Source organism: Staphylococcus sp. HMSC072B07, from assembly GCF_001815505.1.
GTDB lineage: Bacteria > Bacillota > Bacilli > Staphylococcales > Staphylococcaceae > Staphylococcus > Staphylococcus simulans.
Genome location: NZ_KV820945.1, coordinates 48,618 through 106,288, shown reverse-complemented (window position 1 = coordinate 106,288; position 57,671 = coordinate 48,618). Strand labels below are relative to the sequence as shown.

Genomic DNA, 57,671 nt, shown 5'->3' with positions numbered 1-57,671 from the left:
AGGTATTGGTTAGAGTTTGTAATGTAGCGATTAATTTTATGCGCATGTCCGTCATAACCTTTCGGTAAACGATTTTCATTAATATATTGCGCAAAGTTATTATCATTCGTACTTGCTAGCTCACTGGCTTTTTCAATATGTTTTGCATCGCGTTTAGAAAGCCCTTCTTTTGAATGCAGCTTTTGTTGATAGTGTCCATAAATACGTGTGATATCATGGTCAGCATTCAAATACGTTTGGATATCTTGTTTTAATTCTGCTTTAGTCAATTTTTGATTCTTTTTCTTCTTGTCAAAGATAGACGGATTTAAATCCACTTGTTGTCCTTCTGATTTCGCAGATCCAGTATCTTTCTTGTGTTCTTGTTGTGGCGGTGCTTTTTGCGTCGGTTCTTGTTTGGCCTCTTGTTTGACTTCTTTCACTTCTGAAGAAGCACATCCTGATAATATCAATGTCATAGACGCAAAAAGCAATCCCGTTATTAATTTTTTCACTGTTACCTTCTCCTTTGATTCTGCGCCTTATTTTATCTTTTTAATAATTCACTCGCTCAGTCATTTTTTACCCTAAATCTCATAATGTATGATGTTATCTTCTAAAATCATATATAAAACGCTTTCATTGAAATTTGATTTAGAAAAATTAAAAATTAGTCACGCAACTCATTAAAGTTAGTGTATAATACTTCCATACACATATTCTATTCCGTACAACATAAAAAGAAAATAGATGATATGCAGTTCGCAGTTTCACTCTGCACGCCATCCATTCTCTATATAAAAACTACAAAGAGGTGTAACATCATGGAAAACAATGATTTAAAACGCAGTATGACCAATCGTCACATTCAGCTGATCGCCATCGGGGGCGCTATCGGTACGGGGCTTTTCTTGGGGGCAGGGAAAAGTATTGCGTTAGCTGGGCCATCCATTCTTTTGGCCTACATCATTATCGGGTTCTTCTTGTTCATTATGATGCGTGCATTAGGTGAACTTCTTTTATCAAACAGTCAATACAATTCATTTATTGATATTGCGGAAGATTATTTAGGCCATATGGCTGGTTTCTTTACAGGTTGGACGTACTGGTTTTGTTGGGTAGCTACAGGTATTGCGGACATCACAGCTGTAACTAAATATATTAATTTCTGGTGGCCGTCTTTCCCACCTTACTTAACAGCGATTATCACAGTTATCTTACTACTCGCACTAAACTTAATGACAGTTAAAGCTTATGGGGAAATCGAATTCTGGTTTGCGATCATTAAAGTTATTGCGATTTTATTCTTAATTGTCATTGGTCTTTATTTAATCTTTACTGGATTCTCATCACCTAACCACATTCAAAGTGGTTTCAGCAACCTTTACTCTCACGGCGGATTCTTCCCTAATGGGGTTATGGGCTTTTTACTCGCTTTCCAAATGGCAGTATTTAGTTTCGTAGGGATTGAATTAGTCGGTGTTACTGCACGTGAAACAAAAGATCCAGAAAAGAACTTACCGAAAGCCATCAACAGCGTCGGTATTCGTATCATCATCTTTTATGTTTTAAGCTTAATGGTTATTATGAGTATCACACCATGGGATAAATTAGATCCTAAAGAAAGTCCATTCGTTAACTTATTCGTATTAGCCGGTATTCCAGCTGCTGCGGGTATCGTTAACTTTGTGGTATTAACTTCAGCATCTAGTGCCGCAAACAGTGGATTATTCAGTAACAGTCGTATGGTTTATGGTTTAGCTGTTTCAGACAGCGCACCTAAAGCTTTAGGTAAAGCCAATCGTCACGGGGTCCCATATAATGCATTGATTTTCTCAGGGGTTGTCTTATTCTTAGCAGCATTATTGAACTATGTTATTCCAGATACTGTATTCACAGTCGTAACTACAGTCGCAACAATTTTCTTTATCTTTATTTGGACAATTATTTTAGTTTGTTATATCAAATATCGTAAAGCACATCCTGAATTACATGCTGCTTCAAAATTTAAAAACTTCTTTGGTGTAGTTGGTTCATATAGTACCCTTGTCTTCTTCGTTATTGTCATCGCGATTTTATTCTTAGCTGAAGATACAAGAGTAGCCTTATACTTCTCACCATTCTGGTTAATCTTATTATTTATCGCATATAAAGTCGGCGGCTTTAAAAACCGTGGCTTAAATCGCATTAAACATTAATACACAACACATCAAACAGGTGGAGATTTGAAGTCTTCACCTGTTTTTTGTGTAAATGAAACAAATTAAAAAGCCGGATCAGTTGAGCTGATCCGACTTCCTTTATATAAAATAACTTCGACTCACAATAATTAGTTCAAGCGTGTTGGTGTATCGCCTGTTTTGATGACATTAAGTGCAGCGTTTAATCCGCCTTCAACTAAGTTACGTACCGCTTCATCAGAGAAGAATGCGATATGTGGTGTTAATTGAATTCTGTCATTTTCGATTAATTTTTTGAATGTTTCATCTTCAAGTTCTTTACCAGTAAAGTCAAATGTGAAGTAAGGCATTTCGAACTCGTAAGTGTCGACAGCTGCGCCTGTTAATTTACCTTCATTGACCGCATCGATTAATGCTTCTGTATCTACAACTGCACCACGTGCTGCGTTAACTAAGATTGCGCCATCTTTGAATTTCGCAAACATTTCTTTATTGAAAATGTGGTGGTTGTCTGCAGAACCTGGCATGTGTAAAGAAACGATGTCCGCATCTTTAACTGCTTCTTCAATCGTATCTTTATATTCTAAGAAATCTAATGAATCATTTGGATATAAATCATAACCTACAATTTTAGCACCGAAGCCTGCGAAAAGGTTACCAGTTAATGCGCCGATACGTCCTGTACCGATAATTGCGACTGTCATGTCTTTTACTGGTCTTGCCATAATTGTCGCATCCCAAGTAAAGTCATAGTCTTGAACACGTTTTTCAATACGTGGGAATCTACGTACAAGATTTAATGCAGCAGCTACTGAGTATTCCGCAATTGTTTCAGGAGAATAGCTAGGCACGTTTGAGATAATAATACCGTGTTTTTTCGCTAATTCTAAATCATACATGTCAAAACCTGCAGTACGTTGTGCGACTTGTTTGATGCCCATTGCTTCTAATTTAGGGTAAGCTTCTTTTTCAAGTTTGCCGAATTGCATTGTTGTAACGCCGTCAAACCCTTCAAGCTGATCCAAAGTATCATAGCTTAAGAAGTCATTTGAGAATGAAACTTCAACATCATTCTCTTTAGCCCAGTTCAAAGCTACATCTTTTTCATAATCACGTGTACCAAAAAATTTAATTTTTGTCATAATTACTCCCTCAATTCTAAAAGTTGTATAGTAGAGTAATTCATATCCTATCTAATATATTATGTGAATACATTCACAAAGTCAATAGGTTATAAATTAATCTGAATAATCTGTCAAACTGATTATACTCCATTTGCGTACGTTTGCATATATGATTGTTCAATACTTTTAAAATTTTAAATAACATTGTACAAAGTGATGTCTATATACCATGATTCTGGAACAATTATTGGATTATAAACATCTAGATACTTTCGGTTTTATAACATATGACAAAGCATTATTGAGGTTGGCTGAACTAAAAATACGCACGCCATAGTTTAGAAATTCACTATAGCGTGCGTATTAGATTAGTCATCTTTCTTTTTATAACGAATTGTCGGCTGATGCTCACCTTTTGTGAACGCTTCAGTTGCTTTTCGTCTGCGTTCAGCCCGTAACTTTCTGTTTTTCTTAGCTTCTCTTTTATTATAATCAATATTCAAAGAAGCCCCTTTTTGGGTGTTGTCTTTCATATACATATACGAACCAACGTTATAAGCCGTACGTACAATCATTTGCCCAGCGACTGGTGACGTCATGTATAAGAATAAGATCGTTAATAGCGTTCTGACACTGAAGTAATCACGTGTAAACCAGAAATAAATAAATACACCAATTAATGAAAACAACACAGATAAGGTTGAACTTTTCGTTGCGGCGTGTGCACGCAAGAAGATATCATCAAACTTTAAAATACCGATGGCACTAATGAGAGCGACAATAGATCCCAACAAGATAAGGACAGCTGCGAATAAACTAACGATTTCGTTTATTATCAAAGATTCGTCCTCCTTCTACGAAGCGTGAGATACCAATGGTACTCAAGAATGCGAGGATAGCGATAATTAAGCTCGCATCTAAGAAAGTTAAGGTGTTTAAGACGATACTGAGTAAGCCTACAATAGAGATAATCATCGCACCAATACTATCAAATGCGACCACCCTGTTAGGTGTTGTCGGTCCTTTAATCACACGTATCAAAGCGATAATCACCGCAATACCGTAAATGACTAAAGCACTCCGTATCATCCAATTTATGACCATTTCAATCATTTGAGCACCTCCCATATCAAACGTTCATATTTCTTAATCTGCTTGGTTAAAACGGCTTTATCTTTTTCAGAAACATCGATCGCATGAATAAAGAAACGACTGCCATCAGGTGATACCCTGAGTACAAGCGAGCCTGGTGTCAACATGATTAACAAGGTCAATAAAGTAATCGCCCAGTCTCTTTTCAATGACGTTTCATAAATTAATAAACCTGGGTTCATGTCATGTGATTTAAATAAGATATAGTTGATGGTTGATAAACTCGATATCAACAGCTGCATATTATAAATCAAAATGAATTTAGAAATAATCCAGACTTTCTTTAAGTAGAAGACACGTTTAAAGAAGAATCGATGGATTAAATATACAATCGCAATACCAATCAGATATCCCGCAATAAATGTAGACAAGTGGAATTTATCTTCGTCTTGAAAGAGCGTCCATAGTACAGCAATTAAAATATTCAGGGTTAGTTGGGCTAACATTATTCCACCTCCACATTTGGGATAACTGATTTGATATAGTCACTAGGGTTTATATTAAATTCCGCCGCATGATGTGCGACATCTAAAATCCATTCGGCACAAAGCCCCATCAGGATAGTCGCAACTGTTAATAAAATCATCGCGATCAACTTATGCGGCAAGATTGGTTGTCGTTGGACTACAGGCATCTCTTCTCTACCGAAATACATATAGAAAAAGACTTTCAATAAACTATACATCGCAATCAAGCTGGTGATAATCATCAGTGCGACACCGACCACATACCCTTCAGCGAGTGCACCTTGTATAATCAGTAATTTCCCAGGAAATCCACTGAATGGCGGTACGCCGCCAATAGATAATGTGACAATAAATAAAATAATACCTAATGACGGATGCGTATGAATCAAACCGCCCATTTGTTTATAACTTCGGTAACCTGTTAAGACAACAAAGACGCCCATGACTAAGAATAATAAGGTCTTAATGATCATGTCATGACCGGCATAGAAAATCGCACCTGTCACACCTGCTTGATTCAAGGTACTGATACCCATGACTGAGAAGCCGATAGACAAGATAACTTGATAAGCAGCTATTTTTTTCACATCTTCATAACCCAGTACACCGATAGCACCAATAATCATCGTAATGATTGCCATATAATACATGAGTTGATGTGTAATATCAGGCTGTTGATCAAATAACAACACCATGACACGGATTAACGCATACACACCGACCTTTGTCATCAATCCCGCAAATAACGCAGCTAATTCAGTATTTAATGCGGCATAGGCTTTAGGCAGCCACATAAACATGACTAAAGCTGCTTTACCGCCGAACACGAAGATCATAATAATCGCAATCATTGTCATCATCGGCGGTTGGTCACTTTCACTTATCCGCATCGCTAAATGACCGAAGTTCAATGTGCCGAGTGTGCCATATAAATAAGCGACACCGATAAGGAAGAACCAAGAACTGACAACGTTCATTACGACATAAATGACACTCGCACGTAATTGTTCTAGTGTTTGACCAAGTGTTAATAAGACGAACGACGCAATCAACATAATTTCAAACATCACGTACAAGTTGAAAATATCAGCAGTTAAGAAACTGCCGTTGACACCTGTCAGCATAAATAGAATAAATGATGGTAAGAAATAGCGGTTCGCAAGATGTTCACGCTTACCAAAACCAAAATAAATAACACAAGTAACCACTAAGTTGGCAATTGTGACAAAGAAAATACTTAAAGTATCGCCGACAAATTGAATGCCGAATGGCGGCTGCCAATCACCAAAATTGATTACTAACGGTTGATGTTGATAGACATACGCTAATAAATAAGCTGAGACTGCTGTGTTGATGATTTGGATCGTAATCGCAATACGTCTCGTAACCATTAAACGTTCTTTAAAGAAGAACAAAATTAATCCTGTGACTAAAGGCAACAACAGTGGGATTAACATCATATTATTCATCGACATCATCATCCTCACCGCGTAACGCTTCAATTCGGTTTACCCGTGTCACTTTATAAGTACGATAGACTAAGACAAGTAAGAATGCGGAAACCGCAAATCCGATGACAATTGCGGTTAAAATCAACGCTTGTGGTAAGGGATCTACATAATTACTGCCTTCATCGTTAATAATCGGTACTTTTGTACCATCAAAGCCGCTCATCGCTAAAATGACTAGGTTTGCGACATGTGTATAAATGGCAGTACCTAAAACGATACGAATTAAGTTTTTCGATAAAATCATATACGTGCCTGCAAAAGTTAAAATACCAATAATTATAATAAGTATGACGTTCAACTTTTATCACCACTTATCGCAAGCATAATTGTCGTCACTGAACCGACGACTGTTAATAAAATACCGAATTCAAACAATGTCACACTTGAAAGATGCACTTTCTCTAAGTAAGGCAATGTGACGTAAACATCCTCATGTGACAATAAAGGGTGTCCAAAAAACATTGGCACGATTGCGGTAGCAATGGATAATAAAGAACCTGTAATCGTAACTGCTCTGAAATCCAGCGGCAGTGAACGAATGACCTTTTCAACATCAAAGGCTAGAAACATCAGGATAAACGCTGAACTGAAAACTAAACCGCCGATAAAGCCGCCACCTGGATTATCATGACCTGCTAAGAAAATATAAGAACCGAAGGTCAAAATAATGAAAACTGCTACTTTAGAAATCGTTTCTAATACAATGTCATTTTCGTGCATCTGAATCACCCTTTCTGATTTTGAATTTAATTAAGGAATAGATACCGAGACCCACTATCATAATGACAATGCCTTCTAACATGGTATCTAGTGCTCTGAAGTCTCCGAGAATTGCGTTGACAATATTTTTAGAACCTGCCAATTTATCACTATGTTCATAGAAACTTGAAATCTTATTAAACGCTTGTTCTTGTTGTGCAATAATCACAAACGTCACGACAAAGAGCGACATTAATAAAGCAATAGATAGCTTGACCGCTTCTTTCCCGACATGTACTTTATCTCGTCGTACGTTTGGTAAATGGTAAAAGACTAATAAGAATAAGATAGTCGTAATCGTTTCAATCACTAACTGTGTCATCGCCAAGTCTGGCGCTCTCATTAAGACAAAGACAATCGCAATCGTATAACCGATAACACCGTTAATAATAATCATCGCCATACGTTCACGTAAGAACACTAATGCAACAGATAAGAAAGCAATATTGGCAGTGACTAAAATTTCAAACCACGTAATCGGCTTCACTTTGAAACCTTCAACAGGTATCCAACCGACGCGAATAAAACCATAAGCCAACATACCGAAGAATAAGAAATAAATCACATGTAAGTATTGATTTAATCGGTTATTCATCATCAACTGCATCCCGCTTCTACTAAAACGCTCACTTCCGCTTAACATACCGCGATAGATACTGTTGATGGATAGAAACTCTGGTAACTTGTTGTAAACATTCATCCAACGTGAACGCCATAAGAGTAAAATACCCACGACATAAATCGTTAAGGTAATCCATAACTCAGGGCTTAAACCGTGCCATGCGGCAATGTGCGGAATAAATGGTGCCACTTTATCTGAATGTCCGATATCACGTAAGGCAGGACCGATTAAATATCGCCCTAAGACGTTCGGGATAATAAAGAATAATGGCATACCGAGTGTAATCACTGCCGGCGCAATATACAGTCCTACTGGCTCATGTTCAGGTACTTGCGGTAAGCCCTCTTTGTGTAACGGGCCAAAGAAAGTATCTTTGACTAAACGTAAGCTGTAAATGAACGTAAAGAGACTGGCAACCACACCAACAATCAACATCACAGAAACAAAGACTTGGTCATACATCGTAAGTTTTTTCGCGCTGACCAATGTCGCAAAGAACATTTCCTTTGATAAGAAACCATTAAATAACGGGAGACCTGCCATCGCCATTGCGCTGATGGTCATCATCACAGTTGTGACTGGCAAGAGTTTACGTAAACCCCCTAAACGCGATAAATCACGTGTGCCTGTTTCATGATCTACAATACCAACACCCATAAAGAGCACACTCTTAAAGAGCGCATGGTTGATTAAATGAAACAGTCCCGCAAATAAACTCGCAACATAAAAGGCTTGGAACCCTTGTGCTTGGTGACTATATGCTAAAAATCCAAAGCCGACCATCGACATAATCATGCCGAGTTGACTGATTGTGGAATAAGCAAGCAATCCTTTTAAATCACGTTGTCCAACTGCCACAAAGGAACCGACCATTAAAGTGATAATACCGATTGTGATAACAATATAAGCTACCCATGGCTCATAACCTAATATCGGTGTAAAACGAAATAGTAAGTATAATCCGGCTTTAACCATTGTCGCAGAGTGCAGGTAAGCACTGACAGGTGTCGGTGCTTCCATCGCATCTGGCAACCAGATATGAAATGGAAATTGTGCCGATTTCGTAAAGGCACCTAATAAAATAAAGACAACCGCAAGTGGGAACCAAGGAGATTCATACATCGTTTGGCGAACGGGAATTTGCACTAATTCAGAAATAGTATTTGTACCGGTAATGTTAAATAAAATAACAAACCCAACCATCATAAACATGCCGCCAAAGACAGTGATTAAGAATGATTTCATTGCGCCTGCCTGACTTGTTGGTCGGTTATACCAATAAGCAATTAATAAGAAAGACGCAATACTCGTTAACTCCCAAAATACGTACAGCAGTATGGTATTATTTGCTAGCACAACGCCTAACATCGCAAACATGAACATTAATAAATACACGTAGAACCTTGGCAAATCATCATGTGCTTTTGATAGGTATGCATTCGCATATAATACAACACCTGTACCAATTAAAGTGATTAACAAGGCAAAGATTAAAGACAAGCCATCTAATCTGAACGCAAAATTTACATCGATTGACGGCATCCACGGCAATGAAACCATAACCAGTTGATTGGCGGCGATGCGTGGAATCATGGTTATAAAATAAATTGCGCTGATAACGGGCGCACTTAACGCTATCCATCCAGCTTGTCTGCTTAAAGTTGTTCTGTACCGACCCGTGTTATGCGTAATTTCTTGTTGTGCTTGTTCTGATGCTGACGCTGGTCGTGCAGAACGATTCGGCAGGTTTGTCATGAGTACGAACAACATCACAACAATAATAAAGACAAACAGCCAAATAAGGCTCATAAGAAGTGAGACTCCTTTCTATAGTTGAGTTAAAGTCATATCTAAAAAATAAAAATTAAAGATCTAATTGAATCGTAATCGTGCGGTTTTGTTGCGGAACATCTATAAATTTGAGGGTCTCAGATAAAGTCTGATGACCGAGGTATTTTTGTATCACTGTAAGCGGTGTACCCGATTGGTACGCATGATAAGCAAAAGTTTTACGTAAAGATTGAAGACCGACTTGAGAGAGTCCATTTTGAACAGCAGCATCATGAATAATACGATACGCTTGTTGGCGAGAGAGCGGACGCTTTGTTTTCATAGAACGAAATAGATAATCGTCATGACCAATTCCTTTATCTTTCATAAATTCATCCAATTCCTCACATAACGATTGAGGCAACGGCACATTAATTTCAGATATCCCAGGTTGTCGCCAAACATTAATCACAGCCTGACAATGCTCATCTTGTGTTAAAACATCTAGTCCTTTTAAATGAATTAACGTACTAATTCTTAAACCTGTATGTATCGCTAAACGAAACAACAAATAATCACGCTGGTTATGTTCACGTAACGTTTCATACATCGCTTCAATGTCCGATTTATCTTTAATCGGCAACACACATTCCATGAAAAGCCCACTCCTTTCTAATTAACAAAATATTGCCACATTAAATTAATGATACTTAATCATTATAATTCATATTTAAGTAACATTAAAGTAACGAAGTCTCATTTTTTCAAAAAATTTAAAATCGTTTATTTGTTAAAAAGCATAAAAAAGAAGCGAGCCAAAGCTCACTTCTTACTATTAGTCTAATCGAATAGGTTTTTGATTTTCATTATTCCCAATTACGATTTTATTTGCGACTGCTTGTATTTGTGCTGATGATATGTTCATTTTCTTTAAATCAGAAATATTATATTCAGTAATACTGCCATCAGCTAATTTTTCAGGATAATTTTCATAGGCTGCTTGTGAACGCCAAACCGCAACTTTATCGCGAGACACACCAATATAAACTGCATATGGACCCGATTGCGGATCAAATGTATAAAACTTCATGCCTTCAGGTGCTTGAATCACAGTAGGTTCAAATCTCCCTTGTAATAAGCGCACTTCATTTACTTTGAAGTGGTGTATTTGATCTTGAACTATAGCCGAATATTTACCTTCTAACACTTCTTGCCCTGTGATATATTTTTGATCAAAATTCGGGTTCAATATCATCAATGCTACATTGTGTTTAATCTCTTGTTCTGTTAAAGGTCCTTTTTGTGTTTGCGGTTCTTCTTTTTGATTCTCTGTACTTTCTTTTGAAGTATTGGTTTGATTATTATTTTTTGTTTCTGATGTTACTTTGTCTTGTTTAGCGTTTGTTTCTTTTGTCTCTGTTTTCTGTTCTGATGACTTAGAAGTTTGTTTATCTTCTTGTGATTGTGTTCCACATGCGGCTAATAAAAGTAGACTCAAGATCATTGTGAGTATCATTCTAAGTTGTTTCATCTTTTACGCCTCAATTCTCAGGGACAAACTGTAATGTGTGCGGTGTTGCTTGATAGATATGTCGTGTTAGCGCATTGATTTCATTTGAATCGAGTTTCAACTGTTCAAGTTCTTTCACTTTAAAGACTTGTGTCTCTTCTTCTTGAATGAATTGATTATAATCTAATTTTACTTTTTGAGATACTGCATCTTCAGAACTGATTGTTGATTTACCAATAACGATTTCATTATCAGATACACCGATTACTGTTTTCTTGTCAGGATCTTTTGTATGTGTTACAAAATAATACTGCATGCCTTCAGGACCATTTTCAACTTGCGGTACTTCTAGAGATTGGAAAAGTACATAGTTTGGAATGCGCACTTGTTGACCGTCATCTGTTTTATAAGTTTTTTGTTTTAAATCTTTAGCATTAACGTAAGTTTTGTTTAATTTAGGGTCTAACAACATCATCGCGATATGTTTTCTATCCATATCTGCTTCAGGACCAGGTGCAAGAGCCTCAGGCCCTTTGACTTTACCGCCATCTCTTTCTAAATTTGGTTCTTCATTTTTCTTTGATGAATCTGAGGATTGAGCATCTTTTTCAGTGGCTTGTGTTGTTTTATCAGTTTCTTGTTGTGTTTGTTTAGTTTGTGCATTCTTATTTGTATCAGTGTCAGCATGTGCTTTGTCTTTTTTCTCCGCTTCATGCACTTCTATTTTTATATCTTGTTTAGTGTGGTACGTCGTATGTGTTTGTTTTTTCTCTTTAGGTGATTGGTCTTGTGATTGAGTGTCGGTTGTTTCTTCTTGTTTTTGGTCTGCTTGTTTTTCATTGTTGTCTTGATGGCCACAACTTGCTAAAAGTAGAGTTGAACAAAGCAGTCCAAGCAATAAATGATGTCGTTTCATGATGTATACCTCCCGATACTTTATTCTTTATATATATTATACATTAGAAGCTACTTTTCCACTATGTAATCCTTATCAAATTCGTCTTTTTAATAAGTTTTGTTTCTTGTCATTGCGGGAACTTATTAATTATGTAATTATAAATGAATTCAAAATTAATTTTGTTCATAACTTTGTAGAGAGAAAGGAGGCAATTTATGAGTGAGATTAAAGTAGGAATCATTGCTGCTCCAGGGTTTCCTATGGATTTATCAGAGACACTAGCTGAACAAATGCCTACTTCACTAAATAGTAAATTGAAAGAAGATATCAAATGGACTTTCGAATGTGTTTCTGACCCATTAATTGGTTCTGCTGAAGACGTCAACAAAAGTTTAGACGCAGCTCAATCTCTTAAAACCCATCATAAATGGGACTATGCGATTGTTGTGACAGACTTACCCATTGTCGAACAACGTAAAGTAATAGTAGGTAATTTAGATGAACCTATGGCTACTGGATTAATCTCAATTCCGGCTTTAGGTTTATTTGGTGTGAAACGTAAATTGAAACAATGTCTGCTTTATTTTGCGGAAATTATATATTTACATCAATCGAATGAGGATTATCAAACGAAAAAATTAAATCTTTCATTATTTACACGTGTAAAGCCCATTAGAAATATATTCGATGATAAACAAGAGAATGATATGGAAACGAAAGATGATCAAGAAGCCGGAGATGATACTTCACACTCCAAAACAACAACCAAGTTTATTTTAAACCCACTTATTATAAGTTGGATTTTATTATTAGCTGGAATGACCAGAGCCAATCAACCGCTTAAAGAAATTCCAAACTTCAAAAAGATTATTTCTATTTCCTTTGCGACAGCTACATACTTAACCATTTTCTCTACCCCATGGCAATTAAGTATTGAATATACTAACTTAAGATTTATCTTTATGACGACACTAGCCATTGGCGGAATGACCCTTTGGATTATGTATGCACACTCGTTATGGGAACATGAAACTTCGTTAACAACTAAAACTTATCGAACAGTTTACAATGTAACAACTGTCTTAACTCTATTGATTATTATTGTATTCAGCTATCTCATCTTATTCTTACTGCTTATAATCAGTGTCGCTTTATTCGTGCCGAATGATTTATATAACATGCAGACGATTAATGAAGGCCAGCGTACACTCGGACAGTTCTTGTACCTTGTATGGTTTGTGACATCACTTGGTTTCTTAGCAGGTGCTTTAGGCGCATCTGTCGAAAACGAAAAGAAAATTCGTGCTATGACTTACTCTTATCGTCAACGTGCACGCTATGAAGAAGCAAAAGAATGGGAAGCTTCCAATTACTATTCATCAGAATCACACCAAAAAGATAATGATGATAACGATCAAAACAATTAAAGAAAGGAGGCTGTAAATTTATGGAACAACTTGTCGTAGGCATTATCGCTTCACCTGGTATTGCGAATAAACTTTCGCATAAATTAGTAGACACATTACCCGGTTTATTAAATGACTACATTTCATCTCAATACGAATGGAAAATTGAAGTCATTGTTGATGCGTTAACAGGATCTGCAGAAGATGCAGACCAAGCCTATCAAAAAACTGAAGACTACTTAGATCGTTATAACTGGAACTATATTATCAGTTTAACTGACTTACCATTACTTCATGATAATGAGTCAGTCATCGCTGTTGATATCAACGAAGAAAACGGGGCTAGTATTATTTCAATTCCCGCTTATGGTTGGCGTCCTGTTACCAAACGTCTAGAAAGAACAGTGCTGACGATTATTCATGAAATCAATCTATTTTTCAGTGACAACCCAAATCAAAACAATGAAGATGAAAATCATCAAGCAACCTATCGAGAAATATTCCCTTTCTCTAAACTAAGAAAAATCCGTACTTACACTGATGATACACATACGATGCATATTCGTTATATTGTCGCATCTAAAACATCTGGTTACTTCCGTTTACTCAGTGGAATGACCTTTGCGAATAACCCATTAAGATTAATGCAAAGTATGAATAGTGTAATCGCAATCGCATTTACAACCGGCGCATCCGGTTTAATCTTCTCCACCATGTGGTCTTTAAGTAATACCTTTACCACATGGAGATTAACAGTCATGTCCCTCTTTGCGATTTTCGGTATGATTTTATGGATTATCTTAGCGCATAACTTATGGGAAAGTGAACGCTTCAGTATTAATAAACGTATTACGCGGTTGTATAATTTAACAACTCTGACCACACTGACAACGTCAGTCATTATTTATTATGTAACACTCTTTACAATATATTTGATTGCGGCTTCTGTATTATTACCAGCGCCTTTCTTAGGAAAGACTTTAGAACTCGGACATCCTGCCACATTTACTCTTTATGTGTCTATCGCATGGTTCGCAGCTTCTCTTTCAACAATTGCGGGTGCCATTGGTGCAGGTATGCGTAACGAAGAACTGGTACGAGAAAGTACGTATGGTTCTAGACAACAAATGAGAAAAGCCTTAATCAAAGAACGTTCTGATAATAACTAACTATTGAAATCAAGATGCAATGACATCTTGGTTTCTTTTTTTATTTACTACTCTTTTTATAGCGCGGTAGCCTCACGGTTGTCTGAGTTCAGACATCCCAACCTCTTAAAACCGCTTAATATCAGCACTTCTATACATAATACTTTAACCTCCAATTAAGTATCAAAGAAATAAGCAGTTTGTCTTGTAAGCGAATTATTTTTTGTAATTTTCTCACGCATGACAAAAAATTCACAAATTATTACCAAAAGACAAATTATAATGATTTGATATTTATGATACGCTATATTTAAGAATTCCTAAAAATTTTGTTAAAACTTGTTAAATAGTATCACTCGAAAACTTTACAATTTTAGCGAGGGAGCCGAGTTAAATGGAAATCAAACAGTATGTATTGCGTATCAAAAGCAAAATCCTATTACAGCCGACTGACTTGGTATTTCACAAAGGTGAAATCAATCATATTATTGGCAGAAATGAAGTTGGCAAGTCTCAATTAGCTAAAGATTTCGTACTCAATTACAGCGGTCATATGCGCCCAGAGATTACAGAAAACACAACTTTGATTAGTAATGCATCATGTATTCCAAGAGATATCACTAAAGATTTTCTCATTCAATTACTCAAGAGTTATTTTATTTGTACCGTCAAAATCGATTACTTGGGTGACTTGTTAGGGATTGAAACTATTCCTGATCACATCCCTATTCGAAAATTAAACAAAGGACAACAAGAAAAGCTGAAGCTATTAAGTTTTCTATCAGAAGACAAACCTATCATCATTTTAGATGAGATCACAAAAGACTTAGATGAAAAAACAGTTCACGACTTCTATACTTTCTTTAATAACTATATTTCGGATAATCCTGAAAAAGTAATTATCAATATTACACATAGCGCAAAAGATTTAACATACCTACCTGGTAAGTACTTTTTATTTAAAGACCTGACGATTGAAGAATATGATTCTAAAGAAGCAGTTGTCGATGAATACATTTGTTTCTAAAAACTTGAGGTGTACAAAATGAGGTTAGAGTTAAGAAAAACAGCGTTTAACAAAATAACACTGATTCTTGGTTCGCTTTTTTTATTACTATTCGTTTTAGGTTATGGCTTTACCACCTTTATGAATGATGGTCAAAGCTTGTCATATGGTGAATATTTCTTCAACACATATACGATTGCGGTAGAAACTGGATTCATACTCTTTTCATTCATCATCGCTTATTACTTCAATAAAGAGTATGCAGATCAAAACATCTTATTTTATAAGTTATTAGGAAATACAGACTTCACCTTCTTTTACAAAAAGATGTTTGTCATTTTCTTAGAATGCTTTGTATTTGTATGTATTGGCATCACTGTCATTTCTTTGATGTTTGGTAATTTCTCGCATTATTTCTTTTTAATCATCATGTTTTCTTTATTAATCTTGCAGTATATCTTAATCATTGGAACAATCAGTATTTTAATTTCCAAAATTTTAATCAGTGTTATTGTCAGTCTAATCTATTGGGTTATTTCTATTGTCTTAGTAATGCTTAATCCAACCATCTTCGGCATCCTTGCGCCTTTTGAAGCAAGCAATGTCATGTACCCTAACGTCGATGCTACATTGAATGGAGATACCTTAGCACTGACTTCTTACGATATTACATTACTGATTGTTTATTTCTTTTTACTCTTTGCGATCAACTTCGTCGTACTTTTCTTTGCGCGAAAACGTTGGTTGCAATTAGGGCTATAACTTGAAAACATAAACAAGAGGCAGAGTTAAATCCGCCTCTTTTTTCTACATACTCCCTAATAGAAAGGTGTGTACATTAAATATGAATGACTCAATGTTCTGGAAACCTTTCATGATACCTGTGTATTTAATGGTTGCCTTTTTAGGTTTTCTATTATTTAAATTTTATATCCAAGCAAACATGACTTCTATTATTTTAATTGTCGGTCCATTAATTTATGTGGCAATTGCTTCTATCATTTATAACACTAATCGTAAAAGACAAAATAAATAGCGTTGTATATTTTTAAATAACTGTTGTGCTATCATTCTGCAAAATTGATTCACAACAGTTATTTATATATTTAACTATTTTCGTTTTCTACTTCTGTCAGCATAAAGCGCAGCAATTTATCAACTTGAGGATCTTTGATGAAATAATACGCCATTTTCCCTTCTTTGCGGAAATCTATAACTTCTTTTTTATAGAGTATGCGTAAATGATGAGAAGTAGAGGCAATACTCATTTGAAGCAATTTCGCAATGTCGCAAACACACAGTTTCTCTTCTTCAAGCAACGCAAATAAAATCGTTAATTTCTTTTTATCACCTATTGCGTTTAAAGTATTCATTGCCTTAATAGTGTGTGTTTCACTTAAAAAGTCAGAAGCATTTTTCACTTTATCTTCATGCACATACATGATGTCACATTGTTCATTAGACACCTATCTCCCATCCTTTCTATGAAACAAAGCTTAACAATGTTTGTATGGTTTTGTTTTCAATCAAAATGTATAAACCTAAGCCAATATAGATAATTGCCATAATCCATCGATTATATTTCTCCACAGTTTCACCAATACCTGGGACTTTTGCTAATTTTTGTGCAGAGAATACCAATAAGAAAATCATGAATACAAATACAATTAATGTCACAATAACTTGCGCTAAAGTCAAACTGACAAAGTACGGTACAAATAAACCGATATTATCTGCTCCACAGCTTGCTAGGGTAACAAGCGCAACAATGCCAACTAATTTGGACAGTCCTTTTTTATCCAACTCTCTCTTGGCACGTGCTTCCCCTTCACAATCATCAAATAATGCAACTTTGATTCCTAAATATAGAGGGATGATACCTAATAAACCTAACATCCATTTCTCAGGTACATAGTGTAAGACAAACGCAAAAAACAAACTGATGACAATTAAGGCACCTGAACCTAAAAACTGTCCAATATAAATATCACGATACTCACGTTTGGTTTGTGCACGTGCGAAATAAATCAACAAAATCACTAATAAATCTAAAGCAGTCGCTGTATAAAGTATAACTGCAGTCAAAGCGGTCTGTATCACTTTGTCACCTCATTCAAAAATAAATTTGAATGTATTATAACACTCTAAAAGTTAAAATCACAGGTCATAATAAAAAGACCTTCATATAACGAAGGTCTTGAACTCTATCATTATGAACGCAGTATCTTTTTAACAGCTTTCGCAAATTGTTTAGGTTGTTGTGCATAACCGTAATGTCCACCTGTAACTTGAAACAGATTTGCATTTAAGCTATGCGCAAAATATTTAGCCGCTTCATATCCTAGCGATTCTTTCGATTGTTCACCTTGCAAGAACTTGATTGAAACATCTTCGGCCTTCAAAGTTTCTATATCAATTTGATAATTCAAATATTGCCGGAGTTCATATTGAAGCCAAATGTTTGTTGATTCACCACTGCGTATTTGTGAAGTGCTCGGTGAACAAACCGCACAAGGAGCAATCGTATTCTCTACTAACACCTGCATATCTGAGTGCGAAGGATTAATCAAACGTTCATACTGACGCATTGCAGCCGGCACTCCTTCAATCATTGCAGTACGTGCGATTTGTTCAGTTTGCGGCACATAATCTTCTCTGTTTGGAAGTACAGAAGTATTTAAAGGCTCATGAACAAGTAATGTCTTAACCAATTCTGGATACATACACGCAAATTCTAATGCAGGCACAGCACCTGTGTCTGTCGCAAAAAGATAAACAGGATGATTACTAAGCGTTTGTATTAATGTTTTAATATCTTCGACATCCATGGTTAAACAATACGTATCTTTGGTGTTTGCGATAGAACTTGGTAAAGCCGTTAACAATTCACTTGCTCCATAACCTCGTCTATCAGGTAAGACAACAGTAAAATGATCTTCTAGCTTATGTGCTAAATCCAAATAACTATCATTGATTCCGCTAGCGCCAGTAATACATAACAAAATCGGTCCATGTCCCATCATGTCATAACGAATGATTGCATTATTTGTTTCTAAAGCATACATTTCTCTCATTCCTTTAACTCCATCATTACTATCATCATACCTCAATCTTCATCAACATATAAATCAACTGCATCTCTTGTCTGACTTAAATGTGCGATATGATTTGTATAGTCTTTCGCAAGATATGTGTAGAATAAAGTGTCTACAGTGATGAGCTGTGCGATTAACGAACTTGTTGCGGCTAATCGCAAACTACGATCTGAGCTTGCGTCATGGAACAAACACTCATCCGCTTCATTGGCGAGTTCTGAATCTTTTCGACTGGTCATACCGATAACCGGAACATGATAATGGCGCGCGACTTGCGCTAACTTTAATGTTTCTCGGTTTTGGCCTGAATTTGAGATACCTATCATTAAAGTACCTTCATTGTTACTTCCAGCTAGCGTTGTAGCGATAATGTGTGCATCCGAACTATGAACAACATTCATGCCAGCTCTTGTAAATTTTTGAAAGATATCTTCTGCCACAATATGACTTGCGCCTACTCCAAACACAACTAACTTCTTACATTGTCTTAATTTTTCAGCAATCGTTTCTAACGTTTGATCATCTAATAAAGTTTCTGTTGTTTTCAGAGTATACGCTGCTCGATTGAACAGTTTACTTTTAATTTCATTAGCAGGTTCATCTTGCTCCATTTCTTGATACACACTAGCCTGATGATTAGGTAAATAACTCGAAATGGCTAACTTCAAATCCACTAGCCCTTTGAATCCTAATTTATGCACACAACGGATAACAGTAGCTGAACTTGTTTGCGTTTCTTTACCTAACGCTTGTGCACTCATTTCTAATACCGCTTCCGGTGCTTCAATCAAATATCGTGCCACTTGTTGTTCGTTTTTAGTCAGTTGTTCCATCTGTTCTTCAATATAAATTAATAGTTGTTCATTTCCCATATGTTTTACAGCTCTTCTTCAACATCTTGAGGTGCAGTCATTTCTTTTGTTGTTCCGAAGAAGTATGTTGCGATAAATCCTCCCGCATATGCAGCTAATATTCCTGCAATGTAGCCTAAATACATATTGTCATAAATTAAAGGAATCAATGATAAACCACTCGGTCCAATCGCAACAGCACCAATGTGTCCGATACCACCGATAACAGCACCGCCGATACCTCCACCAATACATGCTGTAATGAATGGACGGCCTAATGGTAAAGTCACACCATAAATTAAAGGTTCTCCAATACCTAATATTCCTGCAGGTAACGCACCTTTTAATAAACGAATAATCTTTTTGTTCTTACGGCATCTTACCCAAAGCGCTAATGCCGCACCGACTTGGCCTGCACCTGCCATCGCAAGAATCGGTAATAAGAAAGTTGCATGATCTTGGTTGATCATTTCTATATGAATCGGTGTTAAAACTTGATGTAAACCAAACATAACTAATGGCAAGAATGTCGCACCAAGGATAAAGCCGCTAAATGCGCCGCCGATATCTAGCACCCAGTTAATAATACCTAATAGACCTTCTGAAATTACACCCGCTATCGGCATAATTAAGAATATCGTCGCAAGTCCCATAATTAATAAGGTAATCGTAGGTGTCACAATAATATCCACCGCATTCGGAATAATTTTATGCAGACGTTTTTCAACAATTGATAGTAACCAAACCGCAAAGATGACACCGATGACCCCACCTTGTCCAGGCGCTAATGCTTCACCGTTAAAGATATTATGCAATGGTTGTTCAGGTGTCATGCCTGTCAACATGGTAGTACCACCAATCACACCGCCGAGTCCTGGAGTTGCGCCAAATTCTCTAGCCGCATTAATCCCTACATAGATGACTAAGTATGCTAGCAAACCACTTTTGATAATATCAAAGACTAAAGTCAACTGCTTCCACATCGCACCTTCAATATAACCAGCAGACAATAGGTTCGTCAGCACTGCCGCTATACCACCGATTAATCCTGCACCAACAAATGCCGGAATTAAAGGTACAAAAATATTTGCGATTACTCTCAGTACTTTTTTCCATTTAGACTTTTTCTGTTTTTCCTTCATCTGACTTTTAAAGAGTTGTGCTTCTGATTCTACATGTTCTTTATCTGTTTGATGCGAAGGTTCATGATGAACGATTTTTTCACCTAAAGGTGTGCCAATCATTTCGCTCATTTCATGTGCGACCTTATTGACAGTACCTGGACCTACAATAACTTGTAGTGTTTCGTCTTCTACTACTCCCATGACACCGTCTATTGCTTTGAGTCCTTCTAGATTCACTTTAGAGTAATCAATAATATCCATACGTACACGTGTCATACAATGAATCACACGTTCTAAATTTGCTTTGCCGCCAACATTATTTAATATTTCCTGGGCAATCTTTTTTTCTTTTGACATTGTTGTTCAGCTCCTCATGTTTTTCTGATAAAACCATTCGCTTTTTCTAAACGTTCAACAGCTTCTTCATACGTAATATCATGTAATCCCATAACAATTGCCGCTTTCACATGACCGTTACTGTCATGAAATAACTTTTTACTCTCAGATTCTGAAGTATTAACCACTTCTGAAATGATATTTAACGCACGTCTTCTCAATTTTTCATTTGTCGGTTGAACATCTACCATTAAGTTTTCATAAACTTTACCGATACCGACCATTGCGCCAGTTGATATCATATTCAACACTAACTTTTGTGCTGTTCCAGACTTCAAGCGTGTAGAACCTGTCAGAATTTCAGGACCCACCTCTATTTCAATCGCAATATCCGCAACTGCACCAATCGCTGTATTTTTATTACAAGCAATCGCTGCTGTGTTCGCACCTATCGTATTCGCGTACTCTAGCCCGCCAATGACATAAGGCGTTCTGCCACTCGCTGCTAATCCGATCACTGTATCAGTTTCATTAAGTTTAAGGTGCTTTAAATCTTGTTCGCCAAGTGTTTTACTATCTTCAGCACCTTCTACAGCTTCAGTCATTGCTTTAGCACCACCTGCGATTAAACCAATCACATCATCTCGAGTTACACCGAAAGTCGGTACACACTCAGCAGCATCTAACACACCTAGCCTGCCGCTCGTACCTGCACCCATATAAATCAATCTGCCACCTTGCTTAAATCCTTCAATAACAGTATCAATCACACGTGCAATAGACGTATTTTCTTTCGCAATCGCTTGTGCTACGGTTTGATCTTCTTGGTTCATCAAAGCAACAAAATCTTCAGTACTTAATTCATCTAGATGCATCGTTTTCTCATTACGTTGCTCAGTTGTCATTTTATTAATGTCCATGACTTTCCTCCTCAACTGAAACGAATTCAAATGCGGTATTCGACCCAATCATATTTATACAATCTAAATCACGGGCATCGACATAACCTAATACATTGACCGCTTCATCCTTAGGTAAATCACACCTTACAATTTGAAGTTCATTCATATAACGACCATATAATGCATTGTCTATCGTCACAGCACCTTTTCGACGTTCTACTACATTATGCGGCGATACTTCTTCAGTAAATGTTTTTCTTGCCTCAATGGCTCTCACAACATCACGTGCGACATCTGGTCGATTATGATAAGTCCCTAAATATTTACTGTCTGAGCTTAAATTTGTTCGTAAAACAACACGGTTTAATCTGAAATACGTATCGAATTGATGAATCATAAAATCGTCAATTTGACTGTCTCCCACACAAGCAATATCACACAAATCCTCTTCCAGCTCGACTGCTGCGGCTAATGGATGATACTGACGATGGTCTTCTAGTGTTGGTAAACCGCGATAGATAGGTCCTCTTAATTGAGTACCAGGGACAAACGCCATGATTTGAATTTCAGGAAATGCTCCTTTTAATCGCTCGTTTATATGTTGAAAGAAAGTACGTTCCAAGCCTGTATCAGGTCTAGGATAATAATTATGTGCAACTAAGATATTCTCTTGAGAAATTGCGCGATCACTCAACTCACGTAGAATTTGAAATGCATCTGTGCTCGCATTCAACATCACTGAATATTTTGCTTCTACATACTCTGCCAAACTATTTATATCGACCGCTTCATCCAAACGAACAATATCAATGCCCACATCACGAATCGATTCTGGTTCACTCAAAGACAAACCCAGTTGATGCAGTGTTTGTCCATTCACATCAGCAATAATTTGTGCACGGTTCCCATTTATTACGGCTAACTGTTTTAACCGCGTCAAATACGTATCTTGGTCATCTTCTGGAATTTGAAGTGATGTAAATATATATCGAAATCCATGATTCAACATTTTGTCGATATATGTTTCGTCAAATGCTTCTCCTAAATAGACAGAAAACCCTAAGTCCAATCCAACCACCTCTTTTAAAAGTTTTATTTTCATTTAAATCAACTGCTTTTTAGTATGTAAGACTGAGAATCAAATCAAGCAATCAATTATGTGTAATCGCTTACATTATCACACAGTTGTAATACTATTACAATATCAATCTCGAATATATGTATTTTTGTAACTAGAGTTCAAAAATAATTTTCTTTTCAAACCTCCACTACACCTTATAGACGTGCTACAATAGGCAGTAATATCACATTAATGCTAGAAAAGAGGCCGACTATGATTAAAGAAACACTTCAACTTTTTAATGAAGGCACACCGATTTTAAACATCTTACAAGATGGAAGACGCCAAGAACTATTAGTACTGTTATGTAAAAAAGGACCTTTAACTGTAAATCAATTAACTGAACTAGTAACCATCTCACGCCCTGCAGTTTCACATCATTTAAAGTTGATGTTAGATGCAGGAATACTTTCTGTTGAACAAAAAGGACTTGAACGTTACTATCGCTCTGACCTAGGTCCGACACTGGATTGGTTAAAGGCTTTAACTGCTTCTCTTGAAGATGATTTACAAAAATAACATTTTTTGAGCATATCTATGTTTAAGTTCGTAAACATAGTGGTATACTTTTACCAGAGAAAGAGACATTCTATATATGAAGGAGCTTGATTATGACTCAAAAAATTATTTTAGAACAAGCAGCACTTGACTTTGCGAAAGCCAATGACCCACATCCACGTATATATGAGTTACCTCCAGAAGAAGGTCGAAAATTATTAGAAGATGTACAATCATCAGATATTAAAAAATATGATGTAGATATTGAAGATACAACATTTGAAACAAAATCTTATGGCGAAGTTCCTGTTCGATTCATTCGTCCAAAAGGAAACCAAGAAAAATTACCAGTGATTTATTATATTCATGGTGCAGGTTGGGTATTCGGAAGCCCGCATACACATGATAAACTTGTCAGAGAACTTGCGGTACGTACAAATTCAGTCGTTGTATTCCCTGATTATGATTTATCACCTGAAGCGAAATATCCGACAGCAATTGAACAAAACTACGATGTCTTACAACAATTAAAAGATGTCGCAGAGGATAAAAACTTAGACTTAAACCGTTTAACAGTTGCGGGTGATTCAGTCGGCGGTAATATGTCAGCTGTAATGACTTTAATGACAAAACAACGTAATGGCTTACCAATCCATCAACAATTACTTTATTACCCTGTAACAAACGCTTCGTTTGACACAGATTCTTATAATGAATTTGCGGAAGGTTACTATTTAACTAAAGAAGGTATGCAGTGGTTCTGGGATCAATATACAACAGATGAAAATGAACGCGCAGAAATTACTGCTTCACCATTACGTGCATCATTAGAAGAATTAAAAGACTTACCAAAAGCGATGATTATTAACGCAGAAGCAGATGTCTTACGCGATGAAGGCGAAGCTTATGCGCACAAATTAAGAGAAGCTGGTAATGATGTGACACATGCACGTATGCAAGGTACAATCCATGACTTTGTGATGGTTAACGATTTAGACAAAACAAATGCGACACGTGCAGCAATGGATTTATCTACAGACTGGATTAACAAACAAAACGAACAATAAAGTATTCACTTTAAGACCGATGTCAAAAGCATCGGTCTTTTTCTATGTATCAAAAAACACGCCCCTTACATCAAGGACGTGTTTTGAATGGATGATTGAATTTTAGTCATTTGGAAAAGTCATAGCGACTTATTTTTGATAATCATAAGCAGTGATGATAATATCTTTTAGTTCACTGATTAATGGTTCTTTAGGGTTAGCAGTTGTACATTGGTCTTCGTATGCAAGTTCAGCCATACGGTCTACTGTTTTATCTAATACTTCTTGTGTTAAACCTTGTGCTTTAAGATTCATTTCGATACCTACGCTTTGACCTAATTCATAAACAGCATCTGCCAAAGCTTCCACTAAATCTTCTGTTGTTTTACCTTTTAAGCCTAAGAATTTCGCAATATCTGCATAATCTTGATCCGCTCTGAAGTAATCATATTTAGGGAACATCGCATGTTTTTGCGGATCTTTCGCATTATATCTGATGACATGCGGTAATAAAATCGCATTCGTACGACCATGCGGAATGTTGTATTCTCCACCGATTTTATGTGCGATTGAGTGACTGATTCCTAAGAATGCATTAGCAAACGCCATACCTGCAAGTGTTGAAGCATTATGCATACGTTCTCTTGCATCTGGATCTCCATCATTCGCTGAAGCTTTTAAATCATCGAAAACAATTTTAATCGCTTGTAAGCTCAAGCCACGTGTATAATCACTCGCCATTACGGATACATAAGATTCAATTGCGTGTGTTAACACATCCATACCTGTATCAGCAGTGACCCCTCTCGGCACACTTAATACAAATTGTGAATCTACGATAGCTACATCTGGCGTCAAGGCATAATCTGCTAATGGATATTTGACATGCGTATCACTATCTGTGATAACCGCAAATGGTGTAACTTCTGAACCTGTACCTGAAGTGGTTGGAATACAAACCATTTTCGCACGTTGTGCTGGCATAATTTTATAAGCACGTTTACGAATGTCTAAGAATTTTTGTTTCGCACCAAAGAATGATAAATCTGGGTGTTCGAAGAATGCCCACATACCTTTCGCCGCATCCATAACAGATCCGCCGCCGATTGCGATAATTGTATCCGGTTGGAATTCAACCATTAACTCTAAACCTTTATAGACAGTGTTAGTTGATGGGTTGGGTTCAACATCGCTAAAGATACGCACATCAGGTGCATCATTACGTCGTGCTAGTACTTCTTGTACACGTTTCGCATAACCAAGATTTACCATGCCTTCGTCTGTCACGATTACAACACGTTCAACTTCTTTCATTTGCGTTAAATACATAAGTGAGTTTTTCTCAAAGAAAATTTTAGGTGGAAGTTTGAACCATTGCATATTATTTCTCCTTTTAGCGATTGTTTTTATATTGATTAAATCGACAGCTGAAACGTTATGAGAAACTGAGTTATGTCCATAAGAGCCGCAACCTAACGTCAATGATGGAATCATTTCATTATAGATATTACCGATACCACCTTCAGCTGATGGAGAGTTGACTAACACACGACAAGCATTCATGCGAATACCGAATTCTCTTTGTAAAGCTTCATCTTCTGTATGCACGACTGCAGTATGACCTAAGCCGCCTAAATTAAGCATACCTTCACATAATTCTAAGCCATGTTCACGGTTTTCTGCTTTCACCATTGCGAGTACTGGAGATAATTTTTCACGGGATAACGGATAATCTGGTCCTACACCTTCAAGTTCCGCAATTAACATTTTCGTACCTTCAGGCACTTTGATTCCGACTGATGCCGCAATTTCAGTGGCTGGTTTACCTACGATATCTGCATTGACTGCACAACGGTCTTCACGCATCACGATACTTTCTAATTTAGATAATTCTTTTTTCTTCACTACATAACATTGATGTGCTTCAAATTCTTTTTTCACTTCATCATAGATTTCTTTATCTACAATGACACCTTGTTCAGAAGCACAAATCATGCCGTTATCAAAAGTCTTAGATACAATGACATCATTGACTGCACGTTTGATTTTCGCAGACTTTTCGATATATGCCGGTACGTTACCTGGTCCTACACCTAATGCTGGCTTACCTGTTGAATACGCAGATTTCACCATACCTGCACCACCTGTCGCAAGTACTAATGCCACTTTGTCATGGTTCATTAATAATTTAGTTGCTTCTAATGATGGATGTTCAATCCATTGAATAATATGTTCTGGTGCTCCTGCTTTGAGTGCTGCTTCATAAATGACTTTCGCCGCAAGTGCAGAAGATTGTTGTGCACTTGGATGGAAAGCGAAGATAATCGGGTTACCTGTTTTAATTGCGATAATTGCTTTGAAAATTGTTGTAGAAGTCGGGTTCGTTGTCGGTGTTACACCACATACTACACCGACAGGTGAAGCTACATACGTCAAACCACGTTGTTCATCTTCATCAATGACACCAATCGTTTTATTGTATTTGATAGATTGCCAGATATATTCTGATGCATATAGATTCTTGATAGCTTTATCTTCATAAATACCACGGCCTGTTTCTTCATAGGCAGCTTTCGCAAGTTCCATATGTTTGTCTACAGCTGCCATTGCCATCGCATGAACAATGTGATCAATTTGTGTTTGATCAAGCTTTGCTAATTCACGTAATGCATGTTGTCCATTTTCTGCAAGTGCATCAATCATTTGTTGCGTGGGATTAATTTCAGGTTGTACTTCTGTTGGTTGTTTCTCATTTTGAGTAGATGTAGTCATTTCTATTTCCTCCTCGACATGAATGCTTCTGAATTACTTTGTGAATTATTTCACAAACAGAATATCCTATTTTTTACTTGGAGTAAATGAAAAACACATATTTTTATTTTATTTCGTTACGATTGTGTGAACATCATAATTAAACAAATTCATATAAGACTTAGAACCGCAATTAGTTAAGCGCTTACATTACCCTTGTTAATTGTTCTGAAAAAAATTAAGTTGTTGTGAGCATATCAATTCCTATTTCACATTGAGCAAGGTAAAATAAATTTTACTTAGATGATCATTTAAGGAGCAGTTGATATTTTAGAAGTCACTGCTTAATTTTTTACCAACTATGTTTACGAACTTGAACATAAGGAAAATGTAAAATAAACACACAAATTTGGAGTGATAAAGCATGCAAACTGTTCTAGGAAGTAATGGCCAAATCGGCCACGAAATTGCAAGAGAACTTTATAAAAATTACACAAAAGACATTCGTTTAGTCGGCAGAAAACCTAAAAAAATTCATGATAGTGATGAACTCGTTGCCGCAGATTTAATGAACTACGCAGAAGCATACCATGCGATTGAAGGCAGTGATGTTGTTTATTTCGCAGTCGGCTTGCCTGCCAATTCTGAAATGTGGGAACAACGCTTCCCTGTCATGATGAAAAATGTTATTAAAGCTTGCCTTGAAACCAATGCTAAACTGGCTTTCTTCGATAACACATACATGTATGAAAAAAACGCAAATGTACAAACAGAATCTAGCCCATTTGTACCTGTAGGACGCAAATCAGTGGTCCGTGCACAGATGGCTGAAATGGTCCTCAAAGCGATGAATGAACAAAATTTACAAGTGGTAATTGGTCGTGCACCTGAATTCTATGGTCCTGATAAAACACAAAGTATTACCAATACTTTAGTATTCAATCGTATTAAAGCTGGCAAAAAAGCGATTATTCCTGTCAGTGCTTCAGTGTTGCGTACTTTAATTTGGACACCAGATGCAAGTCGTGCGCTAGCGTTACTTGGCAATACACCAGACGCTTATGGCCAAACATGGCATTTACCAGTAGCCGGCAGTCTGACTTATGAGAAGCTCATCAAAAAAACAGAAGCAGTACTCAATCAAAAAATCGGCTACCATGTCTTACCAATGTGGGGCTTTAAAATTGGCAGCTTATTCAATGATCAAGTCAAAGAACTGATGGAATTACTACCAAGATATAAATACAATAATATTTTCAATTCAGATAAATTTAAGCAACGTTTCCCAGAATTCCACATCACTTCTTACGATGAAGGAATTAAAACAGTATTTAATGCTTAAACAGGGTATTTAAGAAGAAGTGGGCTTTTCCATAGAAAGAAGGTTAAAGTATGAAAAAAATTATGATAGTCAACACAAGTACAGATCATTTCGGTGAATTTTCAAAACCAACAGGACTTTGGTTAGGTGAACTTGTTCACTTTTATGATTATTTTAACGACGGCAACTACGAAATCGACATTTTCAGTGTTGAAGGCGGCGAAACGCCAATAGACCCAGTTAGCTTGAACCCTGTCTTTTTAGATAAAGTGACAAAACGTTATTATGATGATGAAAAATTTATGACACAATTAAAATACTCTAAATCGATTAAAGAAGCAGATCCATCAAAATACGATGTTATCTACTTCACTGGCGGCCATGGGGTAATGTTTGATTTCCCTAATAATAAATACATTCAAAATGCGATTAATGAAGTTTATGGTCACAACGGTATTGTGGCAGCTGTATGTCATGGTATCGCAGCGTTATTAAACGTTAAAGACAATAATGGCAGATACTTCATTGACCAAAAACAAATGACAGGCTTTTCTAATACAGAAGAATTGCTCGCAAATCGTAAAAAACTTGTTCCATTCATGTTAGAAGATGAAATTAAACGTCGTGGCGCAGATTATCAAAAAGCCATGTTACCTTTCACACCTGAAGTTGAAACAGATGGACGACTTGTAACAGGCCAAAATCCACAGTCACCTAAACAAGTGGCACAAGCAGTCAGTCGACTTCTTTAATTGAATCATTAAAGACTAAAAAAAGCTTCTTCTTGTTTAATTTTCAAAACAAGGAGAAGCTTTATTTTTATATTATTTATAGTTTGCGAATGAATGCCATTAAGACAAATTGTAATGGCAAGCGGCTGTATAAAGCCCACTTAGGTGGTTGATAATCGCCTAACGGTAATTGTTTGCGTGCCATATAAATATTAGCTGGAAATACCGAAATTAAAAAAGCATTGATACCTCGTTTAAATGCTTGGCTTGGGCGTTTCCAGAATAGAACGCCACCAATGATTAGTTCAACAATACCTGTTACAATTACTGCTGTTTTACGTAAGGGTAAATACTTCGGAACGATGCGAGTAAAAGCATCAGAACGCACAAAGTGCATGACTCCAGCTAGGCTGAATAGAGCTCCTAAAACCAAACGTAATCCTTTACGCATTTCGTCACCTTCTTTTTATAGTCATCCTTTCTATTATTTCACAAATTGTAACTTTTTAACAAAAAATCAATATTTTTCACAAAAATTCAGAAAACGAGTTTAAAATGTAACTTTTTGAGGAATACTATTTCTAGTCAGAATCTTCAGTCACAAATTATTTCGGCAAGGGGGTAGGCATATGCCTAAGAAATTATTTAGTGTGGATTTGAATAAGAAAATGGATCAGCAAGCACATCCCGGACACAACCGATGGCACCCGGACATTCCGGCTGCATTTTCAGTTGAACCCGGGGAATCATTTAGGATGGAATGTTTAGACTGGACCGATGGTCAAGTCTCAAACAATGACGACCCAAGCGATATCAAGTATGTCAACTTGAACCGTGTACATGTACTGAGTGGTCCCGTATATGTCAACGGTGTTGAGCCTGGCGACTTACTCGTCGTCGACATCTTAGATATCGGCGCATTCCCAGAACACGAATGGGGCTTTAACGGAATTTTCGACGTGACAAACGGTGGCAGTTTCCTCGTCGACCATTATCCGAATGCCCAAAAATCGATTTGGGATTTCAATGGTATTTATGCGACAAGTCGTCATGTACCTGGTGTAGAATTTGTCGGATTGATTCACCCAGGATTGATTGGGGTTGCGCCTTCCCAAGAAATGTTGGATGAATGGAACCGACGTGAACAAGCATTGGTAGATACAGATCCGAACAGAGAGCCGGTATTAGCAAATTTACCTGATACGGATGCTGTAGTGCTTGGCACTTTAGAAGGAAAAGATTTCGACCGCGTCGCTAAAGAAGGTGCCAGAACCGTTCCTCCTAGAGAAAACGGCGGTAACTGCGATATCAAAAACTTATCGAAAGGTTCCCGCATTTATTTCCCAGTCTTTGTCGACGGTGCAAAGTTATCTGTCGGCGATCTGCATTTCTCACAAGGTGATGGTGAAATTACATTCTGCGGCGGTATCGAAATGCCTGGTTGGATTGATTTACGCGTCAATGTGATTAAAAATGGCATGGAAAAATATCAAATTAAAAAGAACCCAGCCTTCAAACCAGGACCTGTAATGCCGAACTATACAGATTATATTGTATTCGAAGGTATTTCAGTAGATGAGTTCAGCGGAAAACAAGAGTATTTAAATGCGAATACCGCTTATCGCAACGCTTGTTTAAACGCGATTGAATTCTTAAAAACACGAGGCTTTACAGGTGAACAAGCTTATATGTTACTTGGAACAGCGCCCGTCCAAGGTACAGTTGCTGGTATCGTGGATGTTCCAAACGCTTGTTGTACAATTGCAATACCTCGTGAAATCTTCAGAGATGATATCATTCCGAATTTGGAGCCTGATGAGTAATGCCCAATTACACTTATGCATGCACAAAACACGGTGAATTTACGCTAAATCAATCTATGAATGAAAATCATGATTATGCAGTTTGCCCTGACTGCAATCAAGACGCAAAACGCGTCTTCGTCCCATTCAATACTTCAAAGATTGATTCAAAATTAAAAAGAAGAATTGAATCTGGTCAAGAACCAAAAGTTGTTTCGCACGATAAACTCCCAAACAAACCGAAACAACAAAATACGCATAACCGTCCTTGGATGGTCTAATCAATACTAAAAAATCGAATACCCATCATACAAATGATAAAATTCGCATACAAACATACAGCCCATTTGCATGCGATCGATAAACCTACAACTGAAAATTAAACCAGGCACATCCATCTACGTTGAGTTATACCCTCCTCAATGAATGATGCTTGATGTCCATACAAACACTTGGCATATGAAATGTTGCACATAATAAAAATAATAAACCGATATTGAAGATGTTAACGTGCAACGACACTGGATTAAATAATCCTATCCAATCATTGCCACAAAAGTAAAAGGTTAATCTGTCATAAATCACTCATGGCTGTTTTCTCCCCTTCGCAGCCATGAGGCTGACAGACAATAAGATAAGATGAATAAGAAAGACACATGTCGCTATTTCGGCGCATGTGTCTTTTCTTATTATTACAATAAGTATTTTTTTAAATGTTCGGACCATAGAGTCTTGGTGTATGATCCACCGCTTCTCCTTCAAGCAATTGACTTAACTCTTCTTTCCAAGACGGCGGTGTATAGTCATTATCCATTAGCTGACGCATCAGTTGCGGATGGTCTGTATGATGATATAATACATCATTCATCTTCGCAATTGTCCATGTTTCACATGGGCGTTCTACTAACTCAAACACATCGCCTTGTTGAATACGACCTTCCTCAAGCACTCTGAAGTACCAACCTGTACGCCCTGTATCTTGAATACGTTGTCCGAAGTCAATCCATTTCACCCGTCTGCCTGGTTTCCAACAAGGTCTGCGTGGTTGTGAGACTTGTACTAACGCTTCACCGACTCGATAAATATCTCCGATACATACAGTCGTTTCATCCATATCTGTGACAGATACATTTTCACCATTTGTCCCGGCTTTGAATTCTGCATCTGGATATTCTTCTGCCCATTTATCATAATGAATGACACTATACGCAAATAATGCTTTTTCTGGTCCGCCGTGATGTTTCTTATCTCCCACATCATCACCTTCCAAACCGCTTTTAGTCAGAAAGACAGGTATCGGCATGGCTTTCTTATACGCAGCAGTCATCCACTGCTGATCCAGTTTATTAACGGCGTGCGGATGCCCTACTGTTTCCACACCGCCTACAAATAACGTTTCTATTCTGCTCACCGTCTTCACCCTTTCAACAAATCCCTTTCACACTATTGTAACGTATTTTAGTTTCAAATGAATACTAACAAGACGTTTAATGTCCTAGTTTCAAGCCAATAATCCATCTAAAATTCCGTTTGTGATTTATTTTACATTTATGAGTTAAACTATTTGCGAAATCACTTCATTTTTACCATACTAGAGATGAAAGAGATATAGCAAAATGCGGAAAGAGGAGTGTCAATAAATGAACCAAGAACAATTTGACAAAATTAAAAATGGTAAAGGATTTATCGCAGCATTAGACCAAAGCGGTGGTAGTACTCCTAAAGCGCTTAAAGCTTACGGAATTGAAGAAAATGAATACTCAAACGATGATGAAATGTTTGACCTTGTACACGAAATGCGTACACGCATCATTACTTCACCTGCTTTCAACGGAGATAAAATCCTAGGAGCTATCCTATTCGAGCAAACAATGGATCGTGAAATTGAAGGACAATACACTGGTGACTTCCTAGCAAGCAAAGGTGTCGTACCATTCTTGAAAGTCGACAAAGGATTAGCCGACCAAAATGAAGGCGTTCAATTAATGAAACCTATTCCAGATTTAGATGAATTATTGAAACGCGCAAACGAACGTCATATCTTCGGTACAAAAATGCGTTCTAACATTTTAGAAAACAACAAAGAAGGTATCGAAAAAGTTGTTAAACAACAATTCGAAGTTGCTAAAGAAATCATTGCGGCTGGTTTAGTACCAATTATCGAACCAGAAGTTAATATTCACGCAGAAGATAAAGAAGCAATCGAAGAAAACTTAGCAGCAGCAATCAAAGCTGAGTTAGACAACTTAAATAAAGATCAAAATGTTATGTTGAAATTAACAATTCCAACAAAAGCAAACACTTATAAAGAACTTATCGAACACCCTCAAGTGGTACGTGTTGTTGCATTATCTGGTGGTTACAGCCGTGAAGAAGCAAACAAAATCTTAAAAGAAAACGATGGCTTAATCGCAAGCTTCTCTCGTGCATTAGTAACTGACTTGAACGTTAACCAATCAGACGAAGAATTTAACAATAAATTACAAGATGCGATTGATACAATCTACGACGCATCAGTAAACAAAGCATAATTACAAGTATTCGATGAAAGCGAATCTCTCTTTGAGGTTCGCTTTTTTATTTGCGTTAACTACCGCCACTAGTCCAAAATAATCATTTGGGCTAGTGTTTTATTTTAAATTCACTTTCTCGCATAAAATGCTTCATTTCTTTAAACCCATTTAACTCAATCCATTTTGCTCGATTTAAACTATTTGTTTTAGCTTGAATAATAGAAGGAAAATGATTCATTGGGAAGTCCCAAATATATTTTACAAATTCAAGTCGCATTGACTTTGGATTGCCGCCAGTATCTTCGTTCTTTAATAATCTAAAATAACGTTTAACGACATTCAAAATACATTTCCAACGTGGTGCTTTCAACCAAATGACAAGTTCTGCTTGTTCTAACCTCAAAGGTAAAGTGTCTCTATAATTCCCATCTATAATCCAATATTCATTTTCAGCAATTACTTTTTCGATTTGTTTTATAAACTCTTCTTGATTAATTGTTTCATGATCATTTTTCCAAAACAGTTTATCTAAATGAAAGACTGGAATATTCATTTTCTGACTTAACTGTTTAGCAAATGTTGATTTTCCTGTGCCAGGGCTGCCAATCACCAGAATCCTTTCCGCCATATTATCCGCCTCATTCCTCTTAATAGTGAATCGTTGTCATGTGTTTAATCAAGATTATATGCATCTATGCGCATACAAGCAAATCTATGGTCAAAAAGACTGATTCATCTCTATTCTGACCTATATATCACAAAAAACCTGACTCATTTTCGAGTCAGGCAATCAATTTATTTCTCAACTAAATAACGGTAAATATCATCTCGAACTGGCGTATCTAAAGCAAGATGCATTGTGACTACATCTTTGCCATCCGGCATCTTCGTTTGTGCTGCAGTACCCGGCATAAAGCGAGCTTTACCTAAATAATAGAAGTCTGTTCCTTCACCGTCTTCTTTCTTCACGAAAAGATACATTGGTGTATTGAGTTCTTGGTGTCGCATTACTTTTTGAACTTCATCAGAACTTAACTTTCTTGGTGAACGCGTGAACCATTTCAGCTCATTTTGATTAATGAATTGATCTTCATACGCTGTATTGTCGCTGATATCTTCACTTTTGTGATACGTAATGAAAATTGGCAATGTATGATGTTTTTGTTTATAACCGTTAATAACTGCAGACTCATCTTTACCCCAGTTCATCACTTTCACAAAATCTTTTCTCGAATAACGTTCATACAAGATAAAGTCATTTTGATTTTGATAGACATACTTATGTTTATATTGGGCTACTTCGATCAAATCATGGACGTGATGACGAAAGGCTTCATTTTTCAAGTTCATTTTAAACGGTGCAGTAAGACCGATAAGATTAGTCTCTTTATCCCATTCAACCATCGGTGTGCCATATCTTTTATCTATATTCTTGCTGAAGAAAGTTTCATCTAATACCTTCAAACTGGTACGCACATCCGCTTCTTCAATTTCACTATCTCTATGTTGAAGTTTTTCAACTAAATGTTCAAAACTTTCATCTTGGCTCATCAACAACTCTAGTGCTAAATAATCGGTATTCTTCAAACCTTTCGCTAATTCTTGAGAAATGAACGTCAAATTCTTAGAGGCATTTTCAGAGATTCTTGTCGTAATATCTGTTTTCTCCACTAGAAATTGTTCATAATTCCCATACTTCGAAAGAATCACTTCTGGATCAATCGAATGTTGATGAATGAAATCCATTAAACTTGGCGTGCGACCAATGCGTGCTTTCACTTCATTGAATGCTTGTAAAATCATAGCTTTCTTATTTAAAGTCGCAGATTGAATCGAATCAAAAATTCTCTTTTGAGCAACTTCTTCAAAATTAATTGTTGAAACGCCTTTTAATGGCGCATAGTCTGAAATAAATTTTCGATAACTATCTTTATTATGGGAATGGTCACCTGACAGTGCTATCGGAATCATATAGTTATTTTTATAGTTTCCAATGAAATCAATGACTGTCACAAAATCTTTATTCGCACTCTTACGAAGACCACGTCCTAATTGTTGTACAAAGATAATACTTGATTGTGTGCTCCGTAACATCACCACTTGATTGATTTCAGGAATATCAATTCCTTCGTTAAACAAATCTACGGTGATAATATAATTTAACCTGCCGTCTTTTAACTGTTGAATCACTTCGTTACGCTGTTTTTGTGAATCTGAACCTGTTAAAGCTTGTGTCGGTATGCCTTTGGCATTTAACTTTTGTGCTAAAGCTTGTGCTTCTTTTTTACGACTGACAAAGATTAGCCCTTTTAATTCATCACCAGAATAACCATAATAATCCGTTTTCTCTAAAATATATTTCACACGGTCATCAGACGCTAAGAATTTTAAGTCTTGTGTGTTATCATCCACAACTTGGCCTTCTTGAATATAATCTGAGACACCAAAATAATGGAATGGACATAAAATATCACTTTCTAATGCCTTCTGAAGTCGAATTTCATAAGCAACATTATGATTAAATTGCGCGAAGACACTGAGATCATCACTTCGTTCAGGTGTTGCGGTCATCCCTAACATAAATTTCGGTTGAAAGTAATGGAAGATATTTTGATAACTTTGTGCTGCTGAACGATGTGCTTCATCAAAGACAATATAATCAAAAGTTGCTGGGTCAAACTGTTGATAAATGTCAGACTTCGACATTGTTTGTACAGTCGCGAATAGATACTTCGCATCCAAATTCTTCTCAGCCCCCGTCAACTTCGCAAAGTCCGCTTCATTTTCATCTGCCAATACTTTACGATAAGCTGCCAATGCATCATTTAAGATGGTTTCACTATGCACAACAAATAAAAAACGTTTAGGTTTAAATGCACGGACATCTAACGCAGACATAATCGTCTTACCTGTCCCTGTCGCAGAAATAATCAACGCTTTATTTTCACCTTGTGCACGCATCTCTGCCAAACCTTTTAACGCTTCTACCTGCATTAAATTCGGTTCAATTTTAACCGCTTCATGTATTTTATTTTCCAACAACGTTTGTTTCTGACTTTCTTCAAACAACCGTTGTGTCATTTGTGGTTGATAAACCTCACGATACGCCTCAATCCAAGCTTTTGTTAAAGAAGTGCTCTCTTCCCATAACCCATTGAATTGGTCTTTCACTTTATGGACTAAATCACCATTTTGATGAGAAGATAATAAAATATTATGTTCATAATTAACTTTCAAAGCATTAGAAGTTAAATTCGAACTCCCCACAACTAAGGTAGAATAGGCGTCATGATCAAAAATATAACCTTTCGCATGAAAGCCTGAGACATCTGTTACACGGACTTCAACATTGTCTAACTTCATCAGCTCTTCATACACTTTTGGAGAGTTGAAACCTAGATAATTGGAAGTTAATATTTTACCTTTAACACCACGTTGTGCCATATCATATAAATGTGACTTCAGACTTTGGAGACCGCTCGGCGTAATAAAAGCAACCGAAATCATAAAGGACTGACATTTCTCTAGTTCATCGATGAGCGTTGCGAGCACATTTTCTTCTTGATTATTCAGCAACAATTTCGGCACATGGTGCCCTTGATGCACAATAGAACGATCAATAAAGCCTTTATGAAGCGACTGGGTTAAGTCTTCAATTAAATGTTCCATAGGCATTACCCTTGTTCAACAAGCAAGTCGACTGCCGGAATATCTGCCGGTGCCCACTCTAATTGGTGTAACGCTTTAGGGGCTAACCATTTAATTTGACTATGTTCAGTTAATGTCGGCATCGTTTCTTGTAAAGTACAACGATACGTTGTCAGCTCGATAATCGCAAAATCATATTCATGTGTAGTCGTCGTGACTTTCTCACCCACTGCTAAATCACACTTCATTTCTTCTTGAATTTCACGTTTTAACGCTTCAATATCTGTTTCACCTTGTTCAATTTTACCACCCGGAAATTCCCATAATAACGGTAAGCTCATTTGTTCACTGCGTTGTGCACATAAAATGTTACCTTGATGTTCAATCACTGCACCTACGACTCTGACTAACTTTTTCATATGTATCCTCCGCTCATATCAATATTTCATTACTTATAAGCAGGATCTCATTTTTTATAAAAGATTGCCACACAATTGCAGCAATTTTTTATTTTTTTCATAAAAAATAGACAGGCGCGACCTGTCTGTTCATTTTCTTCTAACTTGTTGCTGATTCAATATGTTGTTCTGATTCATAATAGAAACACCTCATTCATTTATATATATAAATGTCAATCTGTTTTTTTCGGATATACTACTTCCCCATCATCTTCAATAATTGGCATCGCCCCCCATTGTCCTAACTTATGTGGTTGTGCAATAATGTCACCTTTATTATTTTGCATAATATGATACACATCCCAACCATGTGCAGCTAAATAATTACTGACAATCAAACGATGACAACGTGCTGGATGATGTTCTGAACACATGTAGGCTGTCGTTTGGTTTTGGGCTGTTTCTGTTAATCTTTTAATCCCTTCTTTGAAGTCGTCTGTTAAAGTATAGTCCGCATAGTTATGGAAAGATTCATTTTGCCAACCACTATTCAAAGTACGTCCCACTGTTTCACTGGGTTGTCTGCGCCCACCTAGAAATTGGTCAGTTTGATACTCAATCCCCGCTTCTTTCAACCATGACTTCATATTGTCGTCTTTAAATTGCGGATGTTTACGGCTCTTCGTAAAGGCTCTGATATCCATTAAGACTTCAACATGATATTGTTTCAACATTTCAAGAAATGTTTCTTTATCATGATCAGAATGACCGATAGTATAAATCACCTTTTGTTTGGTTTGTCCCATAATGTTCACCTCTCTCTTACTATAGCCTGTTAAAAGAAAAACACGCAAAAACAGTCTCTTTAAAGGCTACTTTTGCGTGTTAACGTATTATTCTTTTTCTTCAATACCTTGATGAATCAATTCACCGATATATTCTGATGCTTTACCGTTTTCAATACTGCAGAAACGATTGTAGAATGCATCAATCTTATCTTGATATTCTGCTTGTACTTTCGGTAAGTCTTTTAAGCTTTCAGCAAGTTTGTGCGCATCTGTGAAAATAGGTCCTGGTAAATCATTATGGTAATCCATATAGAAGCCACGTAAACCTTTACCGTATTTCTCAATATCATACGCAAAGAAGAACTGTGGACGTTTTAAAATACCATAGTCGAACATCACAGATGAATAATCTGTAATCAATGCATCTGAAATCAAGAAGATTTCTGAGACATCATCATAATCAGATACATCTATCGCAAAGTTTTCATAACCAGATAAATCTAAAGCATTCGCAATCAGATAATGCATACGTAATAAAATGACATAGTCATCACCTAATTGTTTATATAAATTATCTAAGTCGATTTTAAGATTGAATAAGTATTGTCCTTTTTTAATAAACTCATCATCACGCCATGTCGGTGCATAAGTAATGACTTTCTTATCTTTAGGAATATTAAGCTTCTCTCGAATATCTTTAAGATACTCAGTATCATTTTGACGATTAACAAGCACATCATTTCTTGGATAACCGATTTCTAAGACACGGTCTCTATCCATCCAAAAGGCCGATTCAAAAATTTCAGTAGAATAACGGTTCGGTGATACTAAATAATCCCAACGTTCTGTCTCTTCTCTGAAATTACGTTTATATGCGGGCGTTGTTGTCCCTGGCATACGTACCACTTTCATATCATTCGCCAAACGTTTCAACGGCGTACCATGCCATGTTTGAATATACGTTTGATTCTCTTTCTTATTGATATAAAGCGGCGTGCGAGCGTTCGTAACCCAGTAATGTGCTTTTGAATAAGCTTCATAATAAGCTTTCGAACCTTTTTTCACTTTAGTCGCATTACCTGGAACATAAGTTTTAGCCGGGTTCTTTAATACCCAGATATAGTTATAGTACGGATAATATTTCTGCATATATTCATAAATGTATTTTGGACTATCACTATAGTTTTTACCGCCGAATGTCTCAAAAACAATTGTTTTGTTAGAAACATTTTCTGGCGCATCTGTTAACTGATACATAGAACGGTTTTTATTTTTATTACGCATCACAACATTCTTCACATGACGTAACATGCCTCTGTATTTGTTGATCGCAATTGCGGCGTCAGGTTGATTAAACATTAACGCCAACATTTCTACTTTAAACAATGAACCGCCATCTGTTTCTTGTAAGAGATGCCATTTCAATTTTTGAGCTAATTGAATAAGTGTGTCTTGATGTTGTGCATAGTGGTAAGCATTTTGTTTATTCGCAGGGTCAAAGCCGTTACGAATCATACTTGCCATTTTATGCGTCATAAATTGACGGACTTTTTTATTTTTCACTTTCTGCACGGTATGCAGATAAGCATCAGCGTAATCTTCAAATAATTGGTCGAACGCTTGTTGTGTCAGTTGTTCTGTTTCAAAAGGATCATAAACCTCTCCTCTGAAATAGAACGGGAAACCTAAAATACGCACAAAGCGTTCTGCATATGTCAGATAATCCACTACAAAAGAATTGTCGACATACGTTTTCAATGCCTCATCGAATTGAAGTTGATGCGCGTGTACGATTGCTGTTTTAAATAAAATGTTACAAGCCGTATTTTTTCTTAAGAATGAATTAGGGTTTGTCTCAGCGTTCATATATTCCAATCTAATTTTATTCTGATCGATGTATTGCGGTTGATTGAGTGTAAACTTATTAATCGGTGCAATTAAGGCATCTAGACCATTCACTGTTTTTAAATAGAATTGAATCGCATAAGAAGCTAATTCATCATCCGCATCTAAAAACATAAAATACGGTGTTTCTACATGTGACATTGCGACGTTACGCGCATGCGCATGCCCTTGGTTTTGTTCAAAGTTAATCACTTCAACCTTCTTATCATAGTTTTTTAAGGTGTCTTCTAAAAGTGCTTGAGAACCATCTGTTGATCCATCGTTGACTATAATCACATTAAAATCTTGATTGCGTTGTTGCTTCAAGCTTTCGATACAAGCTTGAATATAATCTTCTGAGTTGTAGTATGTGATAATGACTGTTAATTCATTCATGATTGTGATCTCCTTACTTTTTATATCTCTGTTTTCCACATTTTCTTATTGTACTGCTAATTTCTCAGCAAACCAAATAAGAAACCGTAACAATTATATACTAAATCTACTTTTTTATCATCGTCTTACTAATTTGGAAAAATAATAAAAGGTGTATTACTCTATTTATATTAACGTTTTAAATAACTGTTCGAAATGATGTTGTGCGGCTTTTGGTGTTAATGATTGACGTGTGTGCACATGCTTCAATGGATGGTTGATGATACGCTCCATCGCCTGTGCTAAAGCCTCGATATCACCTGTAGGTATTAAATACCCATTCTCACCCGCTTCAATGATTTCATTTGGCCCATAACGAATATCATACGCAAGAACCGGACAACCTTCATTGATACTTTCCATCATAGATAATCCGAATCCTTCATGTGTACTTGCTAAAATAGAAGCACGTGATTCACGGAAAACTTCTTGTGGATGATTAGTAAAGGATTCGATGTCTACATCTTCTGACAGACCTTCTTTAGAAATTAAATCTTTAAGTTCATCTTCTTGTGAGTCAGAAACACCGCCATATAATTTCAGTTTCGTCTCATAATCTTTAGCTTTAAATAACTTAAATGCCTTCACAATGTGATCAATACGTTTCTCTTTTGAGAACCTGCCTAAATACACAAACTGATTTTTACGTTCTTGTTCAGGTAACGTACTGGGTTTAATGAAATGCGGAATGACTTGAATTTTTTGTTCTGGAATATCTGATTGTGCTAAAATATCTTGTTTTTGTTGAGTTGTCAGCACAATATACGCCGAAACTTGCTTGTGATGATCTATCGCAAAGCGATATGAACCTTTAATATTATCACCGGATAAGTGAGAACTATGGAAGACAATGACAGGTTTAATCGCATGTTGATTGTCAATTAATGGTTCATCTAATAAACGTGCATCATTAAACACAATATCTCCATCTTTAAATATCTCATTATAAAAATACGCAAACAATGCTTTATCGTGCGTAAAACTTCTTACCACACGTCCCTCGCGATATATCAAAATGGACGTCGCTTCTGGTTTGCCTTGCTTATTTTCTTCAAACCATTTTTGACAATACACATTTCCCTCTAAATCATACATCGTCTCACTCAACTTCATGTTTTTACGTGCTGCATAGTAAGTCTTCTTATGCAGATAACCATAAGGGTTGTATTCATAACGGATGACTTTATGTTTAACTCCAGGCGTCATCACATCTTCAAAGTGGACTACTTCTGAATCCTCATAAAATTTACGATACAGTAAATATGTTTCATCAGTCTTGTCATAATAACGTACAACGTCCCCTTTTTTATTCGTACGTGTTGTGTAATCAGAAAGTGCCACAGGTTGTGCTTTATATTTCTTTTCTTTCTTAAAAGTCGACTTTGGAATGTTAAATAGATTATAGCCAGAAAGCCAATCATAGAGATTAATGACTTGTGTACCTTCGTTTAAGATACCTTTTTCTCTAAAATCAGCTAATACTTCTGGGTACTCAATATTGTAGTTGGTCGTTAAAATAGTTTGTTTAATACCTAATGTGTCGTCAATAAATTGAATTCGCTTCAACAATGCTTTCGTTCTTCCTCCATGATTCGGAGGCAAAGTTGATGTAACAGTATAAATCAACCCTAAACCCCATTTCATAAAATTTGTTAGAAAAAATTATATCATTTATATATTTACACTTTAAACAATAAGTAAAACAGAAAAATTAAATTTATTCATACTCAAGTTAAAATATTTGCCTCTCCACCAAACATACAGTATAGTTTAATCTACATAGTAGTTTATTTATACTGATAGTTCTATACTGAAATCGAGTTGTTATCATATATATTTAACAAAAGGAGATGTGCCAAACATGAATCCCAATGATTTACGTGTGATTAAAACAAAACGTGCTTTATCCGAATCCTTGTTCAACTTATTAAGCGAAAAATTGTTCTCTGCCATTACAGTCAATATGATATGTGATAAAGCATTGGTTCACCGTACGACATTCTATAAACACTTTTACGATAAATATGACTTGTTATCTTACTTAATTACGAATTTGACTAAAGATTATTTCGAAAAGGATATTCGAGAGCGTATTGAAGCACCTTTTAAAGCTTTAAGCTCTTTCTTTGATAAACCTATTGAAAAAATTGATATCAAACAACGTCATGATCAACAATTTATGGAAACTGTGACCGCAATCTTCATCCAAAAAATACGTCAAGACATCATAGACAATGCAGATATTATCGAAGTCCCTGGCAACCCTCCGATCAAAGTAGTTGCTCGTGTCTTTGAATCAGCAATTACCGCTATCGGTGATTGGACTTACGATGAACATAAACTTTGTGCCGACTATTCAAATGCGATTGATAATCCTGATTCGCTGGACAAGATGTTCAATCAATTACTCAACATTAAAGTTAAGTCAGAATAGCGATGGAAAATACTTTAAAACTAAAAAAATCAGAACAGCTTCACAATTGGAAGTTGTTCTGATTTTTTTGTGATTTTATTTATTTTTCTTCTGTACTTTCGGTTGTAAATATTTTTGACCATAAGGTACGAATTTTAATCGTGCTTCTTGAGGTATACCAAAATATTGTTTAAATACTCTCTGTGTTCTTACCGACCATGGTGAGGAATGTTGGGTATACACATCAAATGGCAACATTTCTACAATAATAACGTCATCTTTAGATGCATGTGCTGCTTCTTCTTTTATTTTCGCAATCCGTTGTGTATTCGCATAACTCATAAATGAAAAAGCACTCATAAACACGATTACTGCGACTAGTGCGATACTACCCGCAATGAGACTCGTACGTCTTTCAGGTAAAGGCAACTGTTTAAGTACAATTAATAAAATAACCAACCATAACACATACATAAAGTAGAAATTTCTTGGTCCGACAGGCGCAACGACTAATAAAGGCATGGTCGCAATCACAATCGAAGCTAAATTAAAGTATGTCGTCAATAATGACTTCTTAGATAAACCAATAAAATAGAGACCTACTGCGACTGCACAGAAATAGATCAAACACGCTAAGAAATTCAGACCAGCAATCCATGGAATGTGTTTCATCGCATCTAAATCAAAAGGTTCATAGATAAAGTATTTATAAACAGTAAAGAATGCTAAAGCTGCTGTTATTATCACTTTATACACTAGTGACAAACTTAAAAATTTCGGACTGCGATATAAAACAATGAGTAAAACCACAGCTAAAACACTTAAAAATATGGCGCATTGGAAGTAGCCATAATACGGAATGATTTTTAATAACGTTTGAATGACTTTATCATACATCGAGGTATTAGAACCGACTTGTTGATATGAACTATTACCCGCTAAAATATTCAAGTAGTTTGGATTTGTAAACATAATAATCGCACCTATCCATGTTAAACAGAATCCTATCAATAATTTCAAATTAATTTTGTGATAAATTACTAAATATACAAGTAACCCTAAACCGGTAATCGCAATATTATAAAGTGTGACGTTCTCCATAAATAACTGTCCGGCAATACATGCGATATAGAAACATACTAATTCAATACGTTGTGACCATTGTGTTTTTCTTTCTTGATTATGCAGTGTTTTTAAAACAAATAATAAAACTACTAATGCACATAAGGCACTTGTGACATAGTTATTAAATCCTGCATACCACGCATAAGTTTGTTTGAAGATTGAAGCGGGCATTAGCAGTAACATTATAAACGCGATTAATATATAAGCTGTACTTTTAGTTTTATCTGCGAATTTCAATACTATCCAAAGTATGGAGAATGAAACTAGTGCATACACTACCATGCGTAATAATAGGCTTCTCACTGCTAAAATTTCTAAAATATTACCGAAATATCGACCGTTTAAATTTTTAAAATGTTCATTGAACCATTGGTTGTAGCCATGTATATACCAGCCCCAGTCATCTTGCGCAAGCGGAACAATCGCCGCAAATACAAAATAAAAAAGCACTAATAATCCATATACAAAACAATATGGGTGTTCCTTAATAATCCTCATGATGTTGTTCTCCTTGTTGTGTTAAGCATATAATACACTTTAATTATATGATTGTCATCATAATCTATAATTAGAAAACATACCATTTTATACCTCGTCAAACATACGTCATTTAATAATATTTTCACTCACTTCATTTTTTTACTGACAATTTATGACTTCAATAGTAAAATTATTAATTATTAACACAACGTGATTTATCACCTTTAAGAAGGAGAACACTTATCATCATGACTCAAATCATCTTGTATCTAACAATTGGACTGTTATTTACCCTATTAGATTTAATATTGATTCGTCGTAATCGACGTATTTTAGTTTGTTTGAGTACGTTTGTTTTTTATACACTCTTTATCAATGGCTTCATCATTGGCTTATTGTTACTATTTCTAGGAAAACCTAATGCCTTAAAGACGAATATGTACCACACATTTTTCGCAATAGAATATGGTGTGCTTGCCTCTGGTATAGGTATCGCTTTATTAGTAGTTCACGCTATTTTAATGCACCGTTTAACATTCACTGCTGTGCCAGGTCGTCGTGCTTGGCTGACTACTTTGAATGCATGTACATTATTATTACTTATGTTTCTCGGCAGTTTCTTAATCAAATTTACAGATTGGTGGTTCGATTTATTCGGAGAAACGAAACCACAAGATTTTATCTCTAAAATTCAAAGTCTTATACAATTATCCGATCGCATGATATTACCCGGCTTAATTCAAATGGTATTGATATCATCTATCTTTTATACCTTAATTGTGCTGTTCATGATTTATTTCAATCGCTTCAACTTTATTTGGAATGCTAAAACTAAAGCTATTACGATTATGAAGCGCTCATGGATTCAAACTGCACTCTTCGCTGTAACATTGGCTGTCTTTATTTCTGGCCTGATTTATAGTGTGTATCACCTGCATTTAATAGATGTATGTCTCACTTTACTTAAAAAGAATAAATACAAACAAAGACGCTGTTCAGGTTTTTCTGACTGAATAGCGTCTTTGTTTGTATTTATTCTTTTTAACATTTTCACAGTTATATTTACGCACGTTTAAAGCGCTGTATTACTTGCATACCCATTTGTCGCTCGCTTTGGTTCATAATGACTGTCCACAACACGACAGAATACAAAATAACATAAACGATAATATTTATACCTAGCACGACTAACCCTTTACCTAAGAGTTGCGCAATCCATTGATAAATAAAATAGTAAACGACTGTAGTGATTATCATCGGTAACCATATTTTACTCATCTCAAACCAGAAACGATACATATTCAAACCGATTTTACGGTGATAATATACATTCATAATCAGTGTATAGCCGATAAAGCTGAACGCTGCGATAGAAAGTGAAACACCGTAACCACTATACTTCGGCGCTAAAATGACCGCACTGATCATGGCTAATACTAAGGTAATTGCTAAAGCCATAAAACGAAACGTTTGGCGATTATGTGCTTGAATAATGCTGACTGCCGGCAACTGTGATAGTTGGAAAGTAATCGTAAACATTAAAATTACTGTCATAAGGTACGCAGGTCTGAAATCTTGTCCTGCCCAAATCACAATAAAGTTCTCACCGAAAATCACAAAACCGGATAAGATAAACGATAATACAATCAATTGAATACGACTGATGCGTACCATCTGTTGAAGTAAACGTTCATTACTTGCACCTTCTACCACTAACATTGAGAATCCTGGGAAGGTCACATTATTAATAGAAGTCGCAAACTGTTGGAAGATTTTTACGAACTGTACAGCGATGACATAAATCGCAACCGCAACCGTTCCGTTAATCGCACCTAAAATCATTTGACCAGAATTTAACGTCAATTGTTCAATAGCAATAGAAAACAAAACTAAACCTAAATACACGTTCAATTGTTTCTGTTGTTTTAAATGATTAAACGATAATGCACCTTTCCAATCAAAGCGTATCGATACATGACGTCGACATAAAATCATGCCTAAGAACAGACACGCAAAATTGACAATTAACGTAATCAATATAATCGTAACTGCGCCAAATCCCATCAATAAGAACGGTGTCGCAATGATAGAAGGCATAATCACTCGGATCAGCAACATACTCTTCGCAATCACAAAGTATTCATACGCTTGTAAAATACCGTTAAAAATACCTGGATAAAATGAAATCATGATATTGATAATGATAAAAATCAACATCAATTTCAGTTCTGATAATTGTTGAGGTGCTAATGCATTGCCGAATACCGCTTCAGCATTCAAATACAAAACCAAGCCCATCAGACCGACTAATAAGGAACACAAAAAGTAAATATTTAAGATATTACCTAAGATACGTGCCTCTTGTGCCTTTGAACCTTTGACTCTGTTTTGTGATAAATATTTGGCGATCGTGTTACCGAACGCTAAATCCATAATGTTCAAATAAACTAAAAAGGATAAAACCAAATTATACAACCCATATTCAGAAGTGCCGAGCGTTCTGATGAAGAACGGTGTATATAAAATCGCCACTAGAATATTACCAAATATGGATATGTAGGATAAGATGGCGCCAGCTCTTCTTTGATTCATACTCATAACTCCTGTTTATGTTGGTTGCGCTTGCGTTCAAAGTAAGAACGCATCACACGTTCTAATCCGAAAATCACAAGCACTGTGAAAATATTCGCTGGTGAAAAAGTATCAATAATAAACGCGATTGTACTAGCACGTGGAATAAACAACATCATTCGTGCCATGATTAAAGCTGCCGCAATCACTAAAATATGTTTTGCGGTCAACATTCTCGTAAATAACGCAATTAGTAAACCAATGACAATACTGCCGAACATCATGCCGACATAACCGAAATCATGATAAGTTTCAGCAACGAAACTTGAACCATAACCCACACCTTTAAGATATAAGTCTTTCATAATGACATAAGACATTGTATGCGAGTATTGATAACCTTCTAAAGCACGTTCAACCGATTGGCCAGACCATCCGCCTTGCCCTCCAGTTAAATTGCCCCAAATATTGTAAACGGCATACTCTGTTAACGGTCCAATAGAATAGATTTTATCCGGGATTTCTTTCGCCTTCTCGATGGTATAACCAATGACATTGACACTGATACCTTGTGAGAAGAAAAATGATAACAATGCATCAAAGAAACCACCGTCAGTCTTTTCTCCGCCTCGGTTATTACCGACAAAATTCATCAACGCTAATAAAATCGGTGCTGAAATAATGCCCGCAATAATTGTCTTTTTACCGAACCATGCTTGCGTACCTGTCTGCTTCGCTAAAATATTGCGATAACAGAAATAAATAAACAAGATGAGCACATCTAACATAAAGTCAGAACGAGATCCGGTTAATACAGAAAGCCCATCTACAAATAAATAAGCAAGTATCGGCAGCCATGCTTTCTTTTGTGCAGGCAATGTTGCGAGATATACAAAGAATGCGACTGGGAACATTCGACTAATCAACACAAACACACCTGGTAAATTCGATTTAAAACTAGAAAAATAGGCATAATACCCTTGTGATTGTGAAGCTTGAACCGCTTCTGCCAAATACATCAGCTTAAAAATAATCGCAATCGTAAAGACACCTAAACTGATGATTCGGATATTTTGTTTATATGTCGTCTCAATAGGCTGAAACTGTTTAAATCCTTGTTGAACCGTGCGATCTAACATCGCAAATCCTAAAAAGAGACAAAACAAACTTAAACTTAATAAGATTAAAATATTAAATATTGTGGCTTGATCTGTAAAATACGTTCCCAGCAGTTTAAAATCCTTTTCATGATAATGGAACAGTTTGCTGACAACCATTCTGCCCATTAAAAAGACAAAGAAAGTCACATTGAACATAAAGAAGATGACCCGCTGGTTGAACGCTTCTAGTCCATATATCAGATTGTTCAGGAAAAATAATAAGAGTGCACTAAATAACAAGGTAATATTCGAAAAGATAATGCCGATAGTAAGCAATATCACCGCAATCATCAGCACACACCATCTTAATAACTTGGTCAAACTTCCACCTACTTACTCATTCGTTACTTATTTGTCGTTTCTTGCGTATTACACGCTTTCGTCTGGTTGTGTCATAGGTGTCTAGCAATATACTGAGTTGAACGCTTAAGGTTGTGCAAGTTCATGCGCAAATTCAGTATAAAGACTTTCAGAATCACAGAGCGTCTGCCAAGTTTGGTAAGCACCTTTCGCATAGCCTTGATAAGCTTCATCTGAAAGATTTATGAAATATTCAATCGCACGTGCTGCCTCTTCTGGCTTAAGTGCGTCACTGATTAAAGTACCATTTACATCTGTTTGTACAATTTCAGCTGTACCTCCGACATCTGAAGCTACAACAGGAATCGCATTCGCCATCGCTTCCATGACAGAGACTGGTACACCCTCTGATTCAGAAGTGTTTAAAAATAACGTCGGGTTATGCTCATGATACCATTTTCTGACGTCTTTGTTCGGCAAACGTCCAATCAATTCATATTGAGACGGCTTTAATTTCTCTTTTGCCAATGCTTCAATTTTTTGCGCATCTGGACCATCACCGATATGTACCCATTTGAAATCATAACCTTGTTCATTCAATTGTGCTAACGCATCAATAATGACATCTAAACGCTTTAATTTACGAATCGTTGAACAGCTGACAAATAAAGGCGGCTGACGTAATGAAACTTGATAATTGCCTTCACCTACACCGAGACGTCTGGTTTCAATTTTATTCGCATATTTCGGGAACTTGTTACTTAAATAGTTCGAGCTCGTATCAGATACTGGATATAACGCATCCACATGTTTCAACATCGTTTGACGCATCGGCAAGAAGCTAAACGGTTTAATATAATCATTGACATCATAACCATGTCCTCTAGAAATAAATGGGATAGAATCATCACCATAATAATCATATTTTAGTTTTCTGCCGAGGTTCGCAGTGATATAAAACCAATAGCTGTAAATATAAAGCTGCGTATAGCCATCATTTTCCGGTAATAAATGTGAGCGTACTAAGTCTTGATAAATCGCATCTGTTCTCGATTCAAAATACAAGTTGTACATCCACTTATAAGGATTTAAGGAACCTGCATTTTCACCGATACTGCGTAAACGCGGTTGACTCAATAAAATATTTGGCCCTGTCTTTAAGAAGTTGATGGCCTTATCTTTTAGTCCTTGCGGGAAAGGCAAGTCGATGACTGTCGCAACATCCGGTACTTCTCTTGTCACTTTCATCTTCTGGCTGACCATCGTCGGAACAATCACAATATGATCAAAGGCTTCTGCCAAATATTTGATTTCTTCTTCTAAATATTCCTCTCCTTTATAGTAAGGAAAGTAATTCGTCAACAAAATCAGTTCTTTCTTCATAAGTGCTATTCCTCTCTTACTTCTGATTAATATTTTTTCGTAATAACACCGTTGAAATCGTTTTATAAATCACAAATGCATCCATTTTAAAGCTGACATTCGCCGCATAGAAAGCATCTAAACGCATACGTTCTTCCATCGAAGCACTATTTCGCAACAAAGCTTGTGTTAAACCCGTAATACCAGGTTTCACATGAAACTTTGTTTTATAGTAATCAGGATAACGATGTGTATTGCCAAGCGGACTCGGACGCGGTCCAACAAAGCTCATGTCACCTTTTAATACGTTCAGCAATTGCGGTAATTCATCAATACTTGTTTGACGTAACACACGACCGATATTTGTCACACGCGGGTCTTGATCACTATTGAACGTACTGCCATCCGCATTACGAATGTCTTGTGCGTTTTCTTTCATTGTACGAAACTTATGCATTTCAAAAGGCAACATACCGACACCTAAACGTTGTCCATTATATAAGATACTGCCTTTATCTTCTCTCTTAATCATTATACTAACAGGCAAAGCTACAATTAATAACACCGGCAACAACGCTACAAATAACAACACATCTAACAAACGCTTAATATTTTTCCGGTAACTCATCACGCAGCCCCTCCATTTCTCTATAAATTTCTTGTAATGCATCTATAAACTGATATTGTGGGACAAAATCAATTTCTTGTTGTGCTCGTGCACCATCCATATAAGAAGGTTCAAAATAATCCGGCACATCTTCATCTTGACGTTGAATGTCAGTCGGATTGCCGAACACTTGATTGATATGTTGCGCCACTTCTAGGTTCGTTAACGTTTCACTGCCTTTAATGTTTTGAATTAAGGAAGTGTTTGGATGCTGTGACGCTTGCCAAATCGCATTTGCCGCATCTTTCGCATATAAAAATTCACGTGATACATCACTCTCACCCATTACTGTTAAGGGCTTCCCTAACAAAGCTAAGCGCATAAAATAATTAATCATATAGTTATTTTTCTCATGTGCGCCAAATAAATGAGAGAAACGTAAACACACTATATCCAACTGATAATGCTTACGATAATACGCAGCCAGCTGTTCAATATAACGTTTATTCAAACCATATAAAGACTTCGGCACATCACTCACTGCGTCTTCTTCCTGCCAAGGCAATGTAGAAGTATCATCATATACAGAAATAGAAGAAGCCACGATTACTTTTTTACATTTTTGTTCAAGCGCCGCTTCAAACACATGTTGTGCCATCTGTACTTCTTCTGTATAACTGCTGATGTCTTTCTTTGGTCCTCTATTACCTGCCAGATGAACAATGACATCATCTTCTTGAAATATCATCTCCAAAGAAGCCTCGCTGTAATCGGTTTGGACTTGATGCGCATCTTCTGTATTTTGACGACGTGATAAAACTGTATAATCAATAGCTTTATCTTCTAATAAAGCAGTCAGATAGCGACCAAGCAATCCTGTGCCGCCTGTAATTCTAAAGGCCATTTAATCTTCCTCCTTCATCAGCGGATAAATATAAAAGCCCACTTTGTCATACACACCGTTAACAGGTCTGATGAATTCTCCTTGTTGGTAATAACGATAGCTTTCTAAAGTATGATCTGGTACTTTGAATTGATAATAATCAATCGATTGTTTCGGTGTCTCACACATAAATTCTAAGACTACTGGTTGTGTCGTTGTCGCTTCCGTAAATGTAGGGGCTTGTTCTTCTAGAAGATGCTTGAACGTTTTCTCTAATAAGTCATCATGATTATAATATTGAATCAATTTATGCATATGACAACCATCAAAGCGTGGCGTAATTTCAATAATAAATGCTTCGTGATTCATTACTTTTACTTGCGCATACACAGGACCGTTTTGAATTTTCAGGGTCTCTAAGTGTGCTGCAATCGCTGCTTCAATAGAAGCCATAGGATAATCATAATCAGGGTCGATAATATGTTTATGGATTAAACCTGGGTGTTCAGGCCATGTTTCGCGCATCGATACCAAGGTAAATTGCAGTTCGCCATCTACAACATAGCCATTCACTGAAATTTCATAACCATCGATATAGCGTTCAATAATTGCTGCGCCTTCTCTAGACTGATCCACCGCATAAGCAATCGCTTCTGGTAAATCAGCAGCTTGTGTCACTAAAGTAATGCCACGTTGTCCTTGACCATCTGTCGGTTTCACAAAGACTGGGTAGTCAATTTCTGTTTGATGGTTCACATCTTTTGTGATTTCAAAAGGGACAGAACCTGTAATCCCTTTGGTTTGTGCACGCATTACATCTTTGTGATTACATGCATATGCTGTGTCATAACTGACAAAGTGTGGTAAATCTAAGACTTCTGAGATTTTATTCGCAACTGGCATAGCCAAATCTGAGCCTACTGAATAAACAGCATCAATATGATGTTGTTTGATATAAGCGGTGACTGCCGCTTCATCTATAATATTAATCTCTTCAAAATAATCTGCACTGTCAGCACCAGGACCATCTTTTTTCATGGCCAACGCATGTGTTTCGTAACCCATCTCTTTTAATTTCTCTATAGCTTCAGCTTGTACAGGTGCCACACCTAGAATTAAGACCTTCTTCATACCAGCACCCCGCCGACTGCTTCATTCACTTGTTTAATAATGTATTCTACTTGTTCATCTGTTAATTGCGGATAGAGCGGTAATGTCAATTCGTTCACATAATGCGCATACGCATTCGGGAAATCTTTAATGTCAAAGCCGTATTCTTGGTACGCTGAAAACATCGGTAACGGTTTATAATGCACATTTGTCGCAATACCTTCATCCGCCAAATGTTCAATAATCGCATTACGTTGTTCTTCTGTTGCCCCTTTAATCCACGTGATATATAAGTGACAGCTGGATTCTTTATCATTATCAAAGTGTTTTAGCGTCTTGATAACATCTGAGTTTAAATTTTCATCATATAAACGTACCACTTCTTTACGGCGTGCTAAGTTTTCATCATAATGATTGAGTTGATCCAAACCAATGGCCGCATTGATATCTGTCATATTGAATTTGTAACCTAACTCTGAGATGTCATATTCCCAGTTCCCTTTCTGCATTTTAGATAAGGCATCTTTACTTTGACCGTGCAGAATAGAAGTTTTGTATAGTTTCTGTAAATCAAAACCATGTGCTTCGTAATCTTTCGTCCATGTAACTGCCCCACCTTCAGCAGTCGTCAGATTTTTTACCGCATGGAAAGAGAATGTGGTAAAGTCTGCGAAGCTGCCGCTTTTGTTTTCCCCTTTGGTCGCGCCGAATGAATGGGCACCATCATTAATAATCGCTATACGATTTAATAAAGCGTGCACAGGATTTTCCGTGTGGAAAAGTGCTTGTTTACGACGTGCAATTTCAAATAATCGATCGTAATCGCATAATTGACCTGCAATATCCACAGGAATAATGGCTTTTGTGTTTTCTGTGATTTTATCTTCGAGTTGTGTGTAATCCATTTCTAAGGAATCTTTTTGCGTGTCTACTAATACAATTTTAGCGCCGACATGGGCGATGACTGAGGCTGAAGCGGTGTATGTATAAGCAGAAGTGATGACTTCGTCCCCTTCGCCGATACCTAATAAACGTAATGTCATTTCTAAAGCAGCCGTTGCTGAGTTCATTGCGACTGTGCCTTCTGTCCCCATATAGTCAGTTAACGCTTCCTCAAATGCTTTCGTTTTAGGCCCTGTCGTAATCCAACCGCATCTTAAAGTTTCCACAACACTTTCGATGGCCTCTTCAGAAATTTTAGGCGGACTAAATGGTATTTGCATAGCTATCTTCTCCTTTATCTTTAACGATTATCTCTCACTATGATGCCAAGAAATAATACTTTAGAATATCTGCCAAATATCCAAATGTTTTTTTGTTTATCGCTTCCATCCGAAAAGATTTCTGCCATTTCATCACACATCGCAAATATTCTAATTAGATATTATGTTCCAATTTAGTAACAGTATAATCCACTAAGTAAAAAGTATTCAATCAATATTCGTAATTAAAATTATTATTTAACAATCCTAATTTTAGAATTACATACCATTAATAAACTAATTATAAAATCAACACTCACTTAACATTCTTTACATACAATTAACACAATCTCACCTTTACCATTTCAGAAATAAAAAACCATAAAAAAGACGCCCCTCGAACTTTCAAAGGACGTCTCATCTTACTTATTCAGTTTTTAAATTTAATACTTATTTCTCTTCATTATCTTTCTTACGACGTTTACCAAAGAGTAACCAAGCACCTAAACCAGCGAACAATGTGCCGAATAATGTTTTCTTCACATCATCTTGACCTGTATCAGGCAAGTCTTTATCTTTAGCAGTTTGTTGCTTATCTGCTTTTGTTGGTTGTTTACCTTCAGCTTCTGACTGAGCTGGTACATCTTGTTCACCTTCAGTCGTTACTGTTGTACCATCATTAGTTTCAGGTTCAGATGGTACATGTGGTGGCGTTACTCCATCTTTATCTTCAGATGGCACAGTAACTTCTGGTGATGTCGGTTGTGATGGTTTTTCTGGTTGTGTTGGTGTCTCAGGTGTACTTGGTGTTATTGGTTGTTCTGGTTGATTTGGTTCGCTTGGTTCATTTGGCACTTCTGTTTCAGGCTCTTCTGGTTTTTCTGGTTGCGTTGGATTTTCAGGCTGTTCTGGTGTGCCTGGCGTTTCTGGAACTTCTGGTGTTGGTTTCTCAGGATTTTCCGGCTCTTGTGGCTCTTCCGGTGTTGTACCTGGATCTTCTGGTGTTGTGCCCGGATCTTCAGGTTGTTCTGGTTCCTCTGGTGTTGTGCCCGGATCTTCAGGTTGTTCTGGTTCTTCTGGTGTTGTACCCGGATCTTCTGGGTCAACTGGTACTGTGCCAGTTCCTCTTTCAACAATTCTGTCTACCTTTTCAACCAGTGTAATTGTTGTTGTATCTGGATTGATGAGTTCACCTATTTTCGGATCTACGCCGTAAACTGTTGTTGTTTGTGTTTGACCTGTTTTACCTGGCTGTACTTCATATTCTGTACCTGCTGGTAAGTTCGGGTTATCTTGGTAGATTGTGTCATATGGGATATCTGTCGTTGTGACCACTTTTGTGCCGACACTGATCACTCTGTCTTTCGGCAGATTATTCGGGTCATTCGGATCTCCTGGCGTACCTTCTTCTATCACTTGTGTCTCGCCAACTGGCAAGTCTGGATTTGGACGGTACGTTGTAGATGGTGCGACAGGTCCATATTCAATCACACGGTCAACTGGCGGTGTTGTGACAGATTCTGTTGTTGTCGGATTCAATAAAGCGCCTGTTGTTTTGTCTACTTCGTACGTTGTCGTCGTTGTAGTTACGCCGTTTTGACCTTCTTGTGCCACATGATTAACTGTACCGACTGGTAAATCAGGATTGTATCTGATAATTGTTTCAAATGGTATAGGTGTTGTTGTTTGTTCAACGTTGTTCACACCTACCACTTCATTGACTGGTGGTGTTGTAATTTCTGATGTCGCAGGTTGCCCTGGTACTTTCGTTGTTGTTTCAATACCTGGTTGTCCTTCTGTTGTCACTGTCTGTGTACCGATTGGTTGTGATGGATCCGGATTCGCTTCATATGAAGTTGACGGCGGTATTTCTGTTGTTGTCGTTGCGGTTGTGCCGACTCCGATTTCAATCACTCTATTTTGTGCCGGTGTCACAGTTGTTGTGACAGTTGATGGATTTTCAAGTGCACCAGTTTCTTGATTAACTGTGTACGTCGTTGTTGTTTCAGTTTGACCTGTGATACCTGCTTGTACTTCATTTTGAGTACCTTGCGGTAAGTTAGGATTTTCTTGGTAAATTGTTTCGAATGGTACGTCATTCGTTGTTGTTTGAGTTGTACCTTTTGCGACAATTTGCGGTGTTGGTGATGTTGTTTCAGTTGATGTTGCTGGATTCACCAATGCACCTGTCGTCGGATCCACTTCATACGTTGTCGTTGTAGTTGTCGTACCGTCTTGACCTGGTGTTACGACACTTTCATAACCGATAGGCTCATCTGTACTGATATACTGCGTATCGTATGGTACTGATGTTGAATCAGTTACGACATTACCTACATAAACGACTGTGTTTGTCGGTGGATTATCTGGGTCATTCGGATCTCCTGGTTGACCTTCCACTGTTCTTGTTTCACCTGCTGGTAAGTTCGGGTCTGGTTGGAAAACCACTTGGCCTGCAGCTGGTCCATATTCCACAATACGTTGCACTGGGTTGGTTGTCTCAGTATTCGTTATCGGGTTAATCAACGCACCCGTTGTCGCATCTACTTCATACGTTGTTGTCTTCGTAGTAACACCGTTTTGACCTTCTTGTGCGACATGGTCCGTTGTGCCGACTGGCAGATTCGGATTATATCTGACAATCGTGTCATACGGAATCGTTTCTGTTGTTTGTTCTACGTTGTTGACACCGATAACCTCATTCACTGCTGGTGTTGTCACTTCTGTTACCGCTTCTTGACCCGGTTCTTTCGTTGTTGTAGATTCACCTGGTTGCCCTTCTGTAATCACTGTTTGAGTACCAATTGGTTGTGATACATCTGGGTTCGCTTCATATGAAGTTTGCGGCGCAATCGGTGTTGTCGTAGATGTTGTTGTACCGCTACCGACTTCAATGATTCTGTCTTGTTTCGCAATATCAGTAGTTGTCACTTCTGTCGGATTTTCTAACGCACCTGTTTGTGGGTTCAACGTATACGTCACAATCGTTGTCGTTTGACCTGTAACACCTGCCTGTAACTCGTTTTGTGTGCCTTGAGGCAAGTTAGGATTCTCGATATACACAGTTTCGTATGGTACATCGTTCGTTGATGTTTGTGTTGTACCTTTTTCCACAATTTGTGTGACAGGTGGTGTCTTGATTGATGTTACTTCTGGATTAATCAATGTACCTGTTGTCTTGTCCACTTGATAAATCGTTGTTGTCGTTACTACTCCGTCTTGACCTGGTGTCGTAATATTTTCGTAGCCCACCGGTTGAGTTGTCGGTACATATTGCGTGTCATACGCAACTGGTGTTGTATCTGTTGTCATATTACCAACTTTAACGACCGTCTCTGTCGGTGGATTATTTGGATCATTCGGGTCACCTGGTGTACCTGGAACAGTTACTGTTTCGCCATATGGCACACTTGAATCTGGTTGGTAGACCACACCGCCTTCTACTGGTCCATATTCCACAATACGTTGCACTGGATTTGTTGTTTGTGTTTCAGTCTGAGGATTCGTCAACGCGCCTGTTTGACTGTCCACCTCATACGTTGTTGTCGTTGTAGTGACTCCATTTTGACCTTCTTGCGCAACATAATCTGTTGTACCGACAGGTAAGTCTGGATTGTAACGGATGATTGTTTCATACGGAATCGTTTGCGTTGTCGTATCCACATTGTCTACACCAATCACTT

General features: G+C 36.9%; 52 protein-coding genes (1 of these 52 only partly in view). 15 read left to right on the top strand and 37 right to left on the bottom strand.

All coding sequences use genetic code 11. From position 1 onward, the window contains the following. On the bottom strand, positions 1-494 hold the 5' portion of the coding sequence (locus tag HMPREF3031_RS11070; protein ID WP_070724941.1) for an NDxxF motif lipoprotein. Its footprint begins 175 nt before the window's first position; only the first 494 of its 669 coding nucleotides appear in the window; the start codon lies at positions 492-494; the stop codon falls past the left edge of the window. Positions 495-803: 309 nt separating this feature from the next. Here HMPREF3031_RS11070 and HMPREF3031_RS11065 point away from each other — a divergent pair, with 309 nt between their 5' ends. Then, complete coding sequence (locus tag HMPREF3031_RS11065; RefSeq protein ID WP_002479958.1) at positions 804-2,177, top strand: amino acid permease; 1,374 nt, start codon at positions 804-806, stop codon at positions 2,175-2,177. Positions 2,178-2,308: 131 nt separating this feature from the next. Here HMPREF3031_RS11065 and HMPREF3031_RS11060 read toward each other — a convergent pair whose 3' ends face one another. The 11 genes from HMPREF3031_RS11060 to HMPREF3031_RS11010 form a co-directional block, all read right to left on the bottom strand. Further along, positions 2,309-3,301 (bottom strand): D-lactate dehydrogenase, encoded by a 993-nt coding sequence (locus HMPREF3031_RS11060; protein WP_002479959.1) that lies wholly within the window; start codon positions 3,299-3,301, stop codon positions 2,309-2,311. A gap of 350 nt (positions 3,302-3,651) precedes the next feature. Continuing rightward, entirely contained in the window at positions 3,652-4,122 is a 471-nt protein-coding gene (locus HMPREF3031_RS11055; protein WP_070724938.1) for a Na+/H+ antiporter subunit G, read from the bottom strand. Continuing rightward, on the bottom strand, positions 4,100-4,396 hold the full coding sequence (locus HMPREF3031_RS11050; protein WP_002479961.1) for a Na(+)/H(+) antiporter subunit F1: 297 nt from the start codon (positions 4,394-4,396) through the stop codon (positions 4,100-4,102). Before HMPREF3031_RS11050 ends, HMPREF3031_RS11055 begins: the two co-directional genes overlap by 23 nt. Continuing rightward, positions 4,393-4,881 (bottom strand): Na+/H+ antiporter subunit E, encoded by a 489-nt coding sequence (locus HMPREF3031_RS11045; RefSeq protein ID WP_002479962.1) that lies wholly within the window; start codon positions 4,879-4,881, stop codon positions 4,393-4,395. The genes HMPREF3031_RS11050 and HMPREF3031_RS11045 overlap by 4 nt, the downstream gene beginning before the upstream one ends. Beyond that, on the bottom strand, positions 4,881-6,377 hold the full coding sequence (locus HMPREF3031_RS11040; protein ID WP_002479963.1) for a Na+/H+ antiporter subunit D: 1,497 nt from the start codon (positions 6,375-6,377) through the stop codon (positions 4,881-4,883). The genes HMPREF3031_RS11045 and HMPREF3031_RS11040 overlap by 1 nt, the downstream gene beginning before the upstream one ends. Further along, a complete protein-coding gene (locus HMPREF3031_RS11035) occupies positions 6,364-6,711 on the bottom strand; it encodes a Na(+)/H(+) antiporter subunit C (RefSeq protein ID WP_023015572.1) in 348 nt (115 codons plus the stop codon). Before HMPREF3031_RS11035 ends, HMPREF3031_RS11040 begins: the two co-directional genes overlap by 14 nt. Beyond that, positions 6,708-7,133, bottom strand: coding sequence for a monovalent cation/H+ antiporter subunit B (locus HMPREF3031_RS11030; protein ID WP_002479965.1), 426 nt, complete (start codon positions 7,131-7,133; stop codon positions 6,708-6,710). The genes HMPREF3031_RS11035 and HMPREF3031_RS11030 overlap by 4 nt, the downstream gene beginning before the upstream one ends. Next, positions 7,120-9,603, bottom strand: a complete 2,484-nt coding sequence (locus HMPREF3031_RS11025; RefSeq protein ID WP_002479966.1) for a DUF4040 family protein — start codon at positions 9,601-9,603, stop codon at positions 7,120-7,122. Before HMPREF3031_RS11025 ends, HMPREF3031_RS11030 begins: the two co-directional genes overlap by 14 nt. 55 nt (positions 9,604-9,658) lie before the next feature. Further along, on the bottom strand, positions 9,659-10,219 hold the full coding sequence (locus HMPREF3031_RS11020) for a tyrosine-type recombinase/integrase (protein ID WP_002479967.1): 561 nt from the start codon (positions 10,217-10,219) through the stop codon (positions 9,659-9,661). 180 nt (positions 10,220-10,399) lie between these two features. After that, the gene (locus HMPREF3031_RS11015) at positions 10,400-11,095 is read right to left on the bottom strand and encodes a hypothetical protein (protein ID WP_002479968.1); all 696 of its coding nucleotides are present in this window, start codon (positions 11,093-11,095) and stop codon (positions 10,400-10,402) included. 10 nt (positions 11,096-11,105) lie between these two features. Further along, entirely contained in the window at positions 11,106-11,990 is an 885-nt protein-coding gene (locus HMPREF3031_RS11010; protein ID WP_070724935.1) for a hypothetical protein, read from the bottom strand. A gap of 197 nt (positions 11,991-12,187) precedes the next feature. Here HMPREF3031_RS11010 and HMPREF3031_RS11005 point away from each other — a divergent pair, with 197 nt between their 5' ends. The 5 genes from HMPREF3031_RS11005 (at position 12,188) to HMPREF3031_RS10985 (ending at position 16,568) form a co-directional block, all read left to right on the top strand. Beyond that, positions 12,188-13,399 (top strand): hypothetical protein, encoded by a 1,212-nt coding sequence (locus HMPREF3031_RS11005; protein WP_070684186.1) that lies wholly within the window; start codon positions 12,188-12,190, stop codon positions 13,397-13,399. A 20-nt stretch (positions 13,400-13,419) separates the two neighbouring features. Continuing rightward, a complete protein-coding gene (locus tag HMPREF3031_RS11000) occupies positions 13,420-14,547 on the top strand; it encodes a hypothetical protein (protein WP_002479971.1) in 1,128 nt (375 codons plus the stop codon). 373 nt (positions 14,548-14,920) lie between these two features. Next, positions 14,921-15,553, top strand: coding sequence for an ATP-binding cassette domain-containing protein (locus tag HMPREF3031_RS10995; RefSeq protein ID WP_002479972.1), 633 nt, complete (start codon positions 14,921-14,923; stop codon positions 15,551-15,553). 18 nt (positions 15,554-15,571) lie between these two features. After that, complete coding sequence (locus tag HMPREF3031_RS10990) at positions 15,572-16,294, top strand: hypothetical protein (RefSeq protein ID WP_002479973.1); 723 nt, start codon at positions 15,572-15,574, stop codon at positions 16,292-16,294. Between the two features lie 82 nt (positions 16,295-16,376). Continuing rightward, positions 16,377-16,568 carry a hypothetical protein gene (locus tag HMPREF3031_RS10985; protein WP_037556083.1) on the top strand — a complete coding sequence of 64 codons (192 nt, stop codon included), beginning with the start codon at positions 16,377-16,379 and terminating at the stop codon, positions 16,566-16,568. Positions 16,569-16,638: 70 nt separating this feature from the next. Here HMPREF3031_RS10985 and HMPREF3031_RS10980 read toward each other — a convergent pair whose 3' ends face one another. From HMPREF3031_RS10980 to HMPREF3031_RS10950, 7 genes are all read right to left on the bottom strand, one after another. Further along, a complete protein-coding gene (locus HMPREF3031_RS10980; protein WP_242543498.1) occupies positions 16,639-16,974 on the bottom strand; it encodes an ArsR/SmtB family transcription factor in 336 nt (111 codons plus the stop codon). 40 nt (positions 16,975-17,014) lie between these two features. Next, positions 17,015-17,632, bottom strand: coding sequence for a CadD family cadmium resistance transporter (locus tag HMPREF3031_RS10975; RefSeq protein WP_070724932.1), 618 nt, complete (start codon positions 17,630-17,632; stop codon positions 17,015-17,017). 110 nt (positions 17,633-17,742) lie between these two features. Then, entirely contained in the window at positions 17,743-18,606 is an 864-nt protein-coding gene (locus HMPREF3031_RS10970) for an alpha/beta fold hydrolase (protein ID WP_002479977.1), read from the bottom strand. A gap of 32 nt (positions 18,607-18,638) precedes the next feature. Further along, positions 18,639-19,499 (bottom strand): MurR/RpiR family transcriptional regulator, encoded by an 861-nt coding sequence (locus HMPREF3031_RS10965; protein ID WP_002479978.1) that lies wholly within the window; start codon positions 19,497-19,499, stop codon positions 18,639-18,641. 5 nt (positions 19,500-19,504) lie between these two features. Next, the gene (locus HMPREF3031_RS10960; protein WP_002479979.1) at positions 19,505-20,959 is read right to left on the bottom strand and encodes a PTS transporter subunit EIIC; all 1,455 of its coding nucleotides are present in this window, start codon (positions 20,957-20,959) and stop codon (positions 19,505-19,507) included. Positions 20,960-20,973: 14 nt separating this feature from the next. Then, positions 20,974-21,858 carry an N-acetylmuramic acid 6-phosphate etherase gene (murQ, locus tag HMPREF3031_RS10955; RefSeq protein WP_002479980.1) on the bottom strand — a complete coding sequence of 295 codons (885 nt, stop codon included), beginning with the start codon at positions 21,856-21,858 and terminating at the stop codon, positions 20,974-20,976. Further along, on the bottom strand, positions 21,848-22,942 hold the full coding sequence (locus HMPREF3031_RS10950; RefSeq protein WP_070684182.1) for a MupG family TIM beta-alpha barrel fold protein: 1,095 nt from the start codon (positions 22,940-22,942) through the stop codon (positions 21,848-21,850). The genes murQ and HMPREF3031_RS10950 overlap by 11 nt, the downstream gene beginning before the upstream one ends. 231 nt (positions 22,943-23,173) lie before the next feature. Here HMPREF3031_RS10950 and HMPREF3031_RS10945 point away from each other — a divergent pair, with 231 nt between their 5' ends. Both HMPREF3031_RS10945 and HMPREF3031_RS10940 read left to right on the top strand, forming a co-directional pair. Further along, the gene (locus tag HMPREF3031_RS10945) at positions 23,174-23,479 is read left to right on the top strand and encodes an ArsR/SmtB family transcription factor (protein WP_002479982.1); all 306 of its coding nucleotides are present in this window, start codon (positions 23,174-23,176) and stop codon (positions 23,477-23,479) included. Between the two features lie 92 nt (positions 23,480-23,571). After that, a complete protein-coding gene (locus HMPREF3031_RS10940) occupies positions 23,572-24,525 on the top strand; it encodes an alpha/beta hydrolase (protein ID WP_002479983.1) in 954 nt (317 codons plus the stop codon). A 129-nt stretch (positions 24,526-24,654) separates the two neighbouring features. Here HMPREF3031_RS10940 and adhE read toward each other — a convergent pair whose 3' ends face one another. Continuing rightward, positions 24,655-27,276 (bottom strand): bifunctional acetaldehyde-CoA/alcohol dehydrogenase, encoded by a 2,622-nt coding sequence (gene adhE / locus HMPREF3031_RS10935; protein WP_082732263.1) that lies wholly within the window; start codon positions 27,274-27,276, stop codon positions 24,655-24,657. Positions 27,277-27,679: 403 nt separating this feature from the next. Here adhE and HMPREF3031_RS10930 point away from each other — a divergent pair, with 403 nt between their 5' ends. Together HMPREF3031_RS10930 and HMPREF3031_RS10925 are read left to right on the top strand one after the other, a co-directional pair. Further along, the gene (locus tag HMPREF3031_RS10930) at positions 27,680-28,597 is read left to right on the top strand and encodes an NAD-dependent epimerase/dehydratase family protein (protein ID WP_002479985.1); all 918 of its coding nucleotides are present in this window, start codon (positions 27,680-27,682) and stop codon (positions 28,595-28,597) included. A gap of 50 nt (positions 28,598-28,647) precedes the next feature. Then, a complete protein-coding gene (locus tag HMPREF3031_RS10925; RefSeq protein WP_002479986.1) occupies positions 28,648-29,328 on the top strand; it encodes a type 1 glutamine amidotransferase domain-containing protein in 681 nt (226 codons plus the stop codon). Between the two features lie 76 nt (positions 29,329-29,404). Here the strand turns inward: HMPREF3031_RS10925 and HMPREF3031_RS10920 are convergent, their stop codons facing one another. Continuing rightward, positions 29,405-29,758: a DoxX family protein gene (locus HMPREF3031_RS10920; RefSeq protein ID WP_002479987.1), complete on the bottom strand. Its 354-nt coding sequence runs from the start codon at positions 29,756-29,758 to the stop codon at positions 29,405-29,407. A 178-nt stretch (positions 29,759-29,936) separates the two neighbouring features. Here HMPREF3031_RS10920 and fmdA point away from each other — a divergent pair, with 178 nt between their 5' ends. Together fmdA and HMPREF3031_RS10910 are read left to right on the top strand one after the other, a co-directional pair. After that, positions 29,937-31,130, top strand: coding sequence for a formamidase (fmdA, locus tag HMPREF3031_RS10915; RefSeq protein ID WP_002479988.1), 1,194 nt, complete (start codon positions 29,937-29,939; stop codon positions 31,128-31,130). Continuing rightward, positions 31,130-31,390, top strand: coding sequence for a zinc ribbon domain-containing protein (locus HMPREF3031_RS10910; RefSeq protein ID WP_002479989.1), 261 nt, complete (start codon positions 31,130-31,132; stop codon positions 31,388-31,390). The genes fmdA and HMPREF3031_RS10910 overlap by 1 nt, the downstream gene beginning before the upstream one ends. A gap of 428 nt (positions 31,391-31,818) precedes the next feature. Here HMPREF3031_RS10910 and HMPREF3031_RS10905 read toward each other — a convergent pair whose 3' ends face one another. Further along, positions 31,819-32,520 carry an MOSC domain-containing protein gene (locus tag HMPREF3031_RS10905; protein ID WP_023015593.1) on the bottom strand — a complete coding sequence of 234 codons (702 nt, stop codon included), beginning with the start codon at positions 32,518-32,520 and terminating at the stop codon, positions 31,819-31,821. Positions 32,521-32,749: 229 nt separating this feature from the next. On the opposite strand from HMPREF3031_RS10905, the gene HMPREF3031_RS10900 reads away from it, so the two are divergent. Next, positions 32,750-33,640 (top strand): fructose bisphosphate aldolase, encoded by an 891-nt coding sequence (locus tag HMPREF3031_RS10900; protein WP_002479991.1) that lies wholly within the window; start codon positions 32,750-32,752, stop codon positions 33,638-33,640. A 91-nt stretch (positions 33,641-33,731) separates the two neighbouring features. Here HMPREF3031_RS10900 and HMPREF3031_RS10895 read toward each other — a convergent pair whose 3' ends face one another. From HMPREF3031_RS10895 to HMPREF3031_RS10870, 6 genes are all read right to left on the bottom strand, one after another. Beyond that, positions 33,732-34,250 carry an AAA family ATPase gene (locus HMPREF3031_RS10895; protein WP_002479992.1) on the bottom strand — a complete coding sequence of 173 codons (519 nt, stop codon included), beginning with the start codon at positions 34,248-34,250 and terminating at the stop codon, positions 33,732-33,734. A 167-nt stretch (positions 34,251-34,417) separates the two neighbouring features. Continuing rightward, positions 34,418-37,291: a DEAD/DEAH box helicase gene (locus HMPREF3031_RS10890; protein ID WP_037556086.1), complete on the bottom strand. Its 2,874-nt coding sequence runs from the start codon at positions 37,289-37,291 to the stop codon at positions 34,418-34,420. Between the two features lie 5 nt (positions 37,292-37,296). Next, entirely contained in the window at positions 37,297-37,689 is a 393-nt protein-coding gene (locus HMPREF3031_RS10885; RefSeq protein WP_002479994.1) for a (deoxy)nucleoside triphosphate pyrophosphohydrolase, read from the bottom strand. Positions 37,690-37,901: 212 nt separating this feature from the next. Beyond that, positions 37,902-38,474, bottom strand: coding sequence for a DUF488 domain-containing protein (locus tag HMPREF3031_RS10880; protein ID WP_023015597.1), 573 nt, complete (start codon positions 38,472-38,474; stop codon positions 37,902-37,904). Positions 38,475-38,561: 87 nt separating this feature from the next. Next, positions 38,562-40,736 (bottom strand): bifunctional glycosyltransferase/CDP-glycerol:glycerophosphate glycerophosphotransferase, encoded by a 2,175-nt coding sequence (locus HMPREF3031_RS13175; RefSeq protein ID WP_002479996.1) that lies wholly within the window; start codon positions 40,734-40,736, stop codon positions 38,562-38,564. A gap of 165 nt (positions 40,737-40,901) precedes the next feature. Further along, positions 40,902-42,401, bottom strand: a complete 1,500-nt coding sequence (locus tag HMPREF3031_RS10870; protein WP_070684180.1) for a glycosyltransferase — start codon at positions 42,399-42,401, stop codon at positions 40,902-40,904. Between the two features lie 235 nt (positions 42,402-42,636). Here HMPREF3031_RS10870 and HMPREF3031_RS10865 point away from each other — a divergent pair, with 235 nt between their 5' ends. Further along, positions 42,637-43,209 carry a TetR/AcrR family transcriptional regulator gene (locus tag HMPREF3031_RS10865; RefSeq protein WP_002479998.1) on the top strand — a complete coding sequence of 191 codons (573 nt, stop codon included), beginning with the start codon at positions 42,637-42,639 and terminating at the stop codon, positions 43,207-43,209. A gap of 75 nt (positions 43,210-43,284) precedes the next feature. Here HMPREF3031_RS10865 and HMPREF3031_RS10860 read toward each other — a convergent pair whose 3' ends face one another. Continuing rightward, a complete protein-coding gene (locus HMPREF3031_RS10860) occupies positions 43,285-44,811 on the bottom strand; it encodes a DUF6056 family protein (protein WP_002479999.1) in 1,527 nt (508 codons plus the stop codon). Between the two features lie 230 nt (positions 44,812-45,041). On the opposite strand from HMPREF3031_RS10860, the gene HMPREF3031_RS10855 reads away from it, so the two are divergent. Further along, a complete protein-coding gene (locus HMPREF3031_RS10855) occupies positions 45,042-45,806 on the top strand; it encodes a hypothetical protein (protein WP_070724929.1) in 765 nt (254 codons plus the stop codon). A gap of 49 nt (positions 45,807-45,855) precedes the next feature. Here HMPREF3031_RS10855 and HMPREF3031_RS10850 read toward each other — a convergent pair whose 3' ends face one another. The 8 genes from HMPREF3031_RS10850 to HMPREF3031_RS10815 all read right to left on the bottom strand — a co-directional run. After that, complete coding sequence (locus tag HMPREF3031_RS10850) at positions 45,856-47,385, bottom strand: oligosaccharide flippase family protein (protein WP_002480001.1); 1,530 nt, start codon at positions 47,383-47,385, stop codon at positions 45,856-45,858. Between the two features lie 2 nt (positions 47,386-47,387). Further along, positions 47,388-48,845: an O-antigen polysaccharide polymerase Wzy family protein gene (locus HMPREF3031_RS10845; RefSeq protein WP_002480002.1), complete on the bottom strand. Its 1,458-nt coding sequence runs from the start codon at positions 48,843-48,845 to the stop codon at positions 47,388-47,390. A gap of 105 nt (positions 48,846-48,950) precedes the next feature. Further along, complete coding sequence (locus HMPREF3031_RS10840; protein WP_002480003.1) at positions 48,951-50,207, bottom strand: glycosyltransferase; 1,257 nt, start codon at positions 50,205-50,207, stop codon at positions 48,951-48,953. A 16-nt stretch (positions 50,208-50,223) separates the two neighbouring features. Continuing rightward, on the bottom strand, positions 50,224-50,814 hold the full coding sequence (locus HMPREF3031_RS10835; RefSeq protein ID WP_002480004.1) for a sugar transferase: 591 nt from the start codon (positions 50,812-50,814) through the stop codon (positions 50,224-50,226). Then, complete coding sequence (locus HMPREF3031_RS10830; RefSeq protein WP_002480005.1) at positions 50,792-51,697, bottom strand: NAD-dependent epimerase/dehydratase family protein; 906 nt, start codon at positions 51,695-51,697, stop codon at positions 50,792-50,794. The genes HMPREF3031_RS10835 and HMPREF3031_RS10830 overlap by 23 nt, the downstream gene beginning before the upstream one ends. Then, positions 51,698-52,807: an ATP-grasp domain-containing protein gene (locus HMPREF3031_RS10825; protein WP_002480006.1), complete on the bottom strand. Its 1,110-nt coding sequence runs from the start codon at positions 52,805-52,807 to the stop codon at positions 51,698-51,700. Continuing rightward, entirely contained in the window at positions 52,804-54,009 is a 1,206-nt protein-coding gene (locus tag HMPREF3031_RS10820; protein ID WP_002480007.1) for a DegT/DnrJ/EryC1/StrS family aminotransferase, read from the bottom strand. Before HMPREF3031_RS10820 ends, HMPREF3031_RS10825 begins: the two co-directional genes overlap by 4 nt. A 429-nt stretch (positions 54,010-54,438) precedes the next feature. Next, positions 54,439-57,671 (bottom strand): G5 domain-containing protein (locus HMPREF3031_RS10815; protein WP_180364345.1); only part of this gene is annotated, 3,233 nt, incomplete at its 5' end.

Coding starts and splice junctions, on each gene's coding strand:
- HMPREF3031_RS11065 (WP_002479958.1), top strand. CDS start 804: ATGGAAAACAATGATTTAAAACGCAGTATGACCAATCGTCACATTCAG.
- HMPREF3031_RS11060 (WP_002479959.1), bottom strand. CDS start 3,301: ATGACAAAAATTAAATTTTTTGGTACACGTGATTATGAAAAAGATGTA.
- HMPREF3031_RS11050 (WP_002479961.1), bottom strand. CDS start 4,396: ATGATTGAAATGGTCATAAATTGGATGATACGGAGTGCTTTAGTCATT.
- HMPREF3031_RS11045 (WP_002479962.1), bottom strand. CDS start 4,881: ATGTTAGCCCAACTAACCCTGAATATTTTAATTGCTGTACTATGGACG.
- HMPREF3031_RS11040 (WP_002479963.1), bottom strand. CDS start 6,377: ATGTCGATGAATAATATGATGTTAATCCCACTGTTGTTGCCTTTAGTC.
- HMPREF3031_RS11030 (WP_002479965.1), bottom strand. CDS start 7,133: ATGCACGAAAATGACATTGTATTAGAAACGATTTCTAAAGTAGCAGTT.
- HMPREF3031_RS11025 (WP_002479966.1), bottom strand. CDS start 9,603: ATGAGCCTTATTTGGCTGTTTGTCTTTATTATTGTTGTGATGTTGTTC.
- HMPREF3031_RS11020 (WP_002479967.1), bottom strand. CDS start 10,219: ATGGAATGTGTGTTGCCGATTAAAGATAAATCGGACATTGAAGCGATG.
- HMPREF3031_RS11015 (WP_002479968.1), bottom strand. CDS start 11,095: ATGAAACAACTTAGAATGATACTCACAATGATCTTGAGTCTACTTTTA.
- HMPREF3031_RS11010 (WP_070724935.1), bottom strand. CDS start 11,990: ATGAAACGACATCATTTATTGCTTGGACTGCTTTGTTCAACTCTACTT.
- HMPREF3031_RS11005 (WP_070684186.1), top strand. CDS start 12,188: ATGAGTGAGATTAAAGTAGGAATCATTGCTGCTCCAGGGTTTCCTATG.
- HMPREF3031_RS11000 (WP_002479971.1), top strand. CDS start 13,420: ATGGAACAACTTGTCGTAGGCATTATCGCTTCACCTGGTATTGCGAAT.
- HMPREF3031_RS10995 (WP_002479972.1), top strand. CDS start 14,921: ATGGAAATCAAACAGTATGTATTGCGTATCAAAAGCAAAATCCTATTA.
- HMPREF3031_RS10990 (WP_002479973.1), top strand. CDS start 15,572: ATGAGGTTAGAGTTAAGAAAAACAGCGTTTAACAAAATAACACTGATT.
- HMPREF3031_RS10985 (WP_037556083.1), top strand. CDS start 16,377: ATGAATGACTCAATGTTCTGGAAACCTTTCATGATACCTGTGTATTTA.
- HMPREF3031_RS10980 (WP_242543498.1), bottom strand. CDS start 16,974: ATGTATGTGCATGAAGATAAAGTGAAAAATGCTTCTGACTTTTTAAGT.
- HMPREF3031_RS10970 (WP_002479977.1), bottom strand. CDS start 18,606: ATGAGAGAAATGTATGCTTTAGAAACAAATAATGCAATCATTCGTTAT.
- HMPREF3031_RS10965 (WP_002479978.1), bottom strand. CDS start 19,499: ATGGGAAATGAACAACTATTAATTTATATTGAAGAACAGATGGAACAA.
- HMPREF3031_RS10960 (WP_002479979.1), bottom strand. CDS start 20,959: ATGTCAAAAGAAAAAAAGATTGCCCAGGAAATATTAAATAATGTTGGC.
- murQ (WP_002479980.1), bottom strand. CDS start 21,858: ATGGACATTAATAAAATGACAACTGAGCAACGTAATGAGAAAACGATG.
- HMPREF3031_RS10950 (WP_070684182.1), bottom strand. CDS start 22,942: ATGAAAATAAAACTTTTAAAAGAGGTGGTTGGATTGGACTTAGGGTTT.
- HMPREF3031_RS10945 (WP_002479982.1), top strand. CDS start 23,174: ATGATTAAAGAAACACTTCAACTTTTTAATGAAGGCACACCGATTTTA.
- HMPREF3031_RS10940 (WP_002479983.1), top strand. CDS start 23,572: ATGACTCAAAAAATTATTTTAGAACAAGCAGCACTTGACTTTGCGAAA.
- adhE (WP_082732263.1), bottom strand. CDS start 27,276: ATGACTACATCTACTCAAAATGAGAAACAACCAACAGAAGTACAACCT.
- HMPREF3031_RS10930 (WP_002479985.1), top strand. CDS start 27,680: ATGCAAACTGTTCTAGGAAGTAATGGCCAAATCGGCCACGAAATTGCA.
- HMPREF3031_RS10925 (WP_002479986.1), top strand. CDS start 28,648: ATGAAAAAAATTATGATAGTCAACACAAGTACAGATCATTTCGGTGAA.
- HMPREF3031_RS10920 (WP_002479987.1), bottom strand. CDS start 29,758: ATGCGTAAAGGATTACGTTTGGTTTTAGGAGCTCTATTCAGCCTAGCT.
- fmdA (WP_002479988.1), top strand. CDS start 29,937: ATGCCTAAGAAATTATTTAGTGTGGATTTGAATAAGAAAATGGATCAG.
- HMPREF3031_RS10910 (WP_002479989.1), top strand. CDS start 31,130: ATGCCCAATTACACTTATGCATGCACAAAACACGGTGAATTTACGCTA.
- HMPREF3031_RS10900 (WP_002479991.1), top strand. CDS start 32,750: ATGAACCAAGAACAATTTGACAAAATTAAAAATGGTAAAGGATTTATC.
- HMPREF3031_RS10895 (WP_002479992.1), bottom strand. CDS start 34,250: ATGGCGGAAAGGATTCTGGTGATTGGCAGCCCTGGCACAGGAAAATCA.
- HMPREF3031_RS10890 (WP_037556086.1), bottom strand. CDS start 37,291: ATGGAACATTTAATTGAAGACTTAACCCAGTCGCTTCATAAAGGCTTT.
- HMPREF3031_RS10885 (WP_002479994.1), bottom strand. CDS start 37,689: ATGAAAAAGTTAGTCAGAGTCGTAGGTGCAGTGATTGAACATCAAGGT.
- HMPREF3031_RS10880 (WP_023015597.1), bottom strand. CDS start 38,474: ATGGGACAAACCAAACAAAAGGTGATTTATACTATCGGTCATTCTGAT.
- HMPREF3031_RS13175 (WP_002479996.1), bottom strand. CDS start 40,736: ATGAATGAATTAACAGTCATTATCACATACTACAACTCAGAAGATTAT.
- HMPREF3031_RS10865 (WP_002479998.1), top strand. CDS start 42,637: ATGAATCCCAATGATTTACGTGTGATTAAAACAAAACGTGCTTTATCC.
- HMPREF3031_RS10860 (WP_002479999.1), bottom strand. CDS start 44,811: ATGAGGATTATTAAGGAACACCCATATTGTTTTGTATATGGATTATTA.
- HMPREF3031_RS10855 (WP_070724929.1), top strand. CDS start 45,042: ATGACTCAAATCATCTTGTATCTAACAATTGGACTGTTATTTACCCTA.
- HMPREF3031_RS10850 (WP_002480001.1), bottom strand. CDS start 47,385: ATGAATCAAAGAAGAGCTGGCGCCATCTTATCCTACATATCCATATTT.
- HMPREF3031_RS10840 (WP_002480003.1), bottom strand. CDS start 50,207: ATGAAGAAAGAACTGATTTTGTTGACGAATTACTTTCCTTACTATAAA.
- HMPREF3031_RS10835 (WP_002480004.1), bottom strand. CDS start 50,814: ATGAGTTACCGGAAAAATATTAAGCGTTTGTTAGATGTGTTGTTATTT.
- HMPREF3031_RS10830 (WP_002480005.1), bottom strand. CDS start 51,697: ATGGCCTTTAGAATTACAGGCGGCACAGGATTGCTTGGTCGCTATCTG.
- HMPREF3031_RS10825 (WP_002480006.1), bottom strand. CDS start 52,807: ATGAAGAAGGTCTTAATTCTAGGTGTGGCACCTGTACAAGCTGAAGCT.
- HMPREF3031_RS10820 (WP_002480007.1), bottom strand. CDS start 54,009: ATGCAAATACCATTTAGTCCGCCTAAAATTTCTGAAGAGGCCATCGAA.